The sequence below is a fragment of the Nitrobacter sp. genome (assembly GCF_051535215.1).
In the GTDB taxonomy this organism is placed as follows: Bacteria; Pseudomonadota; Alphaproteobacteria; order Rhizobiales; family Xanthobacteraceae; genus Nitrobacter.
On the sequence record NZ_JBPPLY010000009.1, the window covers coordinates 89,913 to 135,986 of the forward strand.

General features: G+C 62.9%; 48 protein-coding genes. 30 read left to right on the forward strand and 18 right to left on the reverse strand.

What is annotated here, in order from left to right:
- Window positions 1-80 precede the first annotated feature (80 nt).
- From soxZ to ACS3WB_RS10865, 8 genes are all read left to right on the forward strand, one after another.
- The gene (soxZ, locus tag ACS3WB_RS10830) at window positions 81-392 is read left to right on the forward strand and encodes a thiosulfate oxidation carrier complex protein SoxZ (RefSeq protein WP_438275566.1); all 312 of its coding nucleotides are present in this window, start codon (window positions 81-83) and stop codon (window positions 390-392) included.
- 29 nt (window positions 393-421) lie between these two features.
- Window positions 422-1,282, forward strand: a complete 861-nt coding sequence (gene soxA / locus ACS3WB_RS10835) for a sulfur oxidation c-type cytochrome SoxA (protein ID WP_438275567.1) — start codon at window positions 422-424, stop codon at window positions 1,280-1,282.
- Window positions 1,279-1,602 carry a hypothetical protein gene (locus tag ACS3WB_RS10840; protein WP_438275568.1) on the forward strand — a complete coding sequence of 108 codons (324 nt, stop codon included), beginning with the start codon at window positions 1,279-1,281 and terminating at the stop codon, window positions 1,600-1,602. The genes soxA and ACS3WB_RS10840 overlap by 4 nt, the downstream gene beginning before the upstream one ends.
- A gap of 220 nt (window positions 1,603-1,822) precedes the next feature.
- The gene (gene soxB / locus ACS3WB_RS10845) at window positions 1,823-3,565 is read left to right on the forward strand and encodes a thiosulfohydrolase SoxB (protein WP_438275569.1); all 1,743 of its coding nucleotides are present in this window, start codon (window positions 1,823-1,825) and stop codon (window positions 3,563-3,565) included.
- Entirely contained in the window at window positions 3,562-4,026 is a 465-nt protein-coding gene (locus ACS3WB_RS10850) for a DsrE family protein (RefSeq protein ID WP_438275570.1), read from the forward strand. The genes soxB and ACS3WB_RS10850 overlap by 4 nt, the downstream gene beginning before the upstream one ends.
- Window positions 4,027-4,035: 9 nt before the next feature.
- Complete coding sequence (locus ACS3WB_RS10855) at window positions 4,036-4,488, forward strand: DsrE family protein (protein WP_438275571.1); 453 nt, start codon at window positions 4,036-4,038, stop codon at window positions 4,486-4,488.
- A 154-nt stretch (window positions 4,489-4,642) separates the two neighbouring features.
- On the forward strand, window positions 4,643-5,143 hold the full coding sequence (locus tag ACS3WB_RS10860) for a GlcG/HbpS family heme-binding protein (protein WP_438275572.1): 501 nt from the start codon (window positions 4,643-4,645) through the stop codon (window positions 5,141-5,143).
- 90 nt (window positions 5,144-5,233) lie between these two features.
- Window positions 5,234-6,274 carry an MBL fold metallo-hydrolase gene (locus ACS3WB_RS10865; protein WP_438275573.1) on the forward strand — a complete coding sequence of 347 codons (1,041 nt, stop codon included), beginning with the start codon at window positions 5,234-5,236 and terminating at the stop codon, window positions 6,272-6,274.
- A 214-nt stretch (window positions 6,275-6,488) separates the two neighbouring features.
- On the opposite strand, the gene ACS3WB_RS10870 is transcribed toward ACS3WB_RS10865, so the two are convergent.
- Entirely contained in the window at window positions 6,489-6,947 is a 459-nt protein-coding gene (locus ACS3WB_RS10870) for a MarR family winged helix-turn-helix transcriptional regulator (protein WP_438275574.1), read from the reverse strand.
- 109 nt (window positions 6,948-7,056) lie between these two features.
- Between ACS3WB_RS10870 and ACS3WB_RS10875 the strand changes: the two genes are divergently transcribed.
- Both ACS3WB_RS10875 and ACS3WB_RS10880 read left to right on the forward strand, forming a co-directional pair.
- Window positions 7,057-7,500, forward strand: coding sequence for a VOC family protein (locus ACS3WB_RS10875; protein WP_438275575.1), 444 nt, complete (start codon window positions 7,057-7,059; stop codon window positions 7,498-7,500).
- A 4-nt stretch (window positions 7,501-7,504) separates the two neighbouring features.
- Window positions 7,505-8,734, forward strand: a complete 1,230-nt coding sequence (locus ACS3WB_RS10880; RefSeq protein WP_438275576.1) for an MFS transporter — start codon at window positions 7,505-7,507, stop codon at window positions 8,732-8,734.
- Between the two features lie 88 nt (window positions 8,735-8,822).
- On the opposite strand, the gene ACS3WB_RS10885 is transcribed toward ACS3WB_RS10880, so the two are convergent.
- Complete coding sequence (locus tag ACS3WB_RS10885; RefSeq protein WP_438275577.1) at window positions 8,823-9,911, reverse strand: helix-turn-helix transcriptional regulator; 1,089 nt, start codon at window positions 9,909-9,911, stop codon at window positions 8,823-8,825.
- A 241-nt stretch (window positions 9,912-10,152) separates the two neighbouring features.
- Window positions 10,153-10,800, reverse strand: coding sequence for a hypothetical protein (locus ACS3WB_RS10890; RefSeq protein ID WP_438275578.1), 648 nt, complete (start codon window positions 10,798-10,800; stop codon window positions 10,153-10,155).
- 200 nt (window positions 10,801-11,000) lie between these two features.
- Between ACS3WB_RS10890 and ACS3WB_RS10895 the strand changes: the two genes are divergently transcribed.
- The 3 genes from ACS3WB_RS10895 to ACS3WB_RS10905 all read left to right on the forward strand — a co-directional run bounded on the left by ACS3WB_RS10895 (window position 11,001) and on the right by ACS3WB_RS10905 (window position 13,976).
- A complete protein-coding gene (locus tag ACS3WB_RS10895) occupies window positions 11,001-11,471 on the forward strand; it encodes a hypothetical protein (protein ID WP_438275579.1) in 471 nt (156 codons plus the stop codon).
- Window positions 11,472-11,616: 145 nt separating this feature from the next.
- Entirely contained in the window at window positions 11,617-13,596 is a 1,980-nt protein-coding gene (locus tag ACS3WB_RS10900; RefSeq protein ID WP_438275580.1) for an outer membrane protein, read from the forward strand.
- An 11-nt stretch (window positions 13,597-13,607) separates the two neighbouring features.
- Complete coding sequence (locus tag ACS3WB_RS10905; RefSeq protein WP_438275581.1) at window positions 13,608-13,976, forward strand: hypothetical protein; 369 nt, start codon at window positions 13,608-13,610, stop codon at window positions 13,974-13,976.
- 42 nt (window positions 13,977-14,018) lie between these two features.
- Here the strand turns inward: ACS3WB_RS10905 and ACS3WB_RS10910 are convergent, their stop codons facing one another.
- Window positions 14,019-15,029 (reverse strand): polyprenyl synthetase family protein, encoded by a 1,011-nt coding sequence (locus tag ACS3WB_RS10910; RefSeq protein WP_438275582.1) that lies wholly within the window; start codon window positions 15,027-15,029, stop codon window positions 14,019-14,021.
- Window positions 15,030-15,183: 154 nt separating this feature from the next.
- Between ACS3WB_RS10910 and ACS3WB_RS10915 the strand changes: the two genes are divergently transcribed.
- From ACS3WB_RS10915 to glyS, 6 genes are all read left to right on the forward strand, one after another.
- Window positions 15,184-15,420, forward strand: coding sequence for a putative signal transducing protein (locus ACS3WB_RS10915; RefSeq protein ID WP_438275613.1), 237 nt, complete (start codon window positions 15,184-15,186; stop codon window positions 15,418-15,420).
- Complete coding sequence (locus ACS3WB_RS10920) at window positions 15,417-16,166, forward strand: tRNA1(Val) (adenine(37)-N6)-methyltransferase (protein WP_438275583.1); 750 nt, start codon at window positions 15,417-15,419, stop codon at window positions 16,164-16,166. The genes ACS3WB_RS10915 and ACS3WB_RS10920 overlap by 4 nt, the downstream gene beginning before the upstream one ends.
- Window positions 16,167-16,336: 170 nt before the next feature.
- A complete protein-coding gene (locus ACS3WB_RS10925) occupies window positions 16,337-17,206 on the forward strand; it encodes a S49 family peptidase (RefSeq protein ID WP_438275584.1) in 870 nt (289 codons plus the stop codon).
- Between the two features lie 118 nt (window positions 17,207-17,324).
- Window positions 17,325-17,513 (forward strand): hypothetical protein, encoded by a 189-nt coding sequence (locus ACS3WB_RS10930; RefSeq protein WP_438275585.1) that lies wholly within the window; start codon window positions 17,325-17,327, stop codon window positions 17,511-17,513.
- A gap of 236 nt (window positions 17,514-17,749) precedes the next feature.
- Window positions 17,750-18,694 (forward strand): glycine--tRNA ligase subunit alpha, encoded by a 945-nt coding sequence (locus tag ACS3WB_RS10935; protein WP_438275586.1) that lies wholly within the window; start codon window positions 17,750-17,752, stop codon window positions 18,692-18,694.
- A gap of 4 nt (window positions 18,695-18,698) precedes the next feature.
- Window positions 18,699-20,951, forward strand: a complete 2,253-nt coding sequence (gene glyS, locus ACS3WB_RS10940) for a glycine--tRNA ligase subunit beta (RefSeq protein ID WP_438275587.1) — start codon at window positions 18,699-18,701, stop codon at window positions 20,949-20,951.
- Between the two features lie 175 nt (window positions 20,952-21,126).
- Here the strand turns inward: glyS and ACS3WB_RS10945 are convergent, their stop codons facing one another.
- The gene (locus tag ACS3WB_RS10945) at window positions 21,127-21,531 is read right to left on the reverse strand and encodes a DUF1236 domain-containing protein (RefSeq protein ID WP_438275588.1); all 405 of its coding nucleotides are present in this window, start codon (window positions 21,529-21,531) and stop codon (window positions 21,127-21,129) included.
- Between the two features lie 234 nt (window positions 21,532-21,765).
- On the opposite strand from ACS3WB_RS10945, the gene ACS3WB_RS10950 reads away from it, so the two are divergent.
- Window positions 21,766-21,921 (forward strand): DUF3096 domain-containing protein, encoded by a 156-nt coding sequence (locus tag ACS3WB_RS10950; RefSeq protein ID WP_292620409.1) that lies wholly within the window; start codon window positions 21,766-21,768, stop codon window positions 21,919-21,921.
- A gap of 299 nt (window positions 21,922-22,220) precedes the next feature.
- A complete protein-coding gene (locus ACS3WB_RS10955) occupies window positions 22,221-22,904 on the forward strand; it encodes a TetR/AcrR family transcriptional regulator (protein ID WP_438275589.1) in 684 nt (227 codons plus the stop codon).
- A 140-nt stretch (window positions 22,905-23,044) separates the two neighbouring features.
- Here ACS3WB_RS10955 and ACS3WB_RS10960 read toward each other — a convergent pair whose 3' ends face one another.
- Entirely contained in the window at window positions 23,045-23,440 is a 396-nt protein-coding gene (locus ACS3WB_RS10960; protein ID WP_438275590.1) for a c-type cytochrome, read from the reverse strand.
- A 409-nt stretch (window positions 23,441-23,849) separates the two neighbouring features.
- Here ACS3WB_RS10960 and ACS3WB_RS10965 point away from each other — a divergent pair, with 409 nt between their 5' ends.
- From ACS3WB_RS10965 to glcF, 3 genes are all read left to right on the forward strand, one after another.
- Complete coding sequence (locus ACS3WB_RS10965; protein WP_438275591.1) at window positions 23,850-25,343, forward strand: FAD-linked oxidase C-terminal domain-containing protein; 1,494 nt, start codon at window positions 23,850-23,852, stop codon at window positions 25,341-25,343.
- Between the two features lie 246 nt (window positions 25,344-25,589).
- A complete protein-coding gene (locus ACS3WB_RS10970) occupies window positions 25,590-26,831 on the forward strand; it encodes an FAD-binding protein (protein ID WP_438275592.1) in 1,242 nt (413 codons plus the stop codon).
- Window positions 26,828-28,144, forward strand: a complete 1,317-nt coding sequence (glcF, locus tag ACS3WB_RS10975; RefSeq protein ID WP_438275593.1) for a glycolate oxidase subunit GlcF — start codon at window positions 26,828-26,830, stop codon at window positions 28,142-28,144. Before ACS3WB_RS10970 ends, glcF begins: the two co-directional genes overlap by 4 nt.
- On the opposite strand, the gene ACS3WB_RS10980 is transcribed toward glcF, so the two are convergent.
- A complete protein-coding gene (locus ACS3WB_RS10980; protein WP_438275594.1) occupies window positions 28,029-28,511 on the reverse strand; it encodes a hypothetical protein in 483 nt (160 codons plus the stop codon). The two genes, glcF and ACS3WB_RS10980, sit on opposite strands and share 116 nt — an antisense overlap.
- A gap of 648 nt (window positions 28,512-29,159) precedes the next feature.
- Between ACS3WB_RS10980 and ACS3WB_RS10985 the strand changes: the two genes are divergently transcribed.
- Together ACS3WB_RS10985 and ACS3WB_RS10990 are read left to right on the forward strand one after the other, a co-directional pair.
- Window positions 29,160-30,173: a TorF family putative porin gene (locus ACS3WB_RS10985; protein WP_438275595.1), complete on the forward strand. Its 1,014-nt coding sequence runs from the start codon at window positions 29,160-29,162 to the stop codon at window positions 30,171-30,173.
- A gap of 154 nt (window positions 30,174-30,327) precedes the next feature.
- The gene (locus ACS3WB_RS10990; RefSeq protein WP_438275614.1) at window positions 30,328-30,741 is read left to right on the forward strand and encodes an META domain-containing protein; all 414 of its coding nucleotides are present in this window, start codon (window positions 30,328-30,330) and stop codon (window positions 30,739-30,741) included.
- Between the two features lie 206 nt (window positions 30,742-30,947).
- On the opposite strand, the gene ACS3WB_RS10995 is transcribed toward ACS3WB_RS10990, so the two are convergent.
- The 3 genes from ACS3WB_RS10995 to ACS3WB_RS11005 all read right to left on the reverse strand — a co-directional run bounded on the left by ACS3WB_RS10995 (window position 30,948) and on the right by ACS3WB_RS11005 (window position 34,462).
- Entirely contained in the window at window positions 30,948-32,144 is a 1,197-nt protein-coding gene (locus ACS3WB_RS10995; RefSeq protein ID WP_438275596.1) for a hypothetical protein, read from the reverse strand.
- A 231-nt stretch (window positions 32,145-32,375) separates the two neighbouring features.
- Window positions 32,376-34,013 carry a chaperonin GroEL gene (gene groL / locus ACS3WB_RS11000; protein WP_438275597.1) on the reverse strand — a complete coding sequence of 546 codons (1,638 nt, stop codon included), beginning with the start codon at window positions 34,011-34,013 and terminating at the stop codon, window positions 32,376-32,378.
- Between the two features lie 152 nt (window positions 34,014-34,165).
- Complete coding sequence (locus tag ACS3WB_RS11005) at window positions 34,166-34,462, reverse strand: co-chaperone GroES (RefSeq protein WP_438275598.1); 297 nt, start codon at window positions 34,460-34,462, stop codon at window positions 34,166-34,168.
- A 309-nt stretch (window positions 34,463-34,771) separates the two neighbouring features.
- On the opposite strand from ACS3WB_RS11005, the gene ACS3WB_RS11010 reads away from it, so the two are divergent.
- Window positions 34,772-35,287 carry a hypothetical protein gene (locus ACS3WB_RS11010; RefSeq protein ID WP_438275599.1) on the forward strand — a complete coding sequence of 172 codons (516 nt, stop codon included), beginning with the start codon at window positions 34,772-34,774 and terminating at the stop codon, window positions 35,285-35,287.
- A 147-nt stretch (window positions 35,288-35,434) separates the two neighbouring features.
- Here the strand turns inward: ACS3WB_RS11010 and ACS3WB_RS11015 are convergent, their stop codons facing one another.
- Window positions 35,435-36,217, reverse strand: a complete 783-nt coding sequence (locus ACS3WB_RS11015; protein WP_438275600.1) for a protein phosphatase CheZ — start codon at window positions 36,215-36,217, stop codon at window positions 35,435-35,437.
- 314 nt (window positions 36,218-36,531) lie between these two features.
- On the opposite strand from ACS3WB_RS11015, the gene ACS3WB_RS11020 reads away from it, so the two are divergent.
- Complete coding sequence (locus ACS3WB_RS11020) at window positions 36,532-37,323, forward strand: L,D-transpeptidase (RefSeq protein WP_438275601.1); 792 nt, start codon at window positions 36,532-36,534, stop codon at window positions 37,321-37,323.
- A 73-nt stretch (window positions 37,324-37,396) separates the two neighbouring features.
- Here the strand turns inward: ACS3WB_RS11020 and ACS3WB_RS11025 are convergent, their stop codons facing one another.
- From ACS3WB_RS11025 to ACS3WB_RS11050, 6 genes are all read right to left on the reverse strand, one after another.
- Window positions 37,397-38,206 carry a DUF2076 domain-containing protein gene (locus tag ACS3WB_RS11025; protein WP_438275602.1) on the reverse strand — a complete coding sequence of 270 codons (810 nt, stop codon included), beginning with the start codon at window positions 38,204-38,206 and terminating at the stop codon, window positions 37,397-37,399.
- 118 nt (window positions 38,207-38,324) lie between these two features.
- Entirely contained in the window at window positions 38,325-39,167 is an 843-nt protein-coding gene (locus ACS3WB_RS11030; protein WP_438275603.1) for a ChbG/HpnK family deacetylase, read from the reverse strand.
- Window positions 39,164-40,210: a glycosyltransferase family 2 protein gene (locus ACS3WB_RS11035; RefSeq protein ID WP_438275604.1), complete on the reverse strand. Its 1,047-nt coding sequence runs from the start codon at window positions 40,208-40,210 to the stop codon at window positions 39,164-39,166. Before ACS3WB_RS11035 ends, ACS3WB_RS11030 begins: the two co-directional genes overlap by 4 nt.
- A 74-nt stretch (window positions 40,211-40,284) precedes the next feature.
- Window positions 40,285-41,262, reverse strand: a complete 978-nt coding sequence (gene hisG / locus ACS3WB_RS11040; RefSeq protein ID WP_438275605.1) for an ATP phosphoribosyltransferase — start codon at window positions 41,260-41,262, stop codon at window positions 40,285-40,287.
- Entirely contained in the window at window positions 41,259-42,446 is a 1,188-nt protein-coding gene (locus tag ACS3WB_RS11045; RefSeq protein WP_438275606.1) for an ATP phosphoribosyltransferase regulatory subunit, read from the reverse strand. The genes hisG and ACS3WB_RS11045 overlap by 4 nt, the downstream gene beginning before the upstream one ends.
- Window positions 42,447-42,619: 173 nt before the next feature.
- Window positions 42,620-43,387: a 16S rRNA (uracil(1498)-N(3))-methyltransferase gene (locus ACS3WB_RS11050; protein ID WP_438275607.1), complete on the reverse strand. Its 768-nt coding sequence runs from the start codon at window positions 43,385-43,387 to the stop codon at window positions 42,620-42,622.
- Window positions 43,388-43,702: 315 nt separating this feature from the next.
- Here ACS3WB_RS11050 and ACS3WB_RS11055 point away from each other — a divergent pair, with 315 nt between their 5' ends.
- Together ACS3WB_RS11055 and ubiA are read left to right on the forward strand one after the other, a co-directional pair.
- Window positions 43,703-44,419 carry a hypothetical protein gene (locus tag ACS3WB_RS11055; protein ID WP_438275615.1) on the forward strand — a complete coding sequence of 239 codons (717 nt, stop codon included), beginning with the start codon at window positions 43,703-43,705 and terminating at the stop codon, window positions 44,417-44,419.
- Window positions 44,420-44,429: 10 nt separating this feature from the next.
- Window positions 44,430-45,368 (forward strand): 4-hydroxybenzoate octaprenyltransferase, encoded by a 939-nt coding sequence (gene ubiA, locus ACS3WB_RS11060; protein ID WP_438275608.1) that lies wholly within the window; start codon window positions 44,430-44,432, stop codon window positions 45,366-45,368.
- A 99-nt stretch (window positions 45,369-45,467) separates the two neighbouring features.
- Here the strand turns inward: ubiA and ACS3WB_RS11065 are convergent, their stop codons facing one another.
- A complete protein-coding gene (locus tag ACS3WB_RS11065; RefSeq protein WP_438275609.1) occupies window positions 45,468-45,989 on the reverse strand; it encodes a DUF6101 family protein in 522 nt (173 codons plus the stop codon).
- Between the last annotated feature and the right edge of the window lie 85 nt (window positions 45,990-46,074).

Below are 46,074 nucleotides of genomic sequence, written 5' to 3' on the forward strand. Positions count from 1 at the left end.
ATCAAAGGATAAGGCTGGGGTCTGATTCAACGAAACTGGATCAGACTCCAATGGAAGCGAAACGTTAAGGGAAGACAGTCATGGCATCGACAATCCGCATTCGCGCAACGTCGAGCGGCGACACGACCGAGGTTCAGGCGCTGATCCAGCATCCGATGGATTCGGGCTTCGTCAAGAATTCCGCCGGCGAATTGATCCCGCCGCACTTCATTCAGCAACTGACCTTCGAACACGGCGGAAAGCCGGTCTTCATCGCCGACTGGGGACCTGCCGTTTCCAAGGATCCCTACGTGAAGTTCAGCTTCAAGGGCGGCAAGAAAGGCGACGACCTCAAGATCAGCTGGGTCGACAACAAGGGAGCTTCCGACTCCTCCACGGCTAAGATTCAGTAATGGCGGCGCGCGGCAGGCGGAGAACAGACATGCGATTGACCTTCCGCTCGGCGGCAACCGGACTGGCGCTCGCGGCACTGACATTTGCCGCGGTGCAGACATCTCACGCCACTGAGAAGACCAATCCGCCGGCCGACCTCAAGGCGTTTCAGAAATACTTCACCGACAAATTCCCCAAGCTGAAGCTGAAGGATTTCGTCAACGGACCGTATTCGATGGACGCTGGCTTGTACAAGCAGTGGAAGGAGAAGGAGGAGTTTCCTCCTTACGAATTCGCGCTCGCCGCCGGCAAGGAGATGTTCGAGAAGCCGTTCAAGAACGGCAAGACCTTCGCGGACTGTTTCCCTCATAAAGGCATCGGCATCCGGCAAAACTATCCTTATTTCGACGAGAAGCAGGGCAAGGTCGTCACGCTCGAACTCGCCGTCAATCAATGCCTGGAAAGCAATGGCGAAAAGCCCTTGTCCTATACCAAGGATGAGATGGCGTCGGTGACGGCCTATATGGCGTTCACCTCGCGCGGTAAGCCGTTCAACATCAAGATTCCGAAAGACCCGCGGGCGTTCGCCGCCTATGAAAACGGCAAGCGCTATTTCTATACGCGGCGCGGCCAGCTCAATTTCTCCTGCGCCACCTGCCACGTGCAGACGCCGGGCGACCACATCCGGGCCGAGGTCCTCGCGCCTGCGCTCGGCATTCTCAATGCGATGCCGATCTACCGCTCGGCATGGGGCGGCATGGGCACGACCAGCCGCCGTTTCACCACCTGCAACAGCCAGGTACGCGCGGTGCCGCTGACTCCGCAGGACGACGAATACCGCGATCTCGAATATTACCTGTCTTACGTCAGCAACGGGCTGCCGATTTCGGGGCCGGGAGCACGGCCATGAAAAGCATGACGCGTCCTTTCGCTCTCGTGGCGCTTTCGATGCTCATGGTCGCGAGTGCGACATCGGTCCGCGCCGCGAGCAGCGAAGACGATTACAAGGCGGCCTATGCCACCGCCGAAGCAGCCAACAACGAGGCCGGCAAGCTGCGCAACCAGTGGACCACGGCAGTCGATGCGCTGAAAGCCGCCAAGGCCGCCGCTGCAGCCGGCGATTTTGATAAAGCGGTCGCGGAATCGAAGAAGGCCGAAACGCTGTCGAAGGCCGCGATCTTCCAGTCCAACGAGCAGAAGGACGCCTGGAGGAAAATGGAGATCCGCTGACCGTGGACTCTCGTTTGCCGACTGCATCTGTCATGACCGGGCACGGTCGTTCGAAGAACGGCGTCGCGTCGCTCGTTTACGTCCGGCCATACACGCCTTTCTCTTCAAGCCAGGACGTGGACCATGATCTCGACGTCCATGTGAAAATGCGCTTCGCGCTTTTGCGCAGACATGACATTCTGTCCAAAATGAACACACGTCATATGGTTGAAGGCATCATATGACTCTTCGCCGCCGGGATCTTCTCAAAGTCGCCGGCGCAACCTGTCTGTCCAGCGCGCTGCCACGCGTGTCTCGTGCGGCCGACGATCACGCCGTGTACCAGCTCGCAGGCTTCGGGAATGCCCGCATCCTGCACATGACGGACACCCACGCGCAGTTGCTGCCGGTGTACTTTCGCGAGCCCGGCGTCAACCTAGGCATCGGCGCGATGCGCGGGCAGCCGCCGCATTTGGTCGGCCGCGCCTTCCTCGATCGTTTTGGGATCAGCGCCGGCAGCGCCGACGCCTATGCCTTCACTTGTCTGGATTTCGAGAAATCGGCCGCGCGCTTCGGCAGGCTCGGCGGCTTTGCTCATCTCAAGACTCTGATCGACCGGCTGCGTGGCGAGGTCGGTCCGAACAATTCGCTGCTGCTTGACGGCGGCGATCTGTGGCAGGGCTCCGGCCTCGCCAACGTCATGCACGGCACCGACATGGTGGACGCCGCCAACCTGCTCGGCATCGACGCGATGACCGGGCACTGGGAATTCACCTACGGCGAGAAAACGCTGCGCGACAATCTCGCCCGCTTCAAGGGCGAATTCCTGGCGCAAAATGTTTTCCTCACCGAGGAGGCCGCGTTCAACGACGCGCCGGCCTTCGATGCCACCTCGGGGCGCGTGTTCAAGCCGGCGACGATCAGGGAGATCGGCGGCCACCGCATAGCGGTGATCGGCCAGGCCTTCCCCTATGTGCCGGTCGCCCATCCGAGGCGGTTCACGCCTGACTGGACCTTCGGCATTCGTGAGGAGGAACTGCAGAAACTGGTGCGGTCGCTGCGCGACGCCGACAGGGTCGATGCGGTCGTCCTGCTGTCGCACAACGGCATGGACGTCGATCTCAAGCTCGCAAGCCGCGTCAGCGGCATCGACGTCATCCTCGGCGGCCATACCCACGATGCCGTGCCGCAGCCCGTTCCTGTCGGCAATGCCGGCGGCACGACGCTTGTCACCAATGCCGGCTCGAACGGAAAATTCCTCGGCGTGCTCGACCTCGATCTTGCCAAGGGCAAGGTCCGCGACATACGCTATCGACTGTTGCCGGTGTTCTCCGAACTGCTCAGGGCCGATCCTGCGATGGAAGCTCTGATCGAGAAGGTACGCGCGCCTCATGCTGCGGCCTATGCCGAGAAGATCGCGACCACGGATCGCCTGCTTTATCGCCGCGGCAATTTCAACGGCACCATGGACAGCTTGATCTGCGACGCGCTGTGTGCGGCGTTCGATGCCGAGATCGCATTGTCGCCGGGCTTCCGCTGGGGCACCAGCGTGCTGCCTGGACAAAGCGTGACGATGGACGACGTGCTCGCGGAAACCGCCTGCACCTATCCCGAGACCTACGTGCAGACCATGACCGGCCGCCAGATCAAGGATATTCTGGAAGACGTCTGCGACAATCTCTTCAATCCGGATCCCTATTACCAGCAGGGCGGCGACATGGTTCGCGTCGGCGGCCTCTCCTATGCCTGCGCGCCCGCGGAGAGCGCCGGTCATCGCATCTCCGACCTGAAACGGTGGGATGGGCGCTCGCTCGAGGCCGGCAAGACATATAAGGTCGCCGGCTGGGCCTCGGTCAACAAGCAGGACGGCGCGCCGGTCTGGGACGTTTTCGCCAAGCATCTGCGTAACGGCATGACAAGCGGCGTCCGCCGCGATAGCGTGACGCTGAAAGGCGTCGACGGCAATCCAGGCTGGGCAGGATGACCGACATGCTGACACGAAGAGGTGCGGTTGCAGCCGCAGCGGTCACGCTGGCGCTGGCGCCGCTCACGCTTCGGGCTCAGCCCGCTCCGCTACCCGACAAACCCTTCGCCGAGCATCGCATCGTCCTGCAATTGTCCGATGGCGATGCGAAGAAGCAGAGCCTCGTGCTCAGCGTCGCCAACAACCTGATCAAGGCCTACGATCCCGACAGGATCGCTATCGAAGTGGTCGCGTTCGGTCCGGGTATCGATCTGCTGCGGACGGAAAACGCCAGCCGGCCCCGCGTCGAGAGCCTGATCGCCCAGGGCGTCAGGTTCGACGTCTGCGTGAATACGCTCGACACCATCGAACGCGAGACCGGCAAACGGCCGGCCATCATCCAGTCCGCAACGCCGGTTCAGGTCGGCGTCGGACACATCCTGTCGCTTACGGAAAACGGTTATACGCTGGTCAGACCATAGGGAGTTGTCATGCGCCGATTTCTTTGCCTTTTCGTCGCCGCCGCTGGCCTGTTGCTCGCGCTCATCGGACGCGGTGTCGCCGATGAAGCGAAGCACCACCTCGTGATCCAGGTCGACACCAACGATCGACATACCATGGACTTCGCGTTGACCAATGCCACCGACGTGATCCGCTACTATCAGGGCGTGAACGAGGCGGCAGTTGTCGAGATCATGGCATGCGGACCGGGCCTGCACATGCTGCGCGAAGATACCTCGCCGGTGAAGGAGCGCATCAAACACCTCACCAAGATTCCGCCCCCCAGCAAGATCCAGTTCTCGGCGTGCAACAACACCAAGGAGGCCATGGAGAAGAAGGAAGGCCGTCCGCTTGAGTTGCTGCCGGGAACGACGGTCGTGCCCCTGGGCATGGTGCGGCTGATGGAACTGCAGGAGCAGGGCTGGAGCTATGTGCGGCCGTAAGGAGCAAGCTCCTTGGCGTACATATTCTGATGTCGTCTCCGCGAACGCGGGAAAACCCATATGTCGAGGAGACTCCTTTGGCATCCCGGCTGAGTCATTCATCCTCAAAATCTTTGGGAAGCATGGGTCCCTGCGTGCGCAGGGACGACTTGACATGAGAGCCACCGCTACCGGGGTGATCGCGCTCGCCATGCTCCTTCCTGTTTCGGCCCATGCCGGCGACGACGCGCTTGTCACCTACAAGTCGCTGACGCCGGACGTCGCGCTGGAGGCCGCGCAGAGCGCCATGAAGAAGTGCCGCGACGACGGATATCAGGTTGCCGTGGCCGTGGTCGATCGCTTCGGCCAGCCTCAGGTGCTGCTGCGCGACCGTTATGCAGGCCTGCCCGCGGCCGACATCGCCACCGCCAAGGCCTATACGGCGCTGAGTTTTCGCCGCGACACGTCTGAACTGGCCAAGATGGTGCGCGATGGCCAAATGGATGCCAATCTGGCGCGATTGCCGCATATTGCGATGCTCGCGGGTGGGCTGGTGATTGAGACCGGCGGAACTCTTGTGGGCGGCATCGGCATCTCGGGCGCGCCCGGCGGCGACAAGGACGAGGCCTGCGCGCGAGCCGGGCTCGACGCCATCCGAGACAAGCTGGATTTCTGAGCCGGTTGTAATCGCGCGCCGGCAGCATAAATTTGCTACGATACCATCCAGGCAAGAAAAAATTGCACCGGCATTCAGGGTCGTACGATCATGATTTTCCGTCAGCTCTTCGACAGTGTTTCCGGAACCTACAGCTATCTGATGGCAAGCCGCGCCGGCGGCGAGGCGCTGATCATTGATCCGGTGCTGGAGAAGGTCGACCGTTACTGCCAGTTGCTGCGCGAACTGGACCTCAAGCTTGTAAAGGCTGTCGATACTCATCTTCACGCCGATCACGTCACCGGTCTCGGCGAATTGCGCGACCGCACCCATTGCGTCACCGTGATGGGCGAGCAGACCAAGGCCGACGTGGTCTCGATGCGCGTCAGCGACGGCGACAAGATCGGAATCGAGGGCATCGGCCTCGACGTGATGTACACGCCGGGGCACACCGACGATTCCTACAGCTACATGATGGGCGACCGGGTCTTCACCGGCGACACGCTGCTGATCCGCGGCACCGGCCGCACCGACTTCCAGAACGGCAGCGCGCGTGCGCAGTACGATTCGATCTTCAACCGGCTTTTGAAACTGCCCGAGGAGACCATGGTGTTTCCTGCGCACGACTACAAGGGAGACACGGTCTCCACCATCGGCGAGGAGAAACGCCACAATCCGCGGCTTCAAGTGCGCTCCATCGACGAATACGTCGAACTGATGAACAACCTGAAACTGCCGAATCCCAAGCTGATGGACGTGGTGATCCCCGCCAACATGCATGTCGGCCTCAGGCAGGACGATCTGACGAAACAGGGGCTCGCGCTGACGCCGCGCGAGGCGATTTCCCGGATCGGCCAGCCCGACATCCTGCTGGTCGATCTCCGCGAGACTCATGAGCGCGCCAAGAGCGGCACGCTGGCCGGCGCGCTGCATGCGCCTTATCCGGATATCGCAGACAGCCTGAAGCCTGGAGGCATGCTGCGGGAAGTCGCCGCCGCAACCGGGCGCCGCATCGTGTTCTTTTGCGCGTTCGGAGAGCGCTCGGCCATGGCCGTCACTGCGGCCAAGGACGCCGGCCTGACCAACGCAGCTCATATCGAGGGCGGGATCGATGCCTGGAAGAAAGCCGGCGGACCGGTGGTCGCAGGCTGATCGGGCGGACATGCCCGGAGTGCGCCGGTAATAGCGATGCAGGTCTCAGGTGCGTTCGGATCAGGGAGGCCTCGCAGGTTCAGAGCCTTTCCGCTTCTGATGGAATCAGAAGCGGAGCCCTATGTTTTGATTTGGCGCGTTTTCTTTACGCGAACCGGTAGCCACTTCGCTTGAAAACGCTTTAGGCGAGGGGCGCGCTCAGTCGTTTCCGGCATTACTTGGCAACACCGTTTCGGTTGCCGGATTTCGAGAGGATATCGAGTTCGGCGCGCAGACCGTCCGGGTCTGACAGCTCTCTTTCGATCTCCGCATGAAGATGCCGCCAGATCGGCACGGCCTCGGCCAGAACTGCCCGACCGGCCGGTGTCAGCCGCAGCAAGCGTGCGCGTGCGTCGGTTGAATCCGCCGCCGTCTTGATGAGGCGGCGGCGTTCCAGCGGCTTGAGATTGGCGGTCAGCGTGGTCCTGTCCATCGCCAGCAGCGCCGCCACGCTGCTGAGCTTCGGCGGTTCCGGCCGGTTGAGCGACATCAGCAGTGAGAACTGCCCGCTGGTGATGCCGGCCGGCTTCAACGCAATATCGAAGCGGCGTGCGATCGCCCGCGCTGCTCTCTGCGCATGCAGACAGAGGCAGCTGTCGCGGACCAGAAGGGTGGTTTCGAAAGGAACTTGCATCGGTCAGGTTGACATTCATTCTCTGGCCACATTACGTTGATATCAACTTATATGGGTGGCCGTCAATCAACGTCGATGTCAGTCAGGGCCTATAGGCAAGGAGACAATCGTGAAGATCGTGACAAGCCTCAGCTTCCGTGGGCAGTGCCGCGAGGCATTTGAATTCTACGCCAAGGTTCTCGGCGGGAAAATCAAGGCGGCCATACCCTATAGCGATGCGCCGCCGGGCATGCCGATTGCGGACGAATACAAGACCTGGCTGATGCACTGCTGGCTTGATGTCGGCGATCAGTCGCTGATGGGCGCCGATATGGACGTCAAATGGGCATCCAACATCGATAAGCCCAAGAACGGTTTCGACGTTACCCTGCATACCAAGGACATGACCGAGGCCCGGCGCTGGTTCGATCAACTATCCGAAGGCGGCAAGGCCGTCATGCCGTTCAGCGAGACTTTCTGGTCGCCCGGCTTCGGCACTTTGATAGACAAATTCGGCGTCCCCTGGATGATCAATGTCATTCCGTCCGCGGATTGGAAACCCAAGCAGGGCTGAGCGCATGCCGCGTCGGGCCAATCGCGTGGACAGTCACTATCGCTGGGTGATCGTCGCGGCTGGCGGCCTTCTGGGTTGCGTCGCGATCGGCGCCATGTTCTCGCTGCCTGTGTTCCTGCGGCCGATGTCGCAGGAAACAGGGTGGTCCGTCACCGGCATATCCACGACCATGACCATCGGTTTCCTCGCGATGGCGGTCGCCAGCATGGTGTGGGGCACTCTCTCCGACCGGTTCGGCCCGCGCCCGGTGGTGCTCGCGGGCTCGGTCGTGCTGGCGGCGAGCCTGGCGCTCGCCAGCCGGGCGGAATCGCTGATCGCGTTTCAGTTTCAGTTCGGCCTGTTGGTCGGTGCATCGACCGCCGCTATCCTCGCGCCCATGATGGCCTGCGTGACCGGCTGGTTCGATACGCAGCGCGGTCTTGCCGTTTCGCTGGTCTCTGCTGGCATGGGCATGGCGCCGATGACCATGGCGCCGCTCGCGGCCTGGCTGATCTCGATCCACGACTGGCGGAGTTCGATGTTGATCATCGCCGCTCTTGTCGCAGGGCTGATGATCCCGGCGGCGCTGCTGGTGCGCCGGCCGCCGGCGCTGGAGGGCGGAGGGGCGGCGATGACTACGGACGAGCCGCAATCAGACATGACGGTCAGGCAGGCGGTTCGTTCGCCGCAGTTCATCATCCTGATGCTGGCGAACTTCTTCTGCTGTGCCACCCATTCCGGTCCGATCTTCCACACCGTGAGCTATGCGGTGACCTGCGGAATACCGATGATCGCCGCGGTGTCGATCTACAGCGTCGAGGGTTTCTCCGGCATGCTCGGCCGCATCGGGTTCGGCGTCGCCGGAGACCGGTTCGGCGCCCAGCGCGTTCTGGTGATCGGACTGCTGGCGCAGGCGTTTGGCGTGCTCGCCTATGCTTTCGTCAGCGATCTCGATGGCTTCTATGCGGTGGCGCTTGTGGTCGGCTTCCTCTATGCCGGTACGATGCCGCTTTACGCCGTGATTATCCGCGAGAATTTCCCGCTGCGGATGATGGGTACGATCATCGGCGGCACGGCGATGGCAGGCAGCCTCGGAATGTCGATCGGCCCGCTGCTGGGCGGGCTGGTCTATGACCATTTCGGCAGCTACGCACCGCTGTATGTCTGTTCGTGGGGCATGGGGCTCGTGGCCATGCTGATCCTGATGGCGTTCAGGCCGTTTCCGGGAAGGCAGCCGGAAATCGCTGTGGCGTAAGTCCGGTACGCACGCCGATGTCAGCCCGAGGGTGCTCGCGCGAAAACGCGATAGCGTTCGGACCAGCGCGGAAACCCTCTCATTGAAATCAATCGGCCGGTGGCGTCACCAGCGGCTGCACGGTTTTCAGCATCGCCACCAACTGACTTTGCTTGCGGGCGCCGGTCTTGCGGAAGATGCGTTCGAGATATGTGCGCGCGGTTTTGGTCGTCACGCCGTTCTTGCTGGCGCACTCCGTAAGCGTCAGTCCGCTGGCGAGGTCCGCCGCCACCCGCGTCTCCGTCGGGGTCAGATCGAACAGGGCATTGAGAAGACTGGCGGAGGGCACCAGCGCGGTAGGGGTGATCGGAGTGGCGATAATAAGCGTATCGGCACCGCCGAAGATGTCGTGCGCGGCCCGCCGCAGCGGCAGCAGGTGAACGACGAACGCGGCCTTGCCGCCGATAGCCGGCACTGGAATCGAGCCGACCGCCGTTTCGTTCTGCATCCGCGTCACCGCCTCCTGAAACAGCCGGTTGGCGTCGCGGTCGGCGATCGCCAGTCCGCCATGGGCAACCGGCAGAAGCGCCGCGTCCATCCGTTCGAGGTAGGAATTCGCCGCTATCACCCGTCCGTTGGTTGAAAGCACCGCGGCCGGAAGTCCCATCAGTTCAAGCGCGGATGTGGTCGCCTCGGCCCGCTCGAGATGCAGCCGCCCGGCGACCAGACTGGCGCGGGCCAGATGCGGCCGCAATGCATCGAGTTGCGCGATCTCCTTCTGGCGGTACGTCCCGTCCTTCATCCATTTCTGAAACACGAAGGTGGCAAGCTCGCCGGTCGGCATGGCGATGGCCGAGCAGAGATGGGCGCCGATCCCGAACTCGCGCAACATGACGCGTGCCGGATCGCGGGCGATTTCCTCCGCGCTCATGTAGTCGTCGACCGGAATGAAGCTCGCAGGCTGGAGAGCGCAGGTCTTCTGCACACTGTCGGAGAATTTCCACATGTCGCCCGTGATGAACTTGTCGAACAAGGCTTTCATGTTCTCCAGCGTCACGCCGCGCGGCGGAGTGGTTTCGTTGAAGAAAAACAGTTGTGCGCTGGCGGAGGCGGACAGGTCGCAGGCCTCCTGAAGCACGGAATACCAGCGAATCGGCACGAATGCTGCCTCGTAGATCAGGTCGACAAGGTCGATCATGGCTGGCGGCGGCTCAATGGGTGCGGAGAGGGCGGAGCAACCTCCGCCGCGGACAGAGGCCACTATCCGATGGCTGCCGATAATCTCAAGTTGGCTCATTGCCGCACGTCCTTGTCTCGCGGACTCGATATCTTTCGGGGTCACCGATGATCACAAGCTTCTCTGTATGGCGCTCATACGGGCGACGCGGCAGAGGGTCGTCAGCGCGCGCGGCAGCGATGCGGAGCCTGTTGTGCTCCAGTCACAGCAGCGAAAAACCGGATTCGAACCATTGGGATATTTGCCGATCAGTCGTCATTTGACGACTGGCCGCAGCCGGCCGTACGGCGGCAATCTGCTGCACGGGAGCAGAAAAGTGAGGAATAATCATGTCCATTTTATTGAAAGCATTTCGGCTGGCGGCAATTTCAGGATTTCTGGCGGGATCGATCATTGCGACAGCCCCGTCGGCTTCAGCCTTCAGCCTCAACCCCGTTAAGGCCGCAAAAAGCATCGGGAAGGTGGCCGGGGGTGCCGTAAAGGGCGTCGGGAAGGTGGCCGGGGATGCCGCAAAGGGCGTCGGGAAGGCTGCAGGCGGAGTAGCCAAGGGCGTCGGCAAAGTAGCAGGCGGCGCGGTGAAAGTTGTCGGGAACGTCGCCGCCCACACAAGCGGAAAGATTGCGATGGGTGCAATCCGCGCCGGCCAGAAGACCGTCAAGGTCACCGGCAGAGCCGTCGTTTCCGGGGGCAAGACTTTGGGGAAAGGTGTCAAGACGGCAGCGAACAGCGCCAAGAAGCCACTCGGGGTGATTGGGCGGAACGCATTGCTGGCGACGCCCGCTGCTCCGGCGATCATGGCCAAACGGGCGGCCGATACTGCCAGACATGGTCCGCGTGCCAGCAGTTTCATGCCGACGCTGATCAGGAGATAGAGACATAAATCGACGTCTCATTATTTCATTTCTGGATCGAATCCGGAGAAGTCCCATGAAGAGAAACGTCAAACGGACCGTTGCGGTCATGGTGATGGGCTTGTTCGGAGCCTCCCTTGCCGCCACGACGGATTTCGCTGCAGCGCAGAACCGCATCAATGCGGGGCCTGTCGCGCAAATGCACGGCGGCAAGGCGTTTCTGAAGCCGGCGACCAGGTTGCAAGGCATGCGGTCGCAGCTCCAGCGTAATGAGGCTGCCAAAATGCAGCCTCTGACGCCGGGGCTAGACAAAACGCGCGCAAGCGCGGCTACGCAGAACAGGCAGGCGGTGAATCCGCAACTCAACAAACTTCAATCGATGCAGCAGCAGCTTAACAGCAATGCCAACAAGGCGCTGAACCCGCAGCCTCTGCCGCCGGGGCCAGACAAAACGCGCGCAAGCGCGGCTGCGCAGAACAGGCAGGCGGTGAATTCGCAACTCAACAAACTTCAATCGACGCAGCAGCAGCTCAACGGCAATGCATTCAACAGCAACGAAAAGAGGCTTCAACAGGCGCAGAGTCGCGCCGATAAAACAAGATCAATGATCGGCAAGCTTCAATCATCGCAGCAGCAGATCAACAGAAATATCATCGGTAACATGCGCTGAACTGAGAGTTAGCGCGCGACTGATTGATCAGATGGGGTGGGGAATGGATCGTCGGGAAGCATGCGCCGGCCGCGGGTTGGCGCGGTCGGCTTGGTGTGCGTCGGTTGCTGTTTGGGGCGTGTTTTGGCTGGCGCAGTTGGATTCAGTGGCGCAGTCGGCCGATATGGCGCTGAAGGCACCTCCGGCTGAAGAGGCCCAGAGCTATCCAGCCTATGGCTGGGCGGGGTGTTATGTCGGCGCCGGGATGGGGGTCGCGTCTTCGCGTTCCGATTGGGTTTATCGCAACAGCAATCCCTATACCTCCACCGGCAATCTTGATCCGCAGTTGATTGACGGTGCCGATTTCAAGGATCGCCGCGGCATCGTCGGCGCACAGGTCGGCTGCAATACGATGGTCTCGGGACCATGGCTTGTCGGCGCCGAACTGTCCTGGATGAGCAATCCGCTTCGCCAGGAGAAGAACAACAACTTCGATCCGGCGCAGGGCCAGGCCTTTGTCCCGCTGGAAACCTTCGTCACGACCGACATTCAATCCGTCTTCAACCTGACGGCGCGGCTCGGCTATGCCGTCAACGACAACTGGCTGCTGTATATGAAGGGCGGTTACGCCCTTGGCCAGATCCAGACTTCGGGATACCTCACGCCGAATTTCGGGATTTTCGACTGGAGCGACACGCGCTGGCACAACGGCTGGACGGTCGGGGCGGGTCTCGAATACCGGCTCTTTCGCAATATCACGGTCGGCGCCGAATACGCCTACACGCGGTTCGAGGGGAAGGATCATGTCGGCCGGCACGAGGTTATCGACACCACCCTCAATGTGCCGGCCAACCCGGTCGTTCACGGCGTGAGCGCCGACATGCACACGGTGATGGCGCGGGTCAATTTCGGCCTGAGCGATCCTGTCGGCACGCTGGAAAGCCCGCAGCAGGATCCGGGCCTTCCGGGTACGTGGTCGGCCTTCATGAGTACCGGTCCGCACTATTCGGCCTGGACCGGCACGCGCGGCGTGAACGTGTTCGCGCCCGATCGCGGCAAGGGCTATCAGGTTTACACGCCGACGCTGATCGGCATCGACTACGATGATTCCTCCTCAATGAAACTCGAAACTCGTTTCAAGGGCGGTCATGTCTACGCGCGGCACGAAACGGCGGGACAGCAGGCGACCTACAACGGTCCGATCGATTCCGAGGCCTCGGTTACTGCGACGCTCCAGAACTTCGAAACGTTTCAGCCGACGTTTGGCGTCGCCCTCAATATCCCGACCGGCACGTCGTATCTCCCGAACAACCAGCGTTTCGCGCGCATGGATCCCGACCTCGTCGACATCGGAAGTTATGGCGCCGGCTTCAACGTCAATCCGACGGCGGGGCTGGTTTTCGGCCTGAATGAAAATACCGCACTGTCGGTTTCGGGCGGCTATGCCTGGCAGGGCAGTTTCATGAGGGAGGGAATAGATCCGTCCGCCGCGACGGGGTTCGGCGTTTTCAACCTCAAGAACCAGATCGATCCGGGCAGCGTCTTTACAGCCAACGCCAATCTGAAGACGCAGATCGACAACCTCGCACTTGAGGGATCGTTTGCGTATATGTCGGAAACGGTCGTGAAGGTCGATGGCGTCGCCAACGGCAAGGCCGGCGATCGTTATGTGAGCAACCTCGTCGCGCAATATCAGTTCGATCCGCAATGGGCGCTGGTGATGAGCGTGTCGCATACATTCCAGGAAAAGAACCAGATCCCCGGGATCTTCGCTCCTCTTGTGGTGGAGCGGCGCAATTCCAACAGCCATCTCGTGATCGGCTCGGTCGAGCCGTCCTTTCTGATCACCGAACAGCTGAAGCTCGCGGCGAATTACAGCTTCCTCTACCGTTCGGATAATTTCTACGATCAGATCAATGCTGAATTCATTCCGGCAAAAACCAAGCACTCGGTTGGTGGGAGCGCGACCTATACGGTCTCGCCGCACGCCTCGATCGAGTTGAAGGGAGGTTATTCCTGGGTGCGTCAGGACACCGGCGCGTTCCTCGAAACCTCGACCGTTCCGGCGGAAGTACGAGAATATCTTCCGCCGCAGCTAAGTTACCGCGCCTGGACGACCGCGCTGACAGCGAACCTGCAATTCTGAGAGGATAGAAAATGCGCTACGCGATCGCTATCACCTCGGCGGCATGCGGGGGACTGATGTGGGCGTTCACTGCAGGCGCCTTTGCGAAACCCGCACAACCTGCGCCCGCCTCGCCCCAAAGGGCCGTCCAGGCGCCAAAACCGCCTCAGCGCTGCCTGCGCGCACTCGATGGCAGCTGTACCAAACTGGCGGTCGTCGAATCCGTGCGGCGGCGTGCGATAATTTTCTCGACGTTGCGCGTGTCCTATTACGGCACCCCGGCGGGAACGATACCGGGAGGCATCGGGATCGAGCGTTTCTTCCGCGATGATCCCATCCTGTTCGGGCTGCCGACGGTCGTTTACGGTCCGGGACCCTGCTGTATCCTGCGAACCAGATGATCACGCGGAGAAAAGCCCTCTGCTTTCATCCTGTCCGACGGTTCAGTGCGACCGCGCAAGGCAGAACGCTACGACCTGCTCCAGCGCGCTCTTCATCGGCGACGGCGGAAACAGCGCCAGCGCATCGACCGCCATCGCGCCGTAGTGCTGGGCGCGGTTGAGGGTATCCTCGAGCGCGCGATGCTTGGTCATCAATCCGATGGCGTGATTGAGATCGTTGTCGCCGATCTCGCCTTCCTCGAGCGCTCGCACCCAGAATTCGCGCTCGGTATCGTTGCCGCGGCGGAACGCCAGCACCACCGGCAGCGTGATCTTGCCCTCGCGGAAATCGTCGCCGACGTTCTTGCCGAGCTTTGCCGACTTGCCTCCGTAATCGAGCACGTCGTCGACGAGCTGGAAGGCGATCCCGAGGTTCATGCCGAAGGAGGCCGCCGCCGTCTCTTCGGCTTTCGGACGTCCGCCAAGTACCGGGCCCACTTCGCAGGCGGCGGCGAACAGCTCGGCGGTCTTGCCACGAATGACCGCGAGGTATTCATCTTCGGTGGTGGCGGTGTTCTTCGCCGCCGCGAGCTGCATGACCTCGCCTTCGGCAATGGTGGCGGCAGCCGATGACAGGATGTCGAGCGCGCGCAGCGAGCCGACTTCGACCATCATGCGAAACGCCTGCCCGAGCAGGAAGTCGCCGACCAGAACGCTGGCTTCGTTGCCCCACACCATGCGCGCCGACAGCTTGCCGCGGCGCAGTTCGCTCTCGTCGACCACGTCGTCGTGGAGCAGGGTCGCGGTGTGCATGAATTCCACGGAGGCTGCGAGCTTGACGTGACCCTCGCCGGAATAGCCGGCGAGGTGGGCCATCGCCAGCGTCAGCATCGGGCGCAGCCGTTTGCCGCCGGACGAGATCAGGTGGTTCGCGACCTCCGGGATCATCGTGACGTCCGATCCGGTCCGCGACAGGATGGTGGCGTTGACGCGTTCCATGTCGGCGGCGACGAGCTCGACGAGCTGGTCAACGGAGCCTGTCGAGTGGCTTTCGAATGGGACAATGACCGCCAAGCTGGGGATCTCCGAATTACTCTGTCCGCGCCATTTGCGGCTGTTACAATAGAAAGTGGCGGTTGGCGCGGCAAGCGCAGGTAGTTGTTGACATGTAGCGGTTGACATGGGCCACAGGGCCGTGAAGCTGCGCGAGGCGCGGGAGAATGCGGGATTGCGCGAACTGGTCCGAACCAACGACGTGGTGCTGGTGTCGGCGGTCAGCGCGCTGCTGGATGGCGCCGACCTCCATTACCTGGTGCTGGACCAGAACATGAGCGTGATCGAGGGGTCGCTCGGCATCCTGCCGCGCCGCATTCTGGTGCATGACGAGGACAACGCCGAGGCACGCCGGCTTCTCGTCGAAGCGGGGCTGGGCCACGAATTGCGGCCCGACGATGCCGGACGATGACCGGCGCACGATCTGAGGATGCATTTCTTGGCGGTCGGTTGCGGCTGTACCAGCCCTTGTCCGGCCATCGCGCCGGCCACGACGCGATGCTTCTGGCCGCTGCGACGCCGGGCAAAAGCGGCGATCATGTCGTTGATTTCGGAGCGGGCGTCGGCGCGGCCGGGCTCGCGGTGGCGACGCGCCTTGCCGGCATCGATCTGACGCTGGTCGAACGCGACGAAATCCTCGCCGATCTGGCGCGCCGCAACGCGGTTCACAACGCGATCGCGGCGCGGGTCTGCACCCTCGATATCGCAGCCGGAGCGGAGGCTTTCGCAGGCGCCGGTCTCGGTCCCGACAGCGCCGACGTGGTGCTGATGAATCCTCCGTTCAACGATTCGGAGCGGCATCGGCCATCGCCAGATGAGAACCGTCGCGCGGCCCATGTCGCGGAGCCCGTCACGCTCGACAGTTGGGTCCATGCGGCTCGTCGGGTGCTGAAATCCGGCGGTGTGCTCAGTCTGATCTGGCGCAGCGACGGTCTGGCCGAGGTGTTGGCCGTGCTCGGTCGCGGCTTCGGCGGTGTCGCGATTCGGCCTGTTCATCCGGATGCCGGCAAGCCTGCGATCCGCATCCTGGTTCGTGCTGTCAAAGGGAGCCGCGCGCCGCTCAGGCTTTGTCCGGGTTTGATGCTCGCCGACGAGACGGGCCTGCCGAGCAAGGAGAGCCGCGAGATTTTGGCCGGCGCGCAGGTCTTGGCGATGTGACGGCAGATGAGCCGTTGTGCACGGCGCTCGCGCATCCTTTGCGGCCGTTTGAAGCAGATGTGAGGTAAAAGGCTTTGAGAAGACTACCGATAATCATCTCAGCTGCATACATCCTTGTGTAACTTCCGGCGGTTGCATGGTGCAGAACCGCCGGAGCGCAAGGAGCCGGCATGAGAGCAGCGCTGATGAAACTGATTCCCACGCGATGGCGTCCCGGCACCACGGTTGTGCCGGTGGTGCGATTGTCCGGCGTGATCGGCGCCGTCACGCCGCTCCGGCCAGGCATGACGCTTGGGGGCGTCGCCAAGACGCTTGAGCGGGCGTTCGCTGTGAACGACGCCAAAGCGGTGGCGGTGGTGATCAATTCGCCGGGCGGCTCGCCAGTGCAGTCGCGCCAGATTTACCTGCGCATCCGGCAGCTCGCAGAGGAGAAAAAGCTTCCTGTGCTGATGTTTGTCGAGGATGTCGCAGCCTCGGGCGGCTACATGATCGCCTGCGCGGGCGACGAAATCTTCTGCGATCCGTCCTCGATCCTCGGTTCGATCGGCGTGGTCGGCAGCAGCTTTGGCTTTACCGAGCTGATCAAGAAGATCGGCGTCGAACGCAGGCTCTATACGTCGGGTGAACACAAGGCGACGCTCGATCCGTTCCTCCCCGAAAATCCCGACGACGTGGCTCGCCTGAAGGCGATACAGCGCGAGATTCACGGCACCTTCATCGAACTGGTCAAGGCAAGCCGCGGGGCGCGGCTGAAAGGCACGGACGATCTTCTGTTCACGGGCGAATACTGGGCGGGAGAGCGCGCGGTCGCGCTCGGCCTGGCGGACGCGATCGGCGATCTGCGTTCGACGTTGCGGGCGCGGTTTGGCGACAAGGTCGTGACTCCGCTGATCGCGCCATCGAGCGGTTTCCTGGCGGGGCTGCTCGGCCGCAAGCCGGGAGCCGGAACCCTGGCCGCGCTCGATGGAATCGCGGGGATGCCTGACGACCTGATTTCCGCGCTGGAAACCCGGGCGATTTGGGCCAAATTCGGCTTTTAGAGGCTGCCGCGCCGAAATTCGGCGCTATTTGGTGATGAAACAGCGATTGCGGGAACGATCAGGTTGGGCGAGAATATAGCCGAATGGGGGTCCGACAACGAAGGAAGAGGATCGACCGATGCCGCCGCTGATTGCACTTGCAGCTACCCTCGGTGGACTAGTCGCGTTCCGCTGGCTCTACAACACCGCCAAGCGGATCAATCAGGAGCTTGACGAGGCGCGGATGGCCCGTGTTGCAGAGCCGGCGCGCCGCGATATTCCGACCCTGCGGCGCGATTCCCGCACCGGTGCCTACCGGCCCGACTGACACGACTGAGACGGGCGCGCGAACGGCCTTGCCGTTCGCCTGACCCCGTTAAGAATAGCAGGCGCCCATGCCTCTCTGGTCCCGGCGGCAAGTCCGGCGGCCCGGGCTGCACGGGTCGTGCCGCCATTAGCTGGAATGTCGGCCGTTTTCGTTAACCGTTGTCCCGCCATCGCTTGATTTGGGTTTCCGCGGCCGATACGGTCGCCGCGCTTTCACCCGAATCTCCGACAAGTCCGATGGATACCCTGCCTCCGCACATGCGCCCGGAACGCTCGTTCCAGGGCTTGATCCTGACCCTGCAACGCTACTGGGCGGACTATGGCTGCGTGATTTTGCAGCCCTATGACATGGAGGTGGGGGCGGGCACCTTCCATCCCGCGACCACGCTTCGCGCGCTGGGGCCGAAACGCTGGAATGCGGCCTATGTGCAGCCCTCGCGCCGTCCCAAGGACGGCCGCTACGGCGAGAATCCCAACCGCCTGCAGCACTATTATCAGTTTCAGGTGATCCTCAAGCCGTCGCCGCCGGACATCCAGGACCTCTATCTGAAATCGCTGGCCGCGATCGGCGTCGACAGCGCGCTACACGACATCCGCTTTGTCGAGGACGATTGGGAAAGCCCGACGCTGGGGGCGTGGGGTTTGGGGTGGGAGTGCTGGTGCGACGGCATGGAAGTCAGCCAGTTCACCTATTTCCAGCAGGTGGCGGGCGTCGAATGCGCTCCGGTGGCGGGCGAACTCACCTACGGGCTGGAGCGGCTGGCGATGTTCGTGCAGGGCGTCGACCGCGTCTACGATCTCAATTTCAACGGCCGCGAGGGCGCCGACAAGGTGAGCTACGGCGATGTGTTCCTGCAGGCCGAGCAGGAATATTCGCGGCATAACTTCGAGCACTCCGATACCGCGATGCTGTTCGAGCAGTTTAGGATGGCCGAAAGCGCGTGCAAAACATATCTCGATGCCGGCTGGCAGGACGATCCGAAGCAGCCCGGCAAGCATGAGGCGCACCTGATGGCGCTGCCGGCCTACGACCAGTGCATCAAGGCGAGCCACGTCTTCAATCTGCTCGACGCGCGCGGCGTAATCTCGGTGACCGAGCGGCAAAGCTACATCCTGCGCGTGCGCGACTTGGCGAAGGCCTGCGGCGAGGCGTGGCTCCATACCGACGCGGGCGGCGTCTAAGCGAATGCCCGATCTTCTGTTCGAACTTTTCTCCGAGGAAATTCCCGCGCGCATGCAGGCGAAGGCGGCGGACGACCTGCGCAGGATGGTCACCGACAAGCTCGTCGCCGAGGGTCTTGTTTATGAGGGCGCGAAAGCCTTCGTCACGCCGCGTCGCCTCGCGCTCACCGTGCATGGCATTCCCGCGCGTCAGCCCGATCTCAAGGATGAGCGCAAGGGACCGAAGGTCGGCGCGCCCGACGCCGCCGTGCAGGGCTTTTTGAAAGCCGCGGGGCTGAAGTCGCTGGACGAAGCCAAAATCCAGCGCGATCCGAAGAAAGGCGATTTCTACGTCGCGCTGATCGAGAAGCAGGGACGGCCCGCGATCGAGGTGCTGGCGGAACTCCTTCCGGTGATCGTGCGCACTTTCCCATGGCCGAAGCAGATGCGCTGGGGCGAGCGTTCGGCCAGGCCCGGCGCGCTGACATGGGTGCGGCCGCTGCATTCGATCGTTGCTACCTTCGGCATGGAGACTGAGGAGCCGGACGTGGTGCCGTTCGACGTCGCCGGCATCACAGCGGGGCAGGTGACGCGCGGTCACAGGTTCATGGCGCCGGACGAATTCAGCGTGCGGCGCTTTGAGGATTACGAAGCGAAATTGCAGGCGGCGAAGGTCGTGCTCGATCCGCAGCGACGCAAGGACATCATCCTCGCCGACGCGAAAGAACTGGCGTTCGCGCAAGGCTATGAGCTGATCGAGGATCAGGCGCTGCTTGACGAGGTCGCGGGCCTCGTCGAATGGCCGGTGGTGCTGATGGGTTCGTTCGACAAGGAATTTTTGTCGATACCGGGCGAGGTGATCCGCGCCACCATCCGCAACAACCAGAAGTGTTTTGTCGTCAACGATCCAAAGACCAGTAAGCTCGCCAACAAATTCATTCTCGTCGCCAACATCGAGGCGAGTGACGGCGGCAAGGCGATCGTCGCCGGCAACGAGCGCGTCATCCGCGCGCGGCTGTCGGATGCGAAGTTCTTCTACGAGACCGACCTGAAGACGAAGCTGGAAGACCGGCTGCCGAAGTTCGAGCAAATCGTGTTTCATGAAAAGCTCGGCACCCAGGCCGAGCGGATCGCGCGCATCGAACGTCTGGCCGCCGAGATCGCGCCGCTGGTCGGTGCTGATGTCGAGAAAGCGAAGCGTGCGGCGCGTTTGTGCAAGGCCGATTTGTTGACCGAAGTCGTCGGCGAATTTCCCGAACTGCAGGGCCTGATGGGAAAATACTACGCGCTTGCACAGGGCGAGGATGCGTCCGTCGCCGCGGCGTGCGAGGAGCACTACAAGCCGCAGGGACCGAACGACCGCGTGCCAAGCGATCCTGTTTCCATTGCAGTCGCGCTCGCCGACAAGATCGACACGCTGGTCGGTTTTTGGGCGATTGATGAAAAGCCCACGGGCAGCAAGGATCCCTATGCGCTGCGACGCGCGGCGCTGGGGGTGATCAGGCTAATACTGGAAAATAATCTTCGAATAAATTGGTTAAGAAAATTGCCTGCCGTTGCAACTGCGAAGCTTCTTGTCGATTTGAGGTTTATGCAGTTGACCGAACAGCATCATCAGCTCAAAAAACTTGAAGCAATAGGATTTGACAGTCAGACTATTCAGCAACTCGAGCAATTTTTAGTACAAGAAGCTGGGCGTGATGCTGCGATCAAATTCGCCGATGCGACGGCTAATTTTGCGTGGGAACTATTTAATAATCTTCTCGCCTTCTTCGCCGATCGTCTGAAAGTCCAGCTCCGCGAGCAGGGCGCGCGGCACGATCTTGTCGATGCGGTGTTTGCCTTAGAAAGACAAGACGATTTGCTGATGATCGTCCGCCGCGTCGAGGCACTCGGAAAATTCCTCGACACCGATGACGGCAAGAACCTGCTCGCCGGGACGAAGCGCGCGTCGAACATCCTTGCCATCGAGGAGAAGAAGGACAAGCGCACGTTCGATGGTGCACCGGATGCATCGCTTTACAGGCTCGACGAAGAGAAGGCGCTGGCCAAGGCCATCGATCAGGCAAAGGTTGAAGCAAGCGCTGCTGTCGCCAAGGAAGATTTCGCAGCCGCCATGGCTGCGATGGCGAAACTGCGGCCGGCGGTCGATGCCTTCTTCGACAGGGTAAAGGTCAACGACGACGACCCTGATATCCGTGAGAATCGCCTGAAGCTGCTCAACGAAATTCGCGCCGCGACACGCACGGTCGCCGATTTCTCCAGGATTCAGGATTGACGTTGCAACCGTGCCCGCGCCCCTCGCGGTAAACCGGAAACCCCGTCCCTGGAGGTGACGGGACGGGGCCCCGGCTGCCCGCGTGGCGGCGGCTCCGATCGTGCCGCTGTTGTCACGCGAACTGACCTTGAAAACCGACCGCGCCTTCGCCCGCGACGGGAGCGGTCCCGGAAGCTCAGTCGACCACCTGCATGATGCGGCGCGTGCGCGGCTCGATCAGAACGGTTTCGCCATTCACGACGGTGTAGCGATAGGGCGTCGCGCCGAAACGCTGTGGCACGTCGTAGAGGGTTATGCCTTCGTCAGCCAGGACCGCGCCGATGACGATGTTTTGCGGAACGGTGTAAGAGGGGATGCGCTCGGTCACGACGTATTCGCGAAACGCCGGAAGTTGCTCCTCGACAATCCTGCCATTGGCATCGACTTCGACCGGCTGGGTAACGACCATCTCAGTCGACGGCGCAGCGCCGACCGTGACGCCTTGCGCGTGAGCAGCGAGCGTCGTGCCAAGTAGCGTCGCACCAAGTGTCGTGCCGAGTACAGTCGCAAGTGCGGCAACAGCCGCAGCGGTATGTCTCATGATCGACCTCCTTTGCAGAGCCGAATGCGCGCAGCCGAGGCGCACAGTCGGGTTGTCATGCCAATTCATCCTGCCTGCTAACGTTCCCCTCTTCAGCTTGGCATTTCTGCGGCGATTTTCGGCAATGTCACAAATGAGGCGGAACCCCAGATCGACCGCAGCCGCTATCATGAAGCTAGCGCGGCAGATAAGGTTTTCCGCGATTCGCAAATCGCATCAGTGGAGATTCTCTCAATGGTCATCACGGCAGCGCATATCCAGCCCATCGTGGCATTGATCGCAGGCATCCTGATCCTGTTGATGCCGCGCTTCCTCAATTTCGTCATTGCCATCTATCTCATCTTCGTCGGCCTCCAGGGCCTCGGCGTGTTGAAGATGCTTCACCTCTGATGCTTGGGATGGCCACTCGCACGCTTTAGCGGAGCGCGTCGCATTCGAGGGATACGCAGGCGGGTTGCGCGTCCGATCAGGTTCGACCGCTGCTCGTGATAACGATCGCGAAAAGCGATCCGAATGTCCTTGCCTTCCGACATGAACAGGTATTCAGTCCTTCAGTCGTCAAGAACGGCTGTGTCCGCCAGAGCATGATCCCGAAAAGCGGGAACTGGTTTTTATCATGCTCAACCGGAGGGATAGATTAGCGTCCCATTCAACGCGGTTGAACCGGACGCTAAGGACATGAAACGCGCATGGTGTACCGGCGGACCCAGCAGGTCGTGAAGCGCCTCGCCGCGCGTCGCCGCGCCATTTTGACGGCGGCGCGGGATACGGCCAGCAGCGGCGGCATGGCAGCGGTGCAGATCGCACCGGTCGCGGTTCGCGCCAACGTCGCCGCCGGCACGGTCTATCGTTATTTTCCCTCGAAGGCGGATCTGATTTCAGAACTGATAAAGGAAGTTTCGCGCGACGAACTGGCGGCGATAAGCACCGCCGCCGAGGCAGCGCCGGGGCCGTCCTCGGCGCTCGCTGCCGCGCTCGCGACCGTTGCGGTGCACATGGTGTCGCACCGTAAACTGGCGTGGGGCATTCTGGCGGAGCCGATCGATGTCGATGTGGCGGTGACGCGTCTGGCAAGCCGCCGCGAGATCGCCGGCGAGATCGAGAAGCGCATCATCGCCGCCGTGCGGGCCGGACATCTGCCGGCGCAGGATACGTCGCTGGCTGCGACCGCTCTGCTTGGCGCACTGCAGGAATCGCTTGTCGGTCCGCTGACACCCGACAACCTCGATGATCCGGCAAAGCTGCGCGACGTGGTGCAGACCGCCACCTTGCTGGCGTTGCGCGCGGTCGGCGTGACCGATGCACGCGCCCGTGGGCTTGTGGTGCAGGCTGCCCTGCCGACGATGATGCCGGCAGGGGAGCGCGCGGGCTAAAATTCATGGAAGACTTTCCGCTTCTGACGGACTCAGAAGCAAGGCTCCATGATTTTATTTTGACGCATTCCTAGACGCGAACCGTATCCATCCTCGGGTCAAGCCAGAGGACATGCTTCGCTCGAAACGCGACAGGGGCGTTACTTGATCTTGCCGTCCTTGTCGAACTGCGAGACGTAGGCCCAGAGATTGTCGAGTTCGCTCTGCTTGGTGATGCCGGCGAACACCATTTTGACGCCCGGAACCTTGGCCTTGGGATTCTTGATGTATTCCTCGAACTCCGTCTGATTCCAGGTAATACCGGAATTCTTCATGGCGTCCGAATAAGAATAACCTGCTTCGGTACCGGCCTTGCGTCCATCCAGGCCATTGAGGTCAGGTCCGACCTTGTTTGCAGCGCCCGGGCCGATGGCATGACAGGCCATGCACTTGTTGAAGGCGGTCTTTCCGGCTTCTACGTCCGCCGCGGACGAACTGCCTACGCTAGCAAGCGCGAAACCGAGGACGGTCAATGCGGAGATGGCGAACGTTTTCATGGAGACCTCTGAGTTCCTAGTGATGGCTTCAGGCTGAAGCAGGTTGGGATTTACCTTTCCGGAGAGGAAAGGTCGGTGGCTGTATTCTGTAGCACGCAGGTCGTGCGACAACCTTGGATGCGAACCGCAGAATCGAAGGATACCACCGATCTTAGAATGATTCGAGTGTGATTTAGGCGCAAAAAAGGCCATCTGGCGGGCCCGCCGGGTGCGCGGCAGCCGATTCAATATTTTAGCCAGTCGCGCTCCGGGCGCGACCTTATCGCGCAACCATAGCATTCGGCCGAAACCCGAACAATCCTGTTTAACGAGGGGCCGACGATGCTTACACAAGACATAGGAAATGTGGTTGATCCAACGGGTTTGTTGCGACCCGCGATCAGATTCGCAACGCCGGAGCGCCTGCCATATGACCATCATGATGCCCGCATCGGATCAAGCGGTGCTCGATCGCCGAGATGCCATCGTCGCGGACTTGCGCGCGATCGTGCCCGGAGAAGGCGTGATCTCCAGCGCCGCGGAAATGCTGCCGTATGAATCGGACGCCCTGACCGCCTATCGTCAGCCGCCGATGGTGGTGGTTTTGCCGGAAACCACGGAGCAGGTGTCGCGCGTTCTGAAATATTGCTTCGACAACGGCATCAAGGTGGTTCCGCGCGGCTCCGGCACCTCGCTGTCGGGCGGCGCGTTGCCGCTGCAGGATGCGGTGCTGCTGGGACTCGGCAAATTCAAGCGCATCCGCGAGATCGATTTCGACAACCGCGTCGTCGTCACCGCACCCGGCGTCACCAATCTCGCCATCAGCCAGGCGGTGGCCCATGCGGGTTTCTATTACGCGCCCGATCCGTCATCGCAGATCGCCTGCTCGATCGGCGGCAACATCGCGGAGAATTCCGGCGGCGTTCACTGCCTGAAATACGGCATGACCACCAACAACGTGCTCGGCTGCGAACTGGTGCTGATGTCGGGAGAAATCCTGCGGGTCGGCGGCAAGGCGCCGGAGAACGCGGGTTACGACCTGATGGGCATTATCACCGGCTCCGAAGGGCTGCTCGGCGTCGTTACCGAAGTCACGGTTCGTATCCTGAGAAAGCCGGAAACCGCGCGGGCGTTGATGGTCGGCTTCGCGCAGGTCGAAGCAGCCGGCGAGTGTGTCGCGAAGATCATCGGCGCCGGCATCATTCCCGGCGGCATGGAGATGATGGACAAGCCCGCGATCCATGCCGCGGAAGCCTTCGTTCATGCCGGCTATCCGCTCGACGTCGAGGCGCTGCTGATCATCGAGCTCGACGGTTCTTCGATCGAGGTCGATGAACTCATCAGGCGGGTCGAGGCCATCGCGCTGGGTTGCGGATCGACCACCTGCCGGATCTCCGGTTCGGAAGCCGAGCGCGACCTGTTCTGGGCCGGCCGCAAGGCGGCGTTTCCGGCGGTCGGCCGCATCTCGCCGGACTACCTGTGCATGGACGGCACCATTCCGCGCGGCGCGCTGCCGCGGGCGCTCGCCCGCATCCGCGAGCTCAGCGAGAAATACGGCCTCGGCGTCGCCAACGTGTTTCATGCGGGCGACGGCAATCTTCATCCGCTTATTCTTTACGACGCCAACAAGCCGGGAGAGATGGACAAGGCGGAGGCGTTCGGCGCGGAGATCCTACGCTGCTGCGTCGAGCTTGGCGGCGTTCTGACCGGCGAACACGGCGTCGGCATCGAAAAGCGAGACTTGATGCCGCATATGTTCAGCGAGGTCGATCTCGACCAGCAGCAGCGGCTGAAATGCGCGTTCGACCCGCAGGGGCTGCTCAATCCGGGTAAGGTGTTTCCCACGCTGCACCGCTGCGCCGAACTCGGGCGCGTCCACGTCCACCGCGGCAAGCTGGCGTTTCCGGATCTGCCGAGGTTTTGAGGGTGGTAGTTGAGATAGAAGATTGATGAGAAAACTCGGCATTGCATTCGGGCACGAATTGCTCTCTTTCCCCAACAGATCGCGCTTGCGCGATCTGAATCATGGATGGCGCATATCGGGCCGGCCCGACATGCGCCGGGGGAGAGGTGGAGAGGGGGGTAATCCCAGCTCCAGATTTCGTTGCTTACCCCCCTCCCTGACCCTCCCCCACAAGGGGGGAGGGAACACAGCAGTCTGCGGGCAGCCGTGACCGTGCTGCGCATCCGCGACGCCGCCGATGTCGAAGCCGCCGTGCGCGCCGCGATCGCCGACGAACAACCGCTCGAGATCATCGGTCACGGTTCGAAGCGGCCGATCGGCCACGCGATGGCGACCAATGCGGTGCTCGACGTCTCGGCGCTGAATGCGGTGACGTCCTATGAGCCCAACGAACTCATCATCACGGTGCAGGCCGGTGCCGCGCTGGATGAGGTACTGTCGCTGCTCGATTCAAGCAATCAGCAGTTCGCGTTCGAGCCGATGGACACCGCCGCGCTGCTCGATGCTCGCTCCGGCCGCGGCACCATCGGCGGCATGATCGGGGCGGGGCTCGCCGGCCCGCGCCGCATCAAGGCCGGCGGCGCGCGCGATCATCTGCTTGGCGTTCACGCGGTCTCCGGCTTCGGTGACAGTTTCAAGGCTGGCGGCCGGGTGGTGAAGAACGTCACCGGATACGATCTCTGCAAGCTGCTGGCGGGATCGTGGGGCACGCTCGCGGTCATGACAGAGGTGACGCTCAAGGTGATGCCGAAAGCCGAGACGGAACGCACGCTGGTGATGCGCGGTCTCGACGACGTCGCCGCCAACCGGGCGATGACGGCGGCGCTGGGTTCGCCGTACGACGTCTCGGGGGCGGCGCATGTGCCGGGCACGGCTCTCGGGGCCGCGCAGGACGCGCTGGCTAGCCTCACAACCGTGGGAAAGGCAGTAACGCTGTTGCGGCTGGAAGGCATCGCCGCCTCGGTCGCTCACCGCGCCTCGGCGCTCGCAGCCGACCTTGCTTCGTTTGGAACTGCCGAACTCGTCGAAGGCGCGCAGTCGGCGGCTCTGTGGCGCGATATCCGCGACGTCATGCCGTTCGCGGCCGGCGGCGCGTTAGGCGCGTATCCGGTGTGGCGGATCGTCTGTCCGCCGGCGCGAGGCGGTGCGTTCGGTCAGGCGCTGGCGCGCGAGACCGGCGGCGAGGTGATCTACGACTGGGGCGGCGGCTTGATCTGGGCGGCGCTGCCGCCCTCGGTCGATGCTCACGCCTTGGCTCTGCGCCGGGGACTCGCCGCGATCGGCGGCCATGCGACCCTGCTGCGGGCCGACGAGGGAACGCGGCGCGCGGTCGACGTGTTTCATCCGCAGGCGAAAGGCGTCGCTGCATTGTCCGAGCGGGTGCGGCAGAGCTTCGATCCGAAAAGCATTCTCAATCGCGGCAGGCTGACCCGGACCCTGATCTCATGAAAACCGAATTCACGCCCGCGCAACTGGCCGATCCGGATATCGCCGAGGCCGACAAGATCCTGCGCAAATGCGTGCATTGCGGGTTCTGCACGGCGACGTGTCCGACTTATGTGCTGCTTGGCGACGAGCTCGACAGTCCGCGCGGCCGGATTTACCTGATCAAGCAGATGCTCGAAAAGAACGAGCCGCCGACCGCGGAGGTCGTGAAGCACATCGACCGCTGCCTGTCATGCCTCGCCTGCATGACGACCTGTCCCTCAGGCGTCAACTACATGCATCTGGTCGATCAGGCGCGGGTCAAGATCGCGAAGGAGTACGAACGACCGCTTCCCGAACGGCTGCTTCGAATGGTTCTGGCCTATGTGCTGCCGCGGCCGCAACTGTTTCGGGCCAGCATGATCCTGGCGCGCTTCGGCCGGCCCTTCGCGGCGCTGCTGCCGGGCTCGAAAGCCGGTGCGACGACGCCGACGTTCCTGCGCAGAATCAAGGCGATGCTGGCGCTTGCGCCGGCGTCACTGCCGTCTTCCGGAGCGGCCGCCGGCAGTGTGTTCCCGGCGAAGGGTTCGAGGCGCGGCCGCGTCGCGCTGCTGCAAGGCTGCGCCCAGCAGGTGCTGGCGCCGCGTATCAACGAGGCGGCGATCAGCCTGTTGACCCGTCACGGCGTCGAGGTGGTGCTGGTTGCGGACGAGCAGTGTTGCGGCGCGCTGACGCATCACATGGGCGACGACCGGGATGCGCTGGCGCGGGCGCGGGCCAACATCACGGCCTGGCTCCGTGAGGCGGAACGCGGCGGCCTCGATGCCATCGTGGTGACGGCGTCCGGCTGCGGCACAGTCATCAAGGACTACGGTTACCTGTTGCGGCAGGACTGCGATTACGCCGCTCCGGCCGCGAGGGTCTCAGGCCTTGCCAAGGACATCACCGAGTACATCGCGAGCCTCGATTTGCCTGCGCCGCAGAGGCGCAGCGATCTCGTCATCGCCTATCATTCCGCCTGTTCGCTTCAGCACGGGCAGAAAATCACGCAGCTTCCGAAAGATTTGCTTTCCAAGAATGGATTCGTGGTGAAAGATATACCCGAGAGTCATTTGTGTTGCGGTTCGGCGGGGACGTACAACATTCTCCAGCCTGACATTGCGAACAGCTTGCGCAACCGGAAGGTCGCCAATATCGCGAGCGTCAAGCCGGACATGATCGCTACGGGCAATATCGGGTGCATGGTCCAGATTGCCGGTGGAACGTCGGTCCCTGTTGTTCACACGATTGAACTTCTCGATTGGGCGACAGGCGGCCCCCGGCCAGGATTGAATTGATTGCCGGCAACAGGAGGACCACGATGGCTAAGAAATCCAGGAAGGCGAAGAGCGTTAAGGCCAAGAAGAGCAAGAAGAAGGCCGTAGCGACGAAGAGGAAATCGGCGAAGAAAACTGCGAAGAAGTCGGTGAAGACGGCTTCGAAAAAGAAGACGGCGAAGAAGAAATCAGCGAAGAAATCGGCCAAGAAATCGGCCAAGAAATCAGCAAAGAAATCGGCTAGGAAATCCGCGAAGAAGTCTCCGAAGAAAGCCGCCAGGACATCTTCCGGGACATCCGCAAGCAAGCCGGCGGCCAAACGACGGGCTTCGGCGAAAAAGGCCGCAGCCAAGCGAGCCGCGCCACGGCCTGCGTCGACCGCTTCCACGCTGGCCTCGAGTTGGGCGATGCCCGAGCCCGCTGCTCCTTCCTCGTCCCATGGTCACATGGATCATTCGACGGACCATACTCACGGGTCGGGTTCAGGCGAGAGCAACTAGAGGGAGCCGCTTCCGGACTCCATGAGGGGGCGGGAGACGTTACCCTCGGACCAGGCCGAGGGCCTGCTCGAAAGCTGGAGCGTCCCGATTCCGATGTTCGCATGTCGTGCGATGACCCTTGGTGCGAACTTCGGAATCTAAGGGAACACTGGCAAACCTGACTTGAGCCGGGTCGCAGCGTCGCCGCTGCGGCCCTTTTCATTTGCAAGAAAGTCCGGCTCGGAAATCTCGTCCGCCGGTTGCTGGTTCCGTCCGGTGCGATGTGCCCGCGGAAGCGTGGGAGTTGGTTCGCGCCGCTTCGCTCTTGTGAGCGAGACGCCGTGATGCCGACGAACAAAAGTGTTGCAAACAGGCTTCGGCGCACAGATAGGCGGCAAATGCCCGCTATTTCGGCTTCCCGGTTTTCAGCGGGGACCTCATTCTTGGTTAACGAAAAGGAAATCGGTTTCGGTCAAATTTCCCCTTCTTCGCGGCCTCTGTGATTTTGTCGCGGCCTTCAAGATTGGGGTGGCTTTTCGGGTGGACGGGGGTTCGTCATGAAGAGAGTGATTCTGGCGGCAGCGGCGCTGGCGCTGACGGCAAGCTCGGCGCTAGGGGCGGACATGGCGGTGAAGGCCTACAAGGCGCCGCCTCCCGTCGCATTTGATCCGTGGGACATCGCCTTCGGCGCCGGCGTGGTGAGCGACTACGTGTTCCGTGGCGTGACGCAGTCGAACCACAAGCCGTCGGTGACCGCTTACTTCGAGCCTCGCTATAACCTCACCAAGGACCTGCAGCTCTACGTCGGCTCTGCGGTCGAGAGCATCTCTTTCGCCAACCGCGCGGCGGCAGAGGTCGATGTCTACGGCGGCATCCGACCGACTTTCGGCGCCTTCGCCTTCGACTTCGGCGTCTGGGGTTACCTGTATCCCGGCGGCGCCTGCTACTACGGCGCACCGACCGACACCGCAGGCCGCCTGCTGAGCGCTGAATGCGCGAACAACGTCCTCCTCAACGGCAACGTCATGAAGAAGGACGTGAGCTTCTTCGAAGGCTTCGCCAAGGTGAACTACACCGTCAGCGACAATTGGGCTGTCGGCCTGAACGAATACTACTCCCCGAACTTCCTGAACACCGGCGCGTGGGGTAACTACGCGTCGATCACCGCCAAGTACACCGCGCCCGCTGCCGCGTTCGGAGCTAGCGGCATCGGCATGTACGTGTCGGGTGAGTTCGGCCGCCAGTGGCTCGGAACATCGGACTCGTTCTATGGCACGGGTGTCGCTGCGGCGGGCTTCGCGGGTCCGTTTCCGAACGGCATCAAGTATGCCGATTACAACACCTGGAACATCGGCGTCGGTCTCACCTACAAGGTGTTTACGCTGGATCTGCGCTACTCCGACAGCGACCTGTCGAAGGGCAACTGCAACGCATTCACGTCCGATTTCACCGCGCCGCTCAATGGCAGCTTTACGAACAACAATCCGGGCGGCGCCGGTTCCAACTGGTGCGGCGCAACTTTCATCGCCAAGCTGTCGGCTGACCTGACTGCGATGACCAGCCTGAAATAAAACGCACCTTTAGTCGGAAGAGACGGTGCCGGTGCTGCGGCAGCGATGGTGGCGCGGCGCGGACTGCAAGCCGGGTGCAGGCTTCACGTCGGCTGATCCGCGCTGTAAAACGGCGGGTGCGATCGGCGTCGCGATCATCATTCAACGAGGGCAGATGGCAGCAAGGTTCGGCTTCCGGTTCGGTGTCGTCGCGGCTGCGGCCGCGATTGCAAGCATCGGTGCATTTCCGGCTTCGGCGCAGGATGGGTTTCCGTTCGGCCTCGAGATGACACTCGATGCGCCGCCCCAACCCGGCTCCAAGCGGGTGCCGTCGCTGGACATCGGCGATAGCGGCGAGGTCAGGCTCGAACTGTGGTGCAAGGGCGGCAAGGGGCAGTTCTCGGTTGCCGGCAACACGGTCATCTTCGCGGCCGGCCCGCTGGAGGACCGCGCCTGTCCGCCGGAGACAGCCAAGGTCGATGACGATCTGATCACGGCGCTTTCTGCCGCGAGCACCTGGGCGCGACAGGGCGATGAAATCTCGTTCGACGGACCGACCCCGCTACGTTTCCATCTCAATACGAATTAGCTGCGGTTTGCATTTGACGTCTCATCGAAGCGCGGCGCTTCCCCGGATGCGGCGCAGCGCGAAGCGGTACGATGCCAATCCGGGGTCGCAACAGTACGCACCGCAACGATCCGGGCCTGCGCGGCGTCACGTCGTGCCGCAGCGCGCCCGGGAGATCCCGGAAACGAGTTCTCAAACGGACGCTGAGAGGGTCGGGGAGGAAGCTATCATTTCCAGACCGATTTATCGGCGTTCCAGCGCTGCGCCTTGAAATGCTTGGCCAGCGCCTCCACGGCGCCGCTGTCGTCGGTCTCGGCGTCCTCGTCCTCTCCTGAGGACTGGTCGTCGGCCAGATTGAGCTTCGGCCCATCGCTTTCATCCGCGGTGGTCGTCGAGGGGACGCCGATCCAGAGCATCATGTGATCCGACCCGCCGGGCTTGTCGGGAGCGGGCAGCGCGGTCACCTCGATGGTATCGGTCAGTCCAAGCGCCGGAACCATTTCGCTTGGGCGCTTGAAGGTGAGAGTGAGCTTGCCGGTGTCATCACTCCATTTTGTCGATACCGGCTTTGCGTCCAGGGCTTTTTCCAGCACACCCGAGATGGCGGTCGCGAGCTTGTCGCGATTGAGCTTGCCATTGTCGCGCCATTCGGCCGCGGGGAAGCGGATGGTGCGGTCCATGTCGAACAGGCCGGCGCTCCAGCCGGCGGCGATCACGCCCGGCAACGATTTCAACCGGGCGATGAGGGAGGGCGCGCGCTCCGGATCGACATTGATGTCGATGACCTGAGCGCCGGCCCGCAGCGCCTCGCAGGTCACCTCGAGGCTGTTCAGCGCGACTTCGACGTTTTGTCCGCGCAGCCCTTTGAGCAGGTCTGCGGCCGCGTCGAGTTTGACTTTCACGGCGATCGCCTCGGGAGACACCTCGGTGAAATCCTTCGGCGTTGCGGTGATGCCGTCGTCGGTTGTCCGGCTCTCGTTGAACTCGGCCTCGCTGAGATCGGAATTGTCCGTCGATGTCACCTTGGTGACGGTCTGGCCGACGCTGACCCGGCCGTCGAACTCGAACGTATCGCCGGTAGGCTTGCGGGTGAGCGTCACCGTGACCGGCAGCTTGTCGCCGATGCTTTGGGTCGTGCCTGTCAGGGTCGAGCCGTTCACCGTGAGGTTGACGACGAAGCGATCCTTGCGATCGGAGCCTTTTTCCGCGGGGTAACACGCATCAAGGACGGCGCCCGTGACAGTCTTGCCCTGGCGGGTTTCCTTGAGGATGACGTCGGCGTTGCCCTCCATCAGCCCGTCGATGGAGGTGAAATATCGCACCTCGGCACCGCCGGGCGGTTTGGGAAGCGGCCTGTCCTGCGCGAACAGCAGGCTCGGTGAGATCGCCACCAGGCCGCCCAGACACCACAGCAGCGTGCGCATAGAGAATCCCCGTTTGTCGAATCGGCTGCACCCTAGAGTTTTTCACCGTTTCACGGAAACCGTCAAAAACTCCAGATTCTTGATCTGACGCGTTTTCTCACGCGAACCGGATTCCACGCCGGGTCAGGCCGAGGGCATGCTCCGCTCGAAAACGACACGAAACCCGCTTCGCCAAAAAAGAAGGCCGCCTGGAGGCGGCCTTCTGGCGAAGTCGTGCAAGTCGGCAGCGGCTCAGAAATCCATGCCGCCCATTCCGCCGCCGCCGGGCATGGCCGGCGCGGTCTCTTCCTTGGGCAGTTCGGCCACCATGGCTTCGGTGGTTACGAGCAGGCCCGCGACCGACGAGGCATCCTGCAACGCGGTGCGCACCACCTTGGCCGGATCGATGATGCCCTTGGCGACCATGTCGACATACTCTTCCTTCTGCGCGTCGAAGCCGAAGGTCTCGGTCTTGTTCTCGAGAACCTTGCCGACGACGATGGATCCCTCCATGCCGGCGTTTTCCGCGATCTGGCGGATCGGAGCTTCCAGCGCCTTCAGCACGATGTTGATGCCGGCCTGCACGTCCGGATTGTCGTTGGCGATACGGCCGACGGCTTTCCTGGCGCGCAGCAGGGCGGTGCCGCCGCCCGGCACGATACCTTCCTGCACGGCCGCGCGTGTGGCGTTGAGCGCATCCTCGACGCGATCCTTCTTTTCCTTGACCTCGACCTCGGTCGCGCCGCCGACGCGGATCACCGCGACGCCGCCGGCAAGCTTGGCCAGACGCTCCTGCAGCTTCTCGCGATCGTAGTCCGAAGTGGTCTCCTCGATCTGCGCCTTGATCTGTCCGACCCGCGCCTCGATGTCCTTCTTCTTGCCGGCGCCATTGACGATGGTGGTGTTTTCCTTGTCGATCAGTACTTTCTTGGCGCGGCCGAGCATGTTCAAGGTGACATTCTCAAGCTTCATGCCGAGATCGTCGGAGACGAGCTGGCCGTTGGTCAAAATCGCGATGTCCTCCAGCATGGCCTTGCGGCGATCGCCGAAGCCCGGCGCCTTTACCGCGGCCACTTTCAGGCCGCCACGCAGACGGTTGACTACGAGCGCGGCCAGCGCCTCGCCTTCGACATCCTCCGCGACGATCAGCAGCGGCTTGCCTGACTTCACCACCGCCTCGAGCACCGGCAGCATGGCCTGAAGGCCGGACAGCTTCTTCTCGTGCAGCAGGATGTAGGCGTCGTCGAGTTCGGCGCTCATCTTCTCGGCATTGGTGATGAAGTAGGGCGAGAGGTAGCCGCGGTCGAACTTCATGCCCTCGACGATATCGACGTCGGTTTCGAGCGACTTGTTCTCCTCGACGGTGATGACGCCCTCGTTGCCGACTTTCTGCATCGCCTGCGCGATCATCTTGCCGATCGAGGTGTCGCCGTTGGACGAGATGGTGCCGACCTGCGCGACTTCGGCCGAAGAGGCGACCGGCTTGGCGCGCTTCTCGATGTCCTTGACCACCGCCGCGACCGCGATGTCGATGCCGCGCTTCAGATCCATCGGGTTCATGCCGGCGGCAACCGCCTTGGCGCCCTCGCGGACGATGGACTGCGCCAGCACGGTGGCAGTGGTGGTGCCGTCGCCCGCGGTGTCATTGGTCTTTGAGGCGACCTCGCGCACCATCTGTGCGCCCATGTTCTCGAACCTGTCCTCGAGTTGAATCTCCTTGGCGACGGTGACGCCATCCTTGGTAATGCGGGGAGCGCCGAAGCTCCTCTCGATCAGGACGTTGCGCCCCTTCGGGCCGAGGGTCACCTTTACCGCGTTGGCGAGGATATCGACGCCACGCAACATGCGCTCGCGCGCCTCGCCGGAAAACCTGACGTCTTTTGCGGCCATTGAATGTTACTCCTTTAAGGAAATGCTCCTGTTTGTCGTCATGACCGGACTTGTTCCGGCCATCCGCCTTCTTTCCCGGTTGAAGGGGAAGAAGCCGTGGATCACCGGGACAAGCCCGGTGAAGACGCTTGGTGCAGGAAGCCGGATCGTGCTTAGCTCAAAACGCCCATGATATCGGACTCCTTCATGATGAGGAGGTCCTGGCCGTCGAGCTTGATCTCGGTGCCCGACCACTTGCCGAACAGCACTTTGTCCCCGACCTTGATGTCGATGGGAACCAGCTTGCCGGCCTCGTCGCGGCCGCCCGGACCGACAGCCACGACTTCGCCTTGCGAGGGCTTCTCCCGGGCGGTGTCGGGAATGATGATGCCGCCCTTGGTTTTTTCATCGGCATCGATGCGTTTGACCACAACACGGTCATGCAGCGGACGAAATTTGGTTTTAGCCATGGCGGCTCCTCCGGGGGTTCGCAGGACTCTGAATTGCCATCGTCGGATTGCATGCGCCGAGATCCGCAGCGCGCGAGCGAGTCGTATCTTTGGCAATCATGTTCCGAGAGTGCTAATCGTTGGCGGGGAATATGGCTTGGCAGCCATGCTGTCAAGCAAGCGCCCTTAAGCCGTTGGTGAGGGGCGTGTAGGATAGTGCAAACCAAGTCGTGGCGTCTCTGCGATCGCGGGGTACGGATCGCCGCGGCAACATTTTTCAGGGTCTGGCTGCTTTGGGTGGCGGTCGGGAATTCGGTCGGGGAATAGACGATGGTCAGATCAGACGGCGGACGCGCGGCTTTGAACCTTGGGGCGGCTGCGGCCCTTGCGATGTTTGTCGGCGGATGCGGATCGATCGGATCGATCGGACTGTCGACCCAGCCGGCGCAGCCACCGCAACCGGCCGTCGAGCCCGAAATTCCGGCAACGATCCGCGCCGACGAACTCGTGGGGCGCTGGGGTCTTGCGTCCTACCAGAATCCGAACGACCGGGCGCGGACCGAAGCCGCAGCCAAGGCGCAATGCCGGAATCCCTACGTGATCGGCGCAGGCGGCAACGGTGGCGTGATCATGCATCTCGCCGACGAGGCGAAGCCGCAGGAATTGCGGTTGAAAGGCAGCCAGAGCGGCAAGAACTATATCGGTCCGGAGGGACCGGCGGGCGGCGCGAAAGATCGCGAGATCGTTTCTTTCGACGGCCGCGTCCTCATCACCCGCTTCATCGACCCCGATGCGGCGACCCGCTACGGCAACATGGTGTATGTCCGCTGCGCGCCGCAGCGTTGATCGCCGGTTGCGATTTCACGGACACGGCCTGAACCTGCCAATCGCCGATCCGGTATCGGCCATGGCGTTTTCGTGGTTCGCTGCAAGACAACGCAACAAAATAAATCATGGAGTCTCGCTTCTGATTCCATCAGAAGCGAGAAAGCGCTAGCCGAACAACGCGTCGATATCGTCCTGAGAGGCGTGTCCCTCGTCGCCGTCGAGCTTCGGACCGTTCAGAAGCTTGGCATCGCCGACGCGATCATCGATGATCGGCGGAGCATGAGCGCGGATGGCGTCGACGCCGCCCCAGATGTCCATCATGACGTTGATGTGATGTTCGATGAACTTCATGGTGCTCATCACCTTGGCGATGCGTTGCCCGGTGAGATCCTGGAAGTTGCAGGCCTCGAAAATCGCGATCACGCGCTCCTGGATTTCCTCGCTCTGCAACTGTGTCTGTTCCGGCGACGCAGACTTCGTCAGGGCGCTGGCCGACTGGTCGATCGCCTCGGCGGCCTCCAGAATCCGTTGCGTCGCCTGCTCGGTGCCGCCCACCACGGCGCCAAGTTCGTCGGTCACCTTCGACATCTCGTCGCCGCTGAAGCTCTTGCCGTGAAGAACGGCGATTTCCTGCTTGGTGCGGGTGATGGCGTCGTAGATCAGATCGAGCTCGGTCTTCAGCTTTTCGCACTGTTCGATCTGCGCGCGATAGGTCTGCAGCACAGCCTGAGCATCGGCGACCTCGCGGCTGACCTCGGTGTCGGCCGCAGCCGCTTCGCCCGCGCCATTGCGGCGTGAAGCCCCCATCTGTTGGCGGATCGCCTGCAACTCCGCCATGATCTCGCGATGTACCGGCATTGACGTCTCCACATGTTCGGTGGCTGCGATTACGGGCGCGCCGGCATTCAAAATCTCCTCGACGCGGAAGCGCTTGCGTTGAACAGCCATCAGATTCCCCAGCTCTAAATCAATCCGTCACGCTATATCATCCGTTGTATACCGACGTGGTTTAACGACGGGTTCACGCGGGGAACCGTGGTCCATCCGTTGTCTCCGGCCGGCGATTAACACGTCGAAAGCCCGTTCATCGAAAATAAACGCTACCGCACAAAACCTCGTGGCATTGAGGACGTGGTGAATCGAAACGCCGGTTCTGTTTACCAAACCGATGCGGTTTTGATTTTAATTTGCTCGCGTGCAAGACGCGTTATCGGGCGCTCACATGGCGACCCGCCCACGGCGAAACAGTACAGAGTACGTCGATGTTCAAAAAACTATTCTTCGCGCTCCTCGCGGGCGTGTCGCTTGCTGGCCTTGGCGTTCAGCAAACCTTTGCGAGAGAACCGCAAGCCAGGTTCTTTACCGAGCCTGTGGTGGTTTATGCCGATCAGTCCGCGCCGCAGCCGGCCGAGCAGCACGTGGCCTATGCCGAGCGGTCCAACATGGGCAGCAACAACATGGGCGGCGGGTTCATCGAGTTTCTGTTCGGCGACGGACAGCAGCAAGGATCGCATTACCAGCAGCAGCCGTATGATACGCGCCCGCTCTATGCGCCGCAGCCGCAGCTTATGCCGGAGCAGGACGCAAGCGAGGCCGCGCATCCCGCGTTCGATCCGAAATTCGAGAAGCAGCTCGTCGATTATCACGGCAAGGAAGCCGCCGGCACCATCGTTATCGACACGTCGAGCAAGTTTCTCTATCTCGTGCAGGGCGACGGCAGGGCGCTACGCTACGGGGTCGGCGTCGGCAAGCCGGGCTTCCTCTGGGCCGGCGTCAAGACGGTCACGGCCAAGAAGGAATGGCCGGACTGGACGCCGCCGGCGGAAATGCTCAAGCGTCGTCCGGATTTGCCGCGCCACATGGAAGGCGGGCCGCAGAATCCGCTGGGCGCCCGCGCCATGTATCTCGGCTCCTCGCTCTACCGCATCCACGGCTCCAACGAACCCTGGACGATCGGCACCAACGTGTCGTCCGGATGCATCCGGATGCGCAATGAGGACGTGATTGATCTTTACGGTCGCGTTCACGTCGGCGCCAAGGTGGTCGTGATCTGACGCAGGGACGTTGCCCAAAACAGAAACGGCCGCCCGTGGGCGGCCGTTTTGTCGTCGCGGGACTTCGGAGACCTCAGGCGTAATCGTCGCCGTCGTCGAAGTCGGCGAACTCGTCCGAATCCATATCCATCTCGTCGGCGTCGTCCTGGTCCTGATCCTGGTCCTGATCGGCATCCGCCTGGGCCTGGTCGAACGAACTGGTTTGCGACGTGGCGTCGTGTTGTGACCCGATATCACCGACGCCGGCGTCGCGCGCCAGATTGCTTCCCGACTGATCGCCGCCGCCCCATGGGCTGCGCGAGCCAAGTCCGCCCGCGTCTCCGAAGCTGCTGGCATGGGCGGGGCCGCCCATCATGGAGCGGATGCTGTTCAGAAGCAGACCGCCGCCCACCGCACCCGCAGCCGCCGCCGCCGCCGTTCCGAGAAACGAACCGCCGCCCGGCTGCGGCGGGGGCGTGCCATAGGGTTGACCGGCAGGGGGCTGACCGGCAGGTCCCTGATTGTAGCGCCCAGGCTGTTCGGCCTGCTGCAGCACCTGTCCGGTGTTCCAGGCCGGCTGGCTCGACGGCGTGGGCGGAGGTTGTACGTTCGGAACCGAACCGCGCGATTTGCCAAAAACGGTATCGCGCATCTGATCCAGGAACCCGCCTGCAGGGGCCTGATCGGCAGCGCCGCCGCTCTCCAGTTGCTGGATGCGGTCGTTGGCGCGCTTGAGGGCTTCATCCTGAACCAGAACCGTCTGGACCAGCGTGTACAGAGCATTGGGCGCCCGCCGCAGGCCCTCGGCGATGGCGGCGGCGGCGGTCTGATCGCGTGGCGCGTTCTCGACGCCGGCGAGGCGGGTGAAGAGGTCGTCAACCAACTGGCGTTCTTGCGGCGTCATGGCGCTCTCCCGATAAGGTGGCGGATGGGGATGTAGGAGCGCTTTGTGTCGCAAACAGTATCGCGGCCGATTAAATTTCAGTGTGCGACAATTGAGGCGGGGCTTGCGGTCGGGTGAATCAGCCCAGTGTCACCCGATTCGCCGCCAGCATGTCGCGAAAGCCGTCCCCGGACAGGAACGCATATTCCCGCTCCCGCTGGTCGGTTACGGGATCGAGCGCGATCAGCGTGTCGTCGACAAAGCCGGGATGGCACATGATCAGGCCGTCGTCCGGCGAGCCGCCGAGAAAGTCCTGCATCAGCGCGCCGAAGTCGGGCGTGGTGAAATCGTAGGCGCCGGCGAATGCCGGATTGAAGCGGACGCCGGCGCGCACGGCCTGGCGGCGAAAGCCGGCGCTCAAGACATCGAGAAGCAGCGCCTTCGGCATACCGAACCGCCGCGCCAGCGGTCGGCGGCGGCCGCACTGGCGCACCCACGCGCCGGGGGCGGCGTTTTTGACCGCCGACAGGAAGGCGCCGCGCACCTGCGGGAAAATCTGCACGTGCTGATGCCCGTCGACGTAGTCGGGCGCGCGGCCGAACCGCTCGGCAAACGCCGCGATCTGCGCCTTGACCTCGTCGAAAATCATCTCGGGCTCGAGCCGGCGCGACAGGCTTGCGCGCAGCATCTTCGAAAGTGGCGGAAACAGTCCGCCCTGAAGCGGCCGGTAATGCAGGGTGAGCGGATGAAACGGCGCGGTCAGGGTGACATGCAGGCCGATGAGGCAATGCGGATTATGGGCGACGGCCGCCTCCAGTATCCCGACCTCTTCGCGTCCGGCGGCGGGACCGACCACCATCACCGATGTCGCATTGACGCGCTCGCGCTCGATCAGATCGCGGATCGCCCGGTTGACGCCGGGACTGATGCCGTAATCGTCAGCGCAGAGCCGGATTCGCCGCTGCGGTTGGTTGCCGTTCATTCGGCGGCGGTCCGGTGCGGCTCGCCGGCGGATGGTTCGCTGTCGGCCTGCTTCACGCTGTGTTCGGCGACGAAGTAAATCGGCCGCGCCTTCAGTTCGGAAAGGATCTTGCCGATGTATTCGCCCATGATGCCGATCATCAGGAGTTGCACGCCGCCGAGGGTCATGAGGCCGACCACCAGGGATGGATAGCCGGGGACCGTTTCGCCATCGACCCAAGTTTCCCACAGGATCGACAGGCCGAACAGGAAGGCCGCGAATGCGAGCAGCAGGCCGAGCAGGCTGGCCAGCCGCAGCGGCGCCACCGAGAACGAGGTCAGTCCCTCGATCGACAGGCCGAGCAGCCGCGCCGCATTGAACGTGGACATGCCGTGGGTGCGGACGTCGGGCTCGTAGTCGACGCGGAACTGGCGGAAGCCGATCCAGCTTGCCAGCCCCTTGAAGAAGCGGTTGCGCTCGGGCATCTGGCGCAGCGCGGCGGCGGCGCGGGGCGACAGCAGGCGGAAGTCGCCGGCGTCCTCGGGGATCCGCTGGCGCGCGCCCCAGTTGATGATCGCGTAGAAGCTGTGCACGCCGATCCGGCGCAGCAGCGACTCGTTCGTCCGGTGCGCCTTCGCCGTGTAGATGACGTCATAGCCGCCGTTGATCCAGTGATCCACCAACCGCTCCACGAGGTCGGGGGAATGCTGGCCGTCGCCATCCATGAACAGCAGCGCGCCGCGCCGGGCGTGGTCCAGTCCTGCCAGCAACGCGGCTTCCTTGCCGAAGTTGCGCGACAGCGACAGCACCTGCACGTCCAGCGCGTCGGCCGGCAGCGCGCGGGCGACGTTCAGCGTGCCGTCGGTCGAGCCGTCGTCGATGTAGACCACCTCGCAGGCGAGACCGAAACGCTGCCTCAGCTTTGCCGCCAGCGCGCCGAGGCGTTCGTGAAGCTGCTGCAGCCCGGCGGCCTCGTTGTAAATGGGAATCACGATCGACAGACCCTGCGCGACCGCGGCGGCCGCGTCCGAAGGCAGACCGGGAAGGCTCGGCGTTGGCGTCATCGCTTGGGTCCGGCGTGGTCAATCTTCCTATGGTAGTGAGCGCGGCCGCGCGCTTCAACGGGCGGCCGCACGGTCTACTTCCGCAGGAATGCGTCCAGTTTTGCGAATAGCGGGTTCTCGCGATCGAAGACATAGTCCAGCGATGCAATCGACACCGTTTCGGCGCCGTGCTGACGCAAAAAGCTGCCGAGCGCATAGAGCCGGTCCGGCGGGCAGTGCAGCGTGATCATGCCGGAAGACGTCGGTCCGCCGAACGGCGAGACCGCGCCGAAGCGATCCTGCGCCTCGGTGAGCAGCGCTGCATCGCAACCTTTGAATCGCGTCCGCACCTCGCGATACTGGCTGGCGCGGGCGCGCGCCGCGATGTGGTCGAAAATGATCCGCGCCGTTTCGCGCGCGCCGTTCGACCAGTCGGCATCGCGCGAGGCGACCAGGTTGGCCTGGCTGCGCAGGATGACGCCGTCGTCCAGCACCTTGAGGCCGTTGGCGGCAAGCGTCGCCCCAGTCGTCGTGATATCGACGATCATCTCGGCGGTGCCCACCGCGGGGGCGCCTTCCGTGGCGCCTGCGCTCTCGACGATGCGGTAGTCGACCACGCCGTGCGAGGCGAAGAAGGCGCGGGTCAGGTTGATGTATTTGGTCGCGACGCGCATCCGCCGGTTGTGTTGCGCACGAAAGCCGGTCGCCACGTCGTCGAGGTCGGCGATGGTGCGCACGTCGATCCAGGATTGCGGCACCGCGACGACCACGTTGGCGCTGCCGAAGCCGAGACCGTTGATCAGCGCCACGCGCCTGTCGGCATCGACGATGCTTTCGCGGATCAGGTCTTCGCCGGTGACGCCGAGATGCACCGAGCCACGCGCGAGTTGCGCGGCGATCTCGCTCGCGGAGAGATAGGCGATCTCGACGTTGTCGAGCTGGACGATAGTGCCGCGATAGTCGCGCACGCCGCCCGGTTTCGCCAGCGTCAGTCCGGCGCGAGCGAAAAAGGCTTCGGCGTTTTCCTGCAGGCGGCCCTTCGAAGGCACGGCCAGAACGAGAGGTGCGGTCATGACGCGTTCCCGCCGGTGCGGCTCGTGGAGGATACGTTCGCGCACTTCGTCACCGCCTCGATCCAGATCGAGAAGCCGACTGCAGGGATCGGCGTCGTTGCGCCCAGTTGCGTCATCAGACCGTCGTAACGGCCACCGGCAATCAGCGGCCCGTCGCCGCCGCCCTTGCGCTGCAGTTCGAATTCGAAACCCGTGTAGTAATCCACGCCGCGGCCGAACGCGGTGGCGAAACTGATTCTTCGAGGTTCGATGCCGCGCGCGGCCATGAAGCCTGTGCGGCTTTCGACCTGATCGATCGCGGCGTCGATGTTGAGGCCGGCGTCGGAGGCGAGGGCGCGCAACTGGCCGAGCGCATCGTCGGGATCGCCCGATATCGCCAGAAAGCGCTTGAGGATGGTCAGCGCGTCGCGCGGCAATGCACCGCTCTTCAGCGTGGATTGTTCGAGGAAGCGGTCGGCGATCTCGTCGAGGGTGCGGCCGCCGACAATGGACGCGCCCGCGATCGACATCATGTCGGTCACCAGCGCCAGCGCCGCCTTGCGGTCGGACCCCGCCAGCGCCGCCAGCACGCCTTCGTATTCGTTGTGGCCGGGGCCGGTCGCAAGCGTCAGCCGCTCGATATCCTGCGCGAGGCTGACCTTGCGGTTGAAATCCTTCATCAGCCGTCGCCGCCAGACCGGATAGAGGTCGAGCGCATCGATCAGGGCGGTGAACAGCGCGACATCGCCGGTGCGGATCTCCACGTCGCTGATGCCGAAGGCCGCGGCCGCTTCCAGACCGAGCGCAAGCATCTCGGCGTCGGCGGCGGCGCGATCCTGCCGGCCGAACGATTCGATTCCGGCTTGCAGGAACTCGCTCGGCCGCCCCGCGCGATAGCGGAAGACCGGGCCGAGATAGCAGAACCCGGCCGGCTGGCCGGCCCTTTTCGAGCCGAGGTAGTCCCGCGCCACCGGGATGGTCAGGTCGGGACGCAGGCAGAGTTCCTCGCCGCCCGCGTCCGAGGTCAGATAGAGGCTTTTGCGGATGTCCTCTCCCGAAAGGTCCAGAAACGGCTCGGCCGGCTGCAGGATCGCGGGCTCCGCCTTGACGTAGCCGGCCTGGGCGAATGACGACAGCAGCCCATCCGCCCAGGGCGGCGATCGGGTTGTAGGATTTTCCGCGCTGCGGCTCATATCGAAAGCCATGAGTTCCAAGGTGTTTTCGGGCAGGCCCTTATAGCGTTTTCGAGCGAAGTGGACCGGTTCGCGTCAAGAAAACGCGTCAAATCAAAATCATAGAGCCGGCTTCTGATTCCATCAGAAGCGGAAAGGCTCTAGCATGGCCGGATGACGGTTTCGACCATGATTCCGGAAGTGGCTTAACGAGTCGCGTGTTTTTCGGACTGTGTCCAGTCGCCCAGCACGGTCTGGACCAGGGCCAGAACCGCGACTGCGGCGGTATCGGCGCGCAGAATCCGCGGGCCCAGCGACAGCCGCAGCGTATGGGGCTGGCCGAGCAGATTTGCCCGCTCGTCCTCGGCGAAGCCGCCTTCCGGTCCGACCAGGACATCGACGCCCTGTGCGGCGCTGCCCATCGGCGCAAGCGCCGCCGCCGGATTGGCGACCGGCGCGACCTCGTCGCAGAATACCAGCAGGCGTTCCGGCGCGCGTGCGTCGAGCCAGCGCGCAAGGGTGACCGGTTCCTCGACCCTGGCCAGGCTGAGGATGCCGCATTGCTCGGCGGCCTCGATGACATTGGCGCGCATCCGCTCGCCGTTGACCCGGCTCACCTGGGTGAAGCGGGTCAGAACTGGCTGCAGCGCGCAGGCTCCCATTTCCACCGCCTTCTGGACCATGTAGTCGAGCCGGGCGTGTTTCAGCGGCGCGAAGACGTAATGCAGGTCGGGCAGGCGGTCCTGAGCCCTGGTCGCGGCGACGATATCCAGATGTTCCAGACGTTTGCGGCCTGCAATCGCGGCCTGCCACTCGCCGTCGCGACCGTTGAAGACCAGCACCTTCGCACCCGAGCCGAGGCGCAGCACATTGCCGAGATAATTGGCCTGATCGCGGTCGAGCGGAACCCGGTCGCCGGCGGCAAGCAGCGCGTCGACGTAGAGCCGGGGACTGCGAAAGTCCATGTCGGGCATGACTAAAGGGGCATGACTGAAAGTGAAATCCTGCAGGGGCCCGCTTTCTTTGGCGGTTTCTTCATGCGAACCTGTTACCTCGTCGCTTGAAAATCCTATAGACCAACATGATCGGCCTCTCAAACGGTGGGGGGCGAACATTAGTCCGGATGTTCCGATCTCGATCGGCGCGGCCATGCGTCGCGCTGTTGCCCGATTCGTCGGGTTGTTAGGAATCGTCTGCAATCGTAAAAGTGTGGGAATCATGGAAGGCCGTTCTTTGCATTTGTCGCGAAAGACGTCGCGAATCGTTGACCTTGCCGGAGAAGTGCTGTGATCGCCCCACGCCTGATCGTTCCATTGACGCTTGCGGTGTTTGCCATCGGCGTCACCGAAGCGCCCGGCCAGAGCCCGTTTCCTGCGCCATTGCCCAGCAGCGCGACCGGGACGGTCAATGACCCGGCGTTCCCGCCCGTCAACGGCGCACCTGCGCAACGGCCCTCCGCGCCGCCCCAGGATTCCGCATTTCCCCCGGTCAATGGCGCCACGTCGGCGACCGTCGGCGCGCCTGCTGCGTTTCCCTCCGGTGGCGCCGCTCCGGTGGGTGGATTCGGGGCTCCGCGCCAGCAGGCCGGCCCGCCCGGTGGCGCCGACTGCATGAAGGAATTCATGCCGCTGCGCGAAGCGGCCGAGAAACGCGGCAAGCTGATCCAGGCTGCCGGCGCCCGTCATGCGCCGCCCGATGAAGCGTGCAAGCTGATCGGGCAATATGCGCAGGCGGAAGTCAAAATGCTCAATTTCGTCGACAAGAATTCCCAGAAGTGCGGAATTCCCGACAACGTCGGAGCGCAGATGCGCGCCAACCACAAGGCCACGGAAGCCATGCATCAGAAGGTTTGCGACGTGGCCAAGCAGGCAAGGATGCGCGGTCCCGCCGGGCCGAGCCTGAGCGAGGTTCTGGGTTCGGCCTCCGGCGGAATGCCGGAAGCCACCACGCCGAAGAAGGGTGGCAGCACGTTCGACACCTTGAACGGCAACGTTCTCACCCGATGACGAGCCACTGATGAGCGACGCGGCGGCACGCGTCGCGGACTCGGCCGGCAACTGGGTCGACACGCGCGCGCCGCTTTGGGCGCGTCCCTATCTGAGGCTGTCGCGGCTCGACCGGCCGATCGGGTCCTGGCTGCTGCTGTTGCCATGCTGGTGGTCGGCGGCGCTGGCCGCGGGCGTCGCCGGTGACGCAAGCCGGCTTCCTCTGACCATCGTGCTGTTTTTCATCGGCGCCTTCGCGATGCGCGGCGCGGGCTGCACCTGGAACGACATCACCGATCGCGATCTTGACGCGCGCGTTGAGCGTACGCGGTCGCGTCCGATACCCGCGGGACAGGTGACGGTGGCGCATGCAGCGATCTTCCTCGTGGCGCAGGCGCTCGCGGGATTGGTGGTGCTGCTCCAGTTCAACCGCTTCGCCATCGCGACCGGAATTGCCTCGCTCTTGATCGTCGCGATCTATCCCTTCATGAAGCGCGTCACCTATTGGCCGCAGGTCGTGCTCGGCCTCGCCTTTTCGTGGGGCGCGTTGATGGGATTCGCGGTGCTGCTGGGCCGCATCGATGCGGCCGCGCTGGCGCTGTATGCGGGCTCGATCGCATGGGTGATCGGCTATGACACGATCTATGCGCACCAGGACGCGGAAGACGATGCGTTGATCGGCATCAAGTCGACGGCGTTGCTGTTCGGCGAACGTACCCGTCCGGCGCTTGCGATCTTCTACGGACTTGCCGTCGCCTTCATCGGCGTCGCGATGCATCTGGCCGACGCGCGATGGCCGGCATGGATCGGCCTTGCGGCTTTTGCCGCGCATCTCGCCTGGCAGGTCGTACGGATCGACATCGGCGATTCCCGTCTCTGCCTGCGGATTTTCAAATCCAACCGCGATGCCGGGCTGTTGTTGTTCGCGGGTTTATTGACGAGCGCGTTGCTTGCGGCGGCCGGGTTCTAGAATCAGATTCGACCGCGTTGAACCAGTCACTAGCTTTATATTTGATCGAGCATGATCTTATCCGAAAACCGTTTTCCGCTTTTCGGGATCATGCTCCAACTAATTCCGCGCGATGATCTCGCGTTCGCCGCGATAGACAGCCACAGGCCCGAGCAGGTTGCCGGCACGCCGCCGCAGCAGGAAGCTCGGGCGCCGTTCACTGATCGCATTGCATCGCCGCCGGCGCGGCGCCGGATCGCGTCTGTCGTCGACGAGTTGCGGAAGTGCGAGGATCTCGCTCCAGGCCTGCCATGCGGCGTCACGCTCAGCGGTGTCATCGGTCACCAGAAGGGGAATGGCGAGCGACGGATCGCGGTGAAGCAGAACGAGCGCTCGCCCGTCGGCGGTGTCGCGCACCGTGACGCCGGCGAATTCGCTGACGCGCACGCTGATCGTCATCTGCATGCCATGGACGGCGCGATGCAGCGTCACGCGTTCGCGATGAAGTTCGATCTGCCGGACGCCGCCGTCGGCGCGGCTGTCGCGCGCGGCGAAACTGACGGGCAGTGAGAGAGGGTCGAGCCGCAGAGCGCGGCTCGACCCGGCGGAGTCCGGTCCACCTGTTGATGTTTGACGCCTCACGGCTTGGTCTCCCCGCCGGGATTATGTTCCCGGTCGATGGGCGAGAGCATGCCAGCGCGCGGTCCGGATTTGCTTAAAAAGGCTG

What these genes read in the sequence shown, in the direction of transcription:
- soxZ (WP_438275566.1), top strand. Translation starts at nt 81, where the DNA reads ATGGCATCGACAATCCGCATTCGCGCAACGTCGAGCGGCGACACGACC.
- soxA (WP_438275567.1), top strand. Translation starts at nt 422, where the DNA reads ATGCGATTGACCTTCCGCTCGGCGGCAACCGGACTGGCGCTCGCGGCA.
- ACS3WB_RS10840 (WP_438275568.1), top strand. Translation starts at nt 1,279, where the DNA reads ATGAAAAGCATGACGCGTCCTTTCGCTCTCGTGGCGCTTTCGATGCTC.
- soxB (WP_438275569.1), top strand. Translation starts at nt 1,823, where the DNA reads ATGACTCTTCGCCGCCGGGATCTTCTCAAAGTCGCCGGCGCAACCTGT.
- ACS3WB_RS10850 (WP_438275570.1), top strand. Translation starts at nt 3,562, where the DNA reads ATGACCGACATGCTGACACGAAGAGGTGCGGTTGCAGCCGCAGCGGTC.
- ACS3WB_RS10855 (WP_438275571.1), top strand. Translation starts at nt 4,036, where the DNA reads ATGCGCCGATTTCTTTGCCTTTTCGTCGCCGCCGCTGGCCTGTTGCTC.
- ACS3WB_RS10860 (WP_438275572.1), top strand. Translation starts at nt 4,643, where the DNA reads ATGAGAGCCACCGCTACCGGGGTGATCGCGCTCGCCATGCTCCTTCCT.
- ACS3WB_RS10865 (WP_438275573.1), top strand. Translation starts at nt 5,234, where the DNA reads ATGATTTTCCGTCAGCTCTTCGACAGTGTTTCCGGAACCTACAGCTAT.
- ACS3WB_RS10870 (WP_438275574.1), bottom strand. Translation starts at nt 6,947, where the DNA reads ATGCAAGTTCCTTTCGAAACCACCCTTCTGGTCCGCGACAGCTGCCTC.
- ACS3WB_RS10880 (WP_438275576.1), top strand. Translation starts at nt 7,505, where the DNA reads ATGCCGCGTCGGGCCAATCGCGTGGACAGTCACTATCGCTGGGTGATC.
- ACS3WB_RS10885 (WP_438275577.1), bottom strand. Translation starts at nt 9,911, where the DNA reads ATGATCGACCTTGTCGACCTGATCTACGAGGCAGCATTCGTGCCGATT.
- ACS3WB_RS10890 (WP_438275578.1), bottom strand. Translation starts at nt 10,800, where the DNA reads ATGAAACTGCTGGCACGCGGACCATGTCTGGCAGTATCGGCCGCCCGT.
- ACS3WB_RS10895 (WP_438275579.1), top strand. Translation starts at nt 11,001, where the DNA reads ATGCACGGCGGCAAGGCGTTTCTGAAGCCGGCGACCAGGTTGCAAGGC.
- ACS3WB_RS10905 (WP_438275581.1), top strand. Translation starts at nt 13,608, where the DNA reads ATGCGCTACGCGATCGCTATCACCTCGGCGGCATGCGGGGGACTGATG.
- ACS3WB_RS10920 (WP_438275583.1), top strand. Translation starts at nt 15,417, where the DNA reads ATGACCGGCGCACGATCTGAGGATGCATTTCTTGGCGGTCGGTTGCGG.
- ACS3WB_RS10925 (WP_438275584.1), top strand. Translation starts at nt 16,337, where the DNA reads ATGAGAGCAGCGCTGATGAAACTGATTCCCACGCGATGGCGTCCCGGC.
- ACS3WB_RS10930 (WP_438275585.1), top strand. Translation starts at nt 17,325, where the DNA reads ATGCCGCCGCTGATTGCACTTGCAGCTACCCTCGGTGGACTAGTCGCG.
- ACS3WB_RS10935 (WP_438275586.1), top strand. Translation starts at nt 17,750, where the DNA reads ATGGATACCCTGCCTCCGCACATGCGCCCGGAACGCTCGTTCCAGGGC.
- glyS (WP_438275587.1), top strand. Translation starts at nt 18,699, where the DNA reads ATGCCCGATCTTCTGTTCGAACTTTTCTCCGAGGAAATTCCCGCGCGC.
- ACS3WB_RS10945 (WP_438275588.1), bottom strand. Translation starts at nt 21,531, where the DNA reads ATGAGACATACCGCTGCGGCTGTTGCCGCACTTGCGACTGTACTCGGC.
- ACS3WB_RS10950 (WP_292620409.1), top strand. Translation starts at nt 21,766, where the DNA reads ATGGTCATCACGGCAGCGCATATCCAGCCCATCGTGGCATTGATCGCA.
- ACS3WB_RS10955 (WP_438275589.1), top strand. Translation starts at nt 22,221, where the DNA reads ATGGTGTACCGGCGGACCCAGCAGGTCGTGAAGCGCCTCGCCGCGCGT.
- ACS3WB_RS10960 (WP_438275590.1), bottom strand. Translation starts at nt 23,440, where the DNA reads ATGAAAACGTTCGCCATCTCCGCATTGACCGTCCTCGGTTTCGCGCTT.
- ACS3WB_RS10965 (WP_438275591.1), top strand. Translation starts at nt 23,850, where the DNA reads ATGACCATCATGATGCCCGCATCGGATCAAGCGGTGCTCGATCGCCGA.
- glcF (WP_438275593.1), top strand. Translation starts at nt 26,828, where the DNA reads ATGAAAACCGAATTCACGCCCGCGCAACTGGCCGATCCGGATATCGCC.
- ACS3WB_RS10985 (WP_438275595.1), top strand. Translation starts at nt 29,160, where the DNA reads ATGAAGAGAGTGATTCTGGCGGCAGCGGCGCTGGCGCTGACGGCAAGC.
- ACS3WB_RS10990 (WP_438275614.1), top strand. Translation starts at nt 30,328, where the DNA reads ATGGCAGCAAGGTTCGGCTTCCGGTTCGGTGTCGTCGCGGCTGCGGCC.
- ACS3WB_RS10995 (WP_438275596.1), bottom strand. Translation starts at nt 32,144, where the DNA reads ATGCGCACGCTGCTGTGGTGTCTGGGCGGCCTGGTGGCGATCTCACCG.
- groL (WP_438275597.1), bottom strand. Translation starts at nt 34,013, where the DNA reads ATGGCCGCAAAAGACGTCAGGTTTTCCGGCGAGGCGCGCGAGCGCATG.
- ACS3WB_RS11005 (WP_438275598.1), bottom strand. Translation starts at nt 34,462, where the DNA reads ATGGCTAAAACCAAATTTCGTCCGCTGCATGACCGTGTTGTGGTCAAA.
- ACS3WB_RS11010 (WP_438275599.1), top strand. Translation starts at nt 34,772, where the DNA reads ATGGTCAGATCAGACGGCGGACGCGCGGCTTTGAACCTTGGGGCGGCT.
- ACS3WB_RS11015 (WP_438275600.1), bottom strand. Translation starts at nt 36,217, where the DNA reads ATGGCTGTTCAACGCAAGCGCTTCCGCGTCGAGGAGATTTTGAATGCC.
- ACS3WB_RS11020 (WP_438275601.1), top strand. Translation starts at nt 36,532, where the DNA reads ATGTTCAAAAAACTATTCTTCGCGCTCCTCGCGGGCGTGTCGCTTGCT.
- ACS3WB_RS11025 (WP_438275602.1), bottom strand. Translation starts at nt 38,206, where the DNA reads ATGACGCCGCAAGAACGCCAGTTGGTTGACGACCTCTTCACCCGCCTC.
- ACS3WB_RS11030 (WP_438275603.1), bottom strand. Translation starts at nt 39,167, where the DNA reads ATGAACGGCAACCAACCGCAGCGGCGAATCCGGCTCTGCGCTGACGAT.
- ACS3WB_RS11035 (WP_438275604.1), bottom strand. Translation starts at nt 40,210, where the DNA reads ATGACGCCAACGCCGAGCCTTCCCGGTCTGCCTTCGGACGCGGCCGCC.
- hisG (WP_438275605.1), bottom strand. Translation starts at nt 41,262, where the DNA reads ATGACCGCACCTCTCGTTCTGGCCGTGCCTTCGAAGGGCCGCCTGCAG.
- ACS3WB_RS11045 (WP_438275606.1), bottom strand. Translation starts at nt 42,446, where the DNA reads ATGGCTTTCGATATGAGCCGCAGCGCGGAAAATCCTACAACCCGATCG.
- ACS3WB_RS11050 (WP_438275607.1), bottom strand. Translation starts at nt 43,387, where the DNA reads ATGCCCGACATGGACTTTCGCAGTCCCCGGCTCTACGTCGACGCGCTG.
- ubiA (WP_438275608.1), top strand. Translation starts at nt 44,430, where the DNA reads ATGAGCGACGCGGCGGCACGCGTCGCGGACTCGGCCGGCAACTGGGTC.